The organism is Tardiphaga sp. 862_B3_N4_1 (assembly GCF_051811085.1).
Classification (GTDB): Bacteria; Pseudomonadota; Alphaproteobacteria; order Rhizobiales; family Xanthobacteraceae; genus Tardiphaga; species Tardiphaga robiniae.
On the sequence record NZ_JBPWQB010000001.1, the window covers coordinates 230,687 to 286,081 of the forward strand.

At 62.1% G+C, this 55,395-nt stretch carries 58 protein-coding genes (1 of these 58 running past the window's edge); 33 read left to right on the top strand and 25 right to left on the bottom strand.

Annotated elements, in window-relative coordinates:
* Positions 1–40: 40 nt before the first annotated feature.
* From AB8B02_RS01060 to AB8B02_RS01080, 5 genes are all read right to left on the bottom strand, one after another.
* Positions 41–973: a cyclase family protein gene (locus AB8B02_RS01060; RefSeq protein ID WP_231079693.1), complete on the bottom strand. Its 933-nt coding sequence runs from the start codon at positions 971–973 to the stop codon at positions 41–43.
* Positions 974–1,153: 180 nt separating this feature from the next.
* Positions 1,154–1,618: a DUF3237 domain-containing protein gene (locus AB8B02_RS01065; protein WP_439062879.1), complete on the bottom strand. Its 465-nt coding sequence runs from the start codon at positions 1,616–1,618 to the stop codon at positions 1,154–1,156.
* A 4-nt stretch (positions 1,619–1,622) separates the two neighbouring features.
* Complete coding sequence (locus tag AB8B02_RS01070; protein ID WP_089265454.1) at positions 1,623–2,933, bottom strand: TRAP transporter large permease; 1,311 nt, start codon at positions 2,931–2,933, stop codon at positions 1,623–1,625.
* 5 nt (positions 2,934–2,938) lie between these two features.
* Complete coding sequence (locus AB8B02_RS01075) at positions 2,939–3,433, bottom strand: TRAP transporter small permease (protein WP_439064565.1); 495 nt, start codon at positions 3,431–3,433, stop codon at positions 2,939–2,941.
* 265 nt (positions 3,434–3,698) lie between these two features.
* Positions 3,699–4,721: a TRAP transporter substrate-binding protein gene (locus AB8B02_RS01080; protein WP_439062880.1), complete on the bottom strand. Its 1,023-nt coding sequence runs from the start codon at positions 4,719–4,721 to the stop codon at positions 3,699–3,701.
* Positions 4,722–4,927: 206 nt separating this feature from the next.
* On the opposite strand from AB8B02_RS01080, the gene pobA reads away from it, so the two are divergent.
* Together pobA and AB8B02_RS01090 are read left to right on the top strand one after the other, a co-directional pair.
* Entirely contained in the window at positions 4,928–6,100 is a 1,173-nt protein-coding gene (pobA, locus tag AB8B02_RS01085; RefSeq protein ID WP_231079691.1) for a 4-hydroxybenzoate 3-monooxygenase, read from the top strand.
* 115 nt (positions 6,101–6,215) lie between these two features.
* A complete protein-coding gene (locus tag AB8B02_RS01090; RefSeq protein ID WP_439062881.1) occupies positions 6,216–6,635 on the top strand; it encodes a PaaI family thioesterase in 420 nt (139 codons plus the stop codon).
* A gap of 6 nt (positions 6,636–6,641) precedes the next feature.
* Here the strand turns inward: AB8B02_RS01090 and AB8B02_RS01095 are convergent, their stop codons facing one another.
* Entirely contained in the window at positions 6,642–7,541 is a 900-nt protein-coding gene (locus AB8B02_RS01095; protein ID WP_439062882.1) for a LysR family transcriptional regulator, read from the bottom strand.
* A 123-nt stretch (positions 7,542–7,664) separates the two neighbouring features.
* On the opposite strand from AB8B02_RS01095, the gene AB8B02_RS01100 reads away from it, so the two are divergent.
* A complete protein-coding gene (locus tag AB8B02_RS01100; RefSeq protein ID WP_089265460.1) occupies positions 7,665–8,291 on the top strand; it encodes a pyridoxamine 5'-phosphate oxidase family protein in 627 nt (208 codons plus the stop codon).
* Between the two features lie 13 nt (positions 8,292–8,304).
* On the opposite strand, the gene AB8B02_RS01105 is transcribed toward AB8B02_RS01100, so the two are convergent.
* A complete protein-coding gene (locus AB8B02_RS01105) occupies positions 8,305–9,030 on the bottom strand; it encodes a glutathione S-transferase family protein (RefSeq protein WP_089265461.1) in 726 nt (241 codons plus the stop codon).
* Positions 9,031–9,088: 58 nt separating this feature from the next.
* Complete coding sequence (locus AB8B02_RS01110) at positions 9,089–9,292, bottom strand: hypothetical protein (RefSeq protein WP_089265462.1); 204 nt, start codon at positions 9,290–9,292, stop codon at positions 9,089–9,091.
* 104 nt (positions 9,293–9,396) lie between these two features.
* Between AB8B02_RS01110 and AB8B02_RS01115 the strand changes: the two genes are divergently transcribed.
* Positions 9,397–10,095, top strand: a complete 699-nt coding sequence (locus AB8B02_RS01115) for a helix-turn-helix transcriptional regulator (protein WP_089265463.1) — start codon at positions 9,397–9,399, stop codon at positions 10,093–10,095.
* Between the two features lie 60 nt (positions 10,096–10,155).
* The gene (locus tag AB8B02_RS01120) at positions 10,156–10,485 is read left to right on the top strand and encodes a YkgJ family cysteine cluster protein (RefSeq protein WP_089265464.1); all 330 of its coding nucleotides are present in this window, start codon (positions 10,156–10,158) and stop codon (positions 10,483–10,485) included.
* Between the two features lie 11 nt (positions 10,486–10,496).
* Here AB8B02_RS01120 and AB8B02_RS01125 read toward each other — a convergent pair whose 3' ends face one another.
* The 4 genes from AB8B02_RS01125 to AB8B02_RS01140 form a co-directional block, all read right to left on the bottom strand.
* On the bottom strand, positions 10,497–10,913 hold the full coding sequence (locus AB8B02_RS01125; protein ID WP_089265465.1) for a hypothetical protein: 417 nt from the start codon (positions 10,911–10,913) through the stop codon (positions 10,497–10,499).
* 156 nt (positions 10,914–11,069) lie between these two features.
* Positions 11,070–11,474, bottom strand: a complete 405-nt coding sequence (locus AB8B02_RS01130) for a DUF3307 domain-containing protein (protein WP_068735395.1) — start codon at positions 11,472–11,474, stop codon at positions 11,070–11,072.
* Between the two features lie 170 nt (positions 11,475–11,644).
* Positions 11,645–12,490, bottom strand: coding sequence for a DUF6537 domain-containing protein (locus tag AB8B02_RS01135; RefSeq protein ID WP_089265466.1), 846 nt, complete (start codon positions 12,488–12,490; stop codon positions 11,645–11,647).
* A gap of 15 nt (positions 12,491–12,505) precedes the next feature.
* Positions 12,506–13,165, bottom strand: coding sequence for a Crp/Fnr family transcriptional regulator (locus tag AB8B02_RS01140; RefSeq protein ID WP_089265467.1), 660 nt, complete (start codon positions 13,163–13,165; stop codon positions 12,506–12,508).
* Between the two features lie 200 nt (positions 13,166–13,365).
* Here AB8B02_RS01140 and AB8B02_RS01145 point away from each other — a divergent pair, with 200 nt between their 5' ends.
* From AB8B02_RS01145 to AB8B02_RS01170, 6 genes are all read left to right on the top strand, one after another.
* Positions 13,366–14,172, top strand: coding sequence for an enoyl-CoA hydratase/isomerase family protein (locus AB8B02_RS01145; protein ID WP_089265728.1), 807 nt, complete (start codon positions 13,366–13,368; stop codon positions 14,170–14,172).
* 221 nt (positions 14,173–14,393) lie between these two features.
* The gene (locus AB8B02_RS01150) at positions 14,394–15,632 is read left to right on the top strand and encodes an FAD-binding protein (protein ID WP_439062883.1); all 1,239 of its coding nucleotides are present in this window, start codon (positions 14,394–14,396) and stop codon (positions 15,630–15,632) included.
* 12 nt (positions 15,633–15,644) lie between these two features.
* Complete coding sequence (gene glcF, locus AB8B02_RS01155; protein WP_120288544.1) at positions 15,645–16,958, top strand: glycolate oxidase subunit GlcF; 1,314 nt, start codon at positions 15,645–15,647, stop codon at positions 16,956–16,958.
* A gap of 100 nt (positions 16,959–17,058) precedes the next feature.
* Positions 17,059–17,646: a hypothetical protein gene (locus tag AB8B02_RS01160; protein ID WP_120288545.1), complete on the top strand. Its 588-nt coding sequence runs from the start codon at positions 17,059–17,061 to the stop codon at positions 17,644–17,646.
* A gap of 460 nt (positions 17,647–18,106) precedes the next feature.
* Entirely contained in the window at positions 18,107–19,093 is a 987-nt protein-coding gene (locus AB8B02_RS01165; RefSeq protein WP_089261939.1) for a TorF family putative porin, read from the top strand.
* Between the two features lie 69 nt (positions 19,094–19,162).
* Positions 19,163–19,675 carry an HPP family protein gene (locus tag AB8B02_RS01170; RefSeq protein ID WP_089261937.1) on the top strand — a complete coding sequence of 171 codons (513 nt, stop codon included), beginning with the start codon at positions 19,163–19,165 and terminating at the stop codon, positions 19,673–19,675.
* Between the two features lie 16 nt (positions 19,676–19,691).
* Here the strand turns inward: AB8B02_RS01170 and AB8B02_RS01175 are convergent, their stop codons facing one another.
* Positions 19,692–21,437: an ABC transporter ATP-binding protein/permease gene (locus tag AB8B02_RS01175; RefSeq protein ID WP_439062884.1), complete on the bottom strand. Its 1,746-nt coding sequence runs from the start codon at positions 21,435–21,437 to the stop codon at positions 19,692–19,694.
* 277 nt (positions 21,438–21,714) lie between these two features.
* On the opposite strand from AB8B02_RS01175, the gene AB8B02_RS01180 reads away from it, so the two are divergent.
* Complete coding sequence (locus tag AB8B02_RS01180) at positions 21,715–23,382, top strand: L-lactate permease (RefSeq protein ID WP_439062885.1); 1,668 nt, start codon at positions 21,715–21,717, stop codon at positions 23,380–23,382.
* Positions 23,383–23,550: 168 nt separating this feature from the next.
* Positions 23,551–23,946 carry an META domain-containing protein gene (locus AB8B02_RS01185; RefSeq protein WP_374725702.1) on the top strand — a complete coding sequence of 132 codons (396 nt, stop codon included), beginning with the start codon at positions 23,551–23,553 and terminating at the stop codon, positions 23,944–23,946.
* A 135-nt stretch (positions 23,947–24,081) separates the two neighbouring features.
* Here AB8B02_RS01185 and AB8B02_RS01190 read toward each other — a convergent pair whose 3' ends face one another.
* From AB8B02_RS01190 to AB8B02_RS01200, 3 genes are all read right to left on the bottom strand, one after another.
* Positions 24,082–25,290, bottom strand: a complete 1,209-nt coding sequence (locus AB8B02_RS01190) for a hypothetical protein (RefSeq protein ID WP_439062886.1) — start codon at positions 25,288–25,290, stop codon at positions 24,082–24,084.
* Positions 25,291–25,490: 200 nt separating this feature from the next.
* Positions 25,491–27,137 carry a chaperonin GroEL gene (groL, locus tag AB8B02_RS01195; RefSeq protein ID WP_089261930.1) on the bottom strand — a complete coding sequence of 549 codons (1,647 nt, stop codon included), beginning with the start codon at positions 27,135–27,137 and terminating at the stop codon, positions 25,491–25,493.
* Between the two features lie 156 nt (positions 27,138–27,293).
* Complete coding sequence (locus AB8B02_RS01200; RefSeq protein ID WP_439062887.1) at positions 27,294–27,590, bottom strand: co-chaperone GroES; 297 nt, start codon at positions 27,588–27,590, stop codon at positions 27,294–27,296.
* A gap of 311 nt (positions 27,591–27,901) precedes the next feature.
* Here AB8B02_RS01200 and AB8B02_RS01205 point away from each other — a divergent pair, with 311 nt between their 5' ends.
* Together AB8B02_RS01205 and AB8B02_RS01210 are read left to right on the top strand one after the other, a co-directional pair.
* Positions 27,902–28,429 (top strand): hypothetical protein, encoded by a 528-nt coding sequence (locus tag AB8B02_RS01205; protein ID WP_068733601.1) that lies wholly within the window; start codon positions 27,902–27,904, stop codon positions 28,427–28,429.
* Between the two features lie 47 nt (positions 28,430–28,476).
* Positions 28,477–29,685, top strand: coding sequence for an MFS transporter (locus tag AB8B02_RS01210; protein WP_439062888.1), 1,209 nt, complete (start codon positions 28,477–28,479; stop codon positions 29,683–29,685).
* Between the two features lie 29 nt (positions 29,686–29,714).
* Here the strand turns inward: AB8B02_RS01210 and AB8B02_RS01215 are convergent, their stop codons facing one another.
* A complete protein-coding gene (locus tag AB8B02_RS01215) occupies positions 29,715–30,488 on the bottom strand; it encodes a protein phosphatase CheZ (protein ID WP_439062889.1) in 774 nt (257 codons plus the stop codon).
* A gap of 296 nt (positions 30,489–30,784) precedes the next feature.
* Between AB8B02_RS01215 and AB8B02_RS01220 the strand changes: the two genes are divergently transcribed.
* Positions 30,785–31,576, top strand: coding sequence for a L,D-transpeptidase (locus AB8B02_RS01220; RefSeq protein WP_439062890.1), 792 nt, complete (start codon positions 30,785–30,787; stop codon positions 31,574–31,576).
* A gap of 256 nt (positions 31,577–31,832) precedes the next feature.
* Here AB8B02_RS01220 and AB8B02_RS01225 read toward each other — a convergent pair whose 3' ends face one another.
* Together AB8B02_RS01225 and AB8B02_RS01230 are read right to left on the bottom strand one after the other, a co-directional pair.
* Positions 31,833–32,639, bottom strand: a complete 807-nt coding sequence (locus tag AB8B02_RS01225) for a DUF2076 domain-containing protein (RefSeq protein WP_175366448.1) — start codon at positions 32,637–32,639, stop codon at positions 31,833–31,835.
* Between the two features lie 136 nt (positions 32,640–32,775).
* Positions 32,776–33,681 (bottom strand): LysR family transcriptional regulator, encoded by a 906-nt coding sequence (locus AB8B02_RS01230; RefSeq protein WP_092139124.1) that lies wholly within the window; start codon positions 33,679–33,681, stop codon positions 32,776–32,778.
* A 135-nt stretch (positions 33,682–33,816) separates the two neighbouring features.
* Between AB8B02_RS01230 and AB8B02_RS01235 the strand changes: the two genes are divergently transcribed.
* Positions 33,817–34,890: a tartrate dehydrogenase gene (locus AB8B02_RS01235; protein ID WP_175366450.1), complete on the top strand. Its 1,074-nt coding sequence runs from the start codon at positions 33,817–33,819 to the stop codon at positions 34,888–34,890.
* A gap of 75 nt (positions 34,891–34,965) precedes the next feature.
* The gene (locus AB8B02_RS01240; protein WP_439062891.1) at positions 34,966–35,934 is read left to right on the top strand and encodes a tripartite tricarboxylate transporter substrate-binding protein; all 969 of its coding nucleotides are present in this window, start codon (positions 34,966–34,968) and stop codon (positions 35,932–35,934) included.
* Here AB8B02_RS01240 and AB8B02_RS01245 read toward each other — a convergent pair.
* From AB8B02_RS01245 to AB8B02_RS01265, 5 genes are all read right to left on the bottom strand, one after another.
* Entirely contained in the window at positions 35,931–36,776 is an 846-nt protein-coding gene (locus AB8B02_RS01245) for a ChbG/HpnK family deacetylase (RefSeq protein ID WP_439062892.1), read from the bottom strand. The genes AB8B02_RS01240 and AB8B02_RS01245 overlap by 4 nt on opposite strands.
* Positions 36,773–37,816 carry a glycosyltransferase family 2 protein gene (locus tag AB8B02_RS01250; RefSeq protein ID WP_439064566.1) on the bottom strand — a complete coding sequence of 348 codons (1,044 nt, stop codon included), beginning with the start codon at positions 37,814–37,816 and terminating at the stop codon, positions 36,773–36,775. Before AB8B02_RS01250 ends, AB8B02_RS01245 begins: the two co-directional genes overlap by 4 nt.
* 93 nt (positions 37,817–37,909) lie before the next feature.
* Complete coding sequence (gene hisG, locus AB8B02_RS01255; protein ID WP_439062893.1) at positions 37,910–38,887, bottom strand: ATP phosphoribosyltransferase; 978 nt, start codon at positions 38,885–38,887, stop codon at positions 37,910–37,912.
* The gene (locus AB8B02_RS01260; RefSeq protein WP_439062894.1) at positions 38,884–40,050 is read right to left on the bottom strand and encodes an ATP phosphoribosyltransferase regulatory subunit; all 1,167 of its coding nucleotides are present in this window, start codon (positions 40,048–40,050) and stop codon (positions 38,884–38,886) included. Before AB8B02_RS01260 ends, hisG begins: the two co-directional genes overlap by 4 nt.
* Before the next feature lie 113 nt (positions 40,051–40,163).
* Positions 40,164–40,928, bottom strand: coding sequence for a 16S rRNA (uracil(1498)-N(3))-methyltransferase (locus tag AB8B02_RS01265; RefSeq protein ID WP_439062895.1), 765 nt, complete (start codon positions 40,926–40,928; stop codon positions 40,164–40,166).
* 202 nt (positions 40,929–41,130) lie between these two features.
* On the opposite strand from AB8B02_RS01265, the gene AB8B02_RS01270 reads away from it, so the two are divergent.
* From AB8B02_RS01270 to AB8B02_RS01310, 9 genes are all read left to right on the top strand, one after another.
* Positions 41,131–41,841 carry a hypothetical protein gene (locus tag AB8B02_RS01270; protein ID WP_374725691.1) on the top strand — a complete coding sequence of 237 codons (711 nt, stop codon included), beginning with the start codon at positions 41,131–41,133 and terminating at the stop codon, positions 41,839–41,841.
* Positions 41,842–41,866: 25 nt separating this feature from the next.
* Positions 41,867–42,799: a 4-hydroxybenzoate octaprenyltransferase gene (gene ubiA / locus AB8B02_RS01275; protein WP_439062896.1), complete on the top strand. Its 933-nt coding sequence runs from the start codon at positions 41,867–41,869 to the stop codon at positions 42,797–42,799.
* Between the two features lie 33 nt (positions 42,800–42,832).
* Complete coding sequence (locus tag AB8B02_RS01280) at positions 42,833–43,771, top strand: LysR substrate-binding domain-containing protein (protein ID WP_439062897.1); 939 nt, start codon at positions 42,833–42,835, stop codon at positions 43,769–43,771.
* A 147-nt stretch (positions 43,772–43,918) separates the two neighbouring features.
* Positions 43,919–44,461: a thiamine pyrophosphate-binding protein gene (locus tag AB8B02_RS01285; RefSeq protein WP_439062898.1), complete on the top strand. Its 543-nt coding sequence runs from the start codon at positions 43,919–43,921 to the stop codon at positions 44,459–44,461.
* Positions 44,449–45,045 (top strand): thiamine pyrophosphate-dependent enzyme, encoded by a 597-nt coding sequence (locus tag AB8B02_RS01290; protein ID WP_184513720.1) that lies wholly within the window; start codon positions 44,449–44,451, stop codon positions 45,043–45,045. Before AB8B02_RS01285 ends, AB8B02_RS01290 begins: the two co-directional genes overlap by 13 nt.
* A 115-nt stretch (positions 45,046–45,160) precedes the next feature.
* Entirely contained in the window at positions 45,161–46,156 is a 996-nt protein-coding gene (locus AB8B02_RS01295; RefSeq protein ID WP_115034047.1) for a tripartite tricarboxylate transporter substrate binding protein, read from the top strand.
* A 20-nt stretch (positions 46,157–46,176) separates the two neighbouring features.
* Complete coding sequence (locus AB8B02_RS01300; RefSeq protein WP_439062899.1) at positions 46,177–47,613, top strand: FAD-binding oxidoreductase; 1,437 nt, start codon at positions 46,177–46,179, stop codon at positions 47,611–47,613.
* Positions 47,614–47,676: 63 nt separating this feature from the next.
* Positions 47,677–48,333 (top strand): GDSL-type esterase/lipase family protein, encoded by a 657-nt coding sequence (locus AB8B02_RS01305; RefSeq protein WP_439062900.1) that lies wholly within the window; start codon positions 47,677–47,679, stop codon positions 48,331–48,333.
* Between the two features lie 35 nt (positions 48,334–48,368).
* Positions 48,369–49,757: a tetratricopeptide repeat protein gene (locus tag AB8B02_RS01310; protein ID WP_439062901.1), complete on the top strand. Its 1,389-nt coding sequence runs from the start codon at positions 48,369–48,371 to the stop codon at positions 49,755–49,757.
* A gap of 54 nt (positions 49,758–49,811) precedes the next feature.
* Here AB8B02_RS01310 and AB8B02_RS01315 read toward each other — a convergent pair whose 3' ends face one another.
* Positions 49,812–50,336 carry a DUF6101 family protein gene (locus AB8B02_RS01315; protein ID WP_439062902.1) on the bottom strand — a complete coding sequence of 175 codons (525 nt, stop codon included), beginning with the start codon at positions 50,334–50,336 and terminating at the stop codon, positions 49,812–49,814.
* A 284-nt stretch (positions 50,337–50,620) separates the two neighbouring features.
* Between AB8B02_RS01315 and AB8B02_RS01320 the strand changes: the two genes are divergently transcribed.
* The 6 genes from AB8B02_RS01320 to lpxK all read left to right on the top strand — a co-directional run.
* On the top strand, positions 50,621–52,021 hold the full coding sequence (locus tag AB8B02_RS01320; protein WP_439062903.1) for a TldD/PmbA family protein: 1,401 nt from the start codon (positions 50,621–50,623) through the stop codon (positions 52,019–52,021).
* Positions 52,008–52,817 carry a 3'(2'),5'-bisphosphate nucleotidase CysQ gene (locus AB8B02_RS01325; RefSeq protein ID WP_439062904.1) on the top strand — a complete coding sequence of 270 codons (810 nt, stop codon included), beginning with the start codon at positions 52,008–52,010 and terminating at the stop codon, positions 52,815–52,817. The genes AB8B02_RS01320 and AB8B02_RS01325 overlap by 14 nt, the downstream gene beginning before the upstream one ends.
* Before the next feature lie 61 nt (positions 52,818–52,878).
* Complete coding sequence (locus AB8B02_RS01330) at positions 52,879–53,124, top strand: DUF4170 domain-containing protein (RefSeq protein WP_068733639.1); 246 nt, start codon at positions 52,879–52,881, stop codon at positions 53,122–53,124.
* Positions 53,121–53,834 carry a lysophospholipid acyltransferase family protein gene (locus AB8B02_RS01335; protein ID WP_089261893.1) on the top strand — a complete coding sequence of 238 codons (714 nt, stop codon included), beginning with the start codon at positions 53,121–53,123 and terminating at the stop codon, positions 53,832–53,834. Before AB8B02_RS01330 ends, AB8B02_RS01335 begins: the two co-directional genes overlap by 4 nt.
* Positions 53,827–55,131 carry a 3-deoxy-D-manno-octulosonic acid transferase gene (locus tag AB8B02_RS01340; RefSeq protein WP_439062905.1) on the top strand — a complete coding sequence of 435 codons (1,305 nt, stop codon included), beginning with the start codon at positions 53,827–53,829 and terminating at the stop codon, positions 55,129–55,131. The genes AB8B02_RS01335 and AB8B02_RS01340 overlap by 8 nt, the downstream gene beginning before the upstream one ends.
* A protein-coding gene (gene lpxK / locus AB8B02_RS01345) for a tetraacyldisaccharide 4'-kinase (RefSeq protein ID WP_309947190.1) crosses the window boundary here: on the top strand, positions 55,124–55,395 show its 5' portion. Its footprint extends 739 nt past the window's final position; the window shows 272 of its 1,011 coding nt (coding positions 1–272); the start codon lies at positions 55,124–55,126; its stop codon lies beyond the right edge, outside the window. The genes AB8B02_RS01340 and lpxK overlap by 8 nt, the downstream gene beginning before the upstream one ends.

Here is a 55,395-nt window from a genome sequence, read left to right on the forward strand (position 1 = left end):
CGGTCTCGCCTGATAGACCGGATCGCCTCTCTTACCAGGGCTAGCGGATCGCCACCGGGTTGATCATGCTCTGCACACCGCCCTTGAAGCGGGGCTGACCAAGCACGAACAGGAACTCGTAGCCTTTGTCCTTGGCCAGTTCGGATGTGTCCATGTTTTCGAGGATGTAAGTCCCGTTCATCGCCAGAAGTATCTGGTGGATTTCAAATACATTGCCGGTTTCGAACGGCAGCACCTCGACGCCCCAGGTATCGGCGCCGACCGCGACGACACCCTTGCTGGTTAGATACTTAGCGCCCTCGGCGCCAAGGCCGGGCTCGCCGGCATTGTAGCGTTTATCGTCCTTGCCGAGCAGGCTGAGCCATCCCGTGTGGAACAGCACGACGTCGCCTTGCCTGATCTCAACGCCCTGCGCCTTGGCGACCTCCTCGATTTCCTTGACATTGAAAGCAGTGCCTTCCTTGACCACGTCGGTCTTGTAGTAGGCCGCCATGTCCAGCAGCACGCCACGGGTGACGAGCGGCGGCACCTTGTCGATGCCGAGCTTCTTAAGGCCAGTAGGATCACCAAAGTCTGCAATTTTGTTGCCGTTATAGTAGACGTGATTGACGCCGAGATGGCCGAGCCCGTCCATCTGGCTGCCGACGCCGACCCAGCCGTTGAGCATGTCGTCGTTGTAGGTCGCGTGATTGGGACCGAGCCCGGGGTTGCCGGCCTGACCGGGCTGCACCACGGTGATCTTGAAACCGCGGGGCGGATAGGCCGGCGTGTCCGCGCCCACCGGAATGCCGAGTGCATAGGTCTTGCCGGTCTTCACCAGCTGCGCGGCCGACTTCACCAGATCGGGCTTCATGTAGTTCGCGGCGCCGATCTCATCGTTCGGTCCCCATTTCGATTTGGTCCAGTCCTGCGCCAGCGCAGGCACAGCCATCAGTAGCGAAATCGCAGATCCAAGCACCCAAGCTCTCAGCATCGTCGCCTCCCTGTGTAACGCCGGCTTTTTGCCGGTCGATGGAGATTTAACACCAGAAATTGCGGAGAAAGTAAGCTGCCACCTCCGCCATTGCGAGCGAAGCGAAACAAATCCAGAAAGCCAAGAACTGGATTGCCGCGTCGCTTCGCTCCTCGCAATGACAGCGGAGAGGATGGAGCCCTACAGCACCTGATGCACCGCGAGTTCGACGCGATCGGGATGCCGTGCGCCGACGCCGATGAACAGGTTCTGCATCAGCCACCGATAGCTGGGATGCCCTGTCTCGAATTTCGGCACCGAGCGGAAGTAGATCAGCGCGGGATCGACCGCCTCGCCCCGAGCGATGCGGTCGAGTGCTTCTTTCGGCCCGAAGCGGACACCGATATTCTCAATATAGACCACGGCGCCGTCATCGAGTTCGAACGTATATTTCGCTTCCAGCTCGGTGAAGCCATCCGGACGGATAATCTGAAAATCGGCGCCGCCCGAATGGATCGTACCCTTGATGCCCTCGCCCTGCACAGTGCCGTCAAGGACCGGAATGACGCGACGGATGCCATATCCGAGATCACCGGCCACGATCGGCGTGCCAACCTTGATCGACAGGCTGAAGACATATTTCGTCGCAAGCTGCGGTGTGGTCACAACATCACCCGATCATCCGCATCGGCAGCCAGGTGGCAATCAGCGGGAACAGGATCAGCAGCACGAGACGGATCAGGTCGGTAACCACGAATGGCAGCACGCCTTTGAATATCGTCGACATGCTGACGTCCTTGATCACACTCTTGATGACGAACACGTTCATGCCGACCGGCGGATGAATCAGGCCGAGCTCGACGGTCATGACGATGACGATGCCGAACCAGATCGGATCGAAACCAAGCGCCATGATCACCGGAAACACGATCGGCACGGTGAGGATCACCATGGCCATGGCATCCATCAGGCAGCCCAGCACCAGATACATCAGGAGGATCAGCGCCAGCACGCCGTAGGGGCCGATGCCGAGGCCGGTGAGGAACTCGGTGACGTGCTGCGGGGTCTGGGTAATGGTGAGAAAATAGCCAAAGCACAGCGCACCGATGAGCACGGTGAACACGGCGGCCGCGGTCCGCGTCGCTTGCAGTAGTGACTGCAGGATACCGTCCTTGTTCAGCTTGCCGCGCAACACGCCGATGATGAAGGCGCCGACCGCGCCGACCGCACCGGCTTCGGTCGGGATGAAGAAGCCGCCATAAAGGCCGCCAATCACGAAGACGAACAGCAACAATGGCGACCAGACATCGCGGATCGCCGCGGCGCGCTCGCGCCACGAGGCTTTCGGGCCAGCCGGCAAGAAGCCCGGCTTGACCACGCCGATGATCGCAATGGTTATCATGTGCATGACGATAGCGAGCAGGCCCGGCACGATGCCGGCGATGAACAGCTTGCCTATGTCTTGCTGGGTAATAATGCCGTAAACTGCCAATACCGTGGACGGCGGCAGCATCGCGCCGAGCGTGCCGCCCACGGCGATGACGCCTGTGGCGAAGCTCTGCGGATAATTGAAACGGCGCATTTCCGGATAGGCAACGGCGGAGAATGTCGCAGCCGTCGCCACCGACGAGCCGGAGATCGCAGCGAAGCCGCCGCAGGCGGCGATAGTCGCGATGCCCAGCCCACCTTTCCAGTGGCCAACAAAGGTGTTGGCCGCGCGAAACAGTTCACGGCTGATACCCGACACCGAGACGAAGGCGCCCATCAGGAGGAACATCGGGATCACGCCAAAGGAATAGTCCGTCACCGTCCGCATGGTAGTCTGGCCGACCAGTTTCAGCGCTGGCGCAAAACCAGTGAGATAGCCGAAGCCCGTGATGCCCACGAGCCCCATTGCCATACCCACCGGCACGCGCAACAGCATCAACACGAACAGGCTGACAAAGCCGATGACGGCAACCGCTTCGTTACTGAGATCCATGCGATTTACTCTGCCGTCTTGATTTCGGGTTCATGCATCTCTTCCGGATGGAAGATCAGCCTGTAAGTGCGGATCGCGATCAACAGCACCGCCGAAACGTCGCCGATCCATGACAGCAGGAAGAACGGCCAGACCGGCAGTTGCAGATCCATGGTGACGATGTGGCTCGAATAAGTGTCCACCACCTTGTCGAACAGCGTGTAGGTCTGCACGGTCACGACGAACAGCAGCACCAAGGTTGCGAACACGTCGATCCAGCGCTGATACTTTGGCGTAGCATTGGCCCAGACCAGATCGACGGTGATGTGCGCGCCGCGATAGGACGTCGCTGCGATGCCCCAGAAGATCAGCACGCCAAGCATGAACTGGCCGATATTGTAATAATCGGGGATCGTGACTGCGAAGAATTTGCGCATGAACACCGCGATGAAGGTATTCAGCGCGACGATACCGACGAAGAACGCGGCAATCCACTCGATGGAATCGATAAAGCGATCCATCACGTTCTTGCGGGGCGGCTCCGGCGGAATGCCGAGGGCGCTGGATTGGGAGATTTCGGACGTGGCGGTCATCGTCGATGTCACAATGCTCAAGAGGAGAAGCCAGCCTCCGCCCTCTCGATCGTCATGCCCGGGCAGCGCGAAGCGAACTTCACTAGATGACTCGGGCATTCATCTTCTGGGTGGCGAAGGAAAGTGGATGGCCGGGTCAAGCCCGGCCATGACGTGGTGAGAGGTCCATGCGATCAACGGACTCGGCGGAAAGCTACAGCCCCGCGTCGTGCTTCTTCAGCATCGCCTTGAGGTCGGCGTCGATGGCATCGGCATCGCCGCCGGCCTTCTTCACGGCCGCAGCCCAGGCGGCGTTGAGCGGTTGAACGCCCTTCTTCCACTCGGCGAGCTGCTCGGGCGCCAGCTTGTAGACTTCGTGATCCGGCAGCGCCTTCATCTTGGTGCGGCCATTGGCTTCGAAGTCGACCCAGGGATCGGTGACCTTGGAGGCCCATTCCGGTGTGCAGTGATCGTCGATGATCTTCTTCTGCGCTGCGGACATGGAATTATACTTGGCGAGGTTGATGTTGTAGGTGAACACCGTCGAATAGAGCGGCACGTCGATGTGATACTTCACCACCTTGTCGATACCGAACAGGAAGATCGAGCCCCACGGGAACGCGATCTCGTCAGCAACGCCGCGCTCGATCGCATCGCGCGATTCCGGCGCCGAGGCCTGCACATTGGTTCCGCCGAACAGCTTGACCATTTCGCCGATGGTGCTCTGCGCCGGGCGGACCTTCACGCCGTTGAGGTCTGACGGCACTACGATCTTCTTCTTGCCGTGGATCGATCCGGGATCGTGGATGAAAGCGAAGCACAGCTTCGTGTCCTTCATCTCGGTCTTGGCGTATTTCTGATACCACTCGTTGAGCGCGAGGGTGCCCTTCTTGCCGTCCGAGAACACGAAGGGCAGCTGGCCCGCGGCCACGATGGGGAAACGGCCGGGCTGATAGCCGGGATTCACATAGGTGATATCGGCGATACCATCGCGCGCCATGTCGTAATGGTCGAACGCCTTGCCGAGCTGTTCGGAGGGGAATACCGACATCTTGATGCTGCCGCCCGAGGCCTTCTCGATATCGGCCGCCCAGGCCTGTGTGGCCGGCACCAGCGGATGCGCCGGCGGCACCCACAGCGATACTTTCATATTGACGGTTTTGTCTTGCGCCTGCGCCGGGCTCATTGCAGTCGTCAGACAGCCAGCCGCCAGCAATGCAAAGATTGCCCTTTTCATCGACGTCTCTCCCTCTACGCCCGTTTGGACGTGTTCTCACGAACCTGTTCACCGGACCTTGAATGGCCCTTTGCGAATATTGTTATATGTTATAATCATCCTTGCAAGCGGTGCGATAGCACGCGTTGCGGAGCCAGTGTCGCGACCCCGCTTGACTTGTCAACTCAGTCGGACGACAGAGCCTATATCAACCGCGGGAGCAAGCGTTGCGAACAAAAGTTGCCATCATTGGAGCTGGTCCGGCTGGAATGTTGCTAGGGCAACTATTGCATGCCTATGGGATCGATAACGTCATTCTGGAGCGCAAGGATCGGGACTATGTCCTCGCCCGCATCCGCGCCGGCGTGCTCGAACAGGGCACCGTTGGCCTGCTGGAAAAGCTGGGGATTACCGAGCGCCTGCATCACGAAGGCCTGATCCATGACGGGATCGAACTTCTATTCGGCGGAATTCGCCACCGCCTCGACCTGAAGAAGGCATCCGGCGGTAAGGTCGTTACCGTCTACGGCCAGACCGAAGTCACCCGCGACCTGATGGACGCCCGCGACAAGGCCGGGCTGACCACGGTCTATGACGCCGACAATGTCTCGCTGCACGATTTCGACGGCACAAGCCCCCGCGTCCGCTACGTCAAGGACGGCGTAAGCCACGAGATCGCCTGCGATTTCATTGCCGGCTGTGATGGGTTCCACGGCGTCTCGCGCCAGAGCGTTCCGGCGTCCGCCATGCAGACTTTCGAGCGCGTCTATCCGTTCGGCTGGCTCGGCCTGCTCTCGGATACGCCGCCAGTGTCGCATGAGCTGATCTACGCCAATCACGAACGCGGCTTCGCGCTGTGCTCGATGCGCTCGATGACGCGCAGCCGATATTACGTCCAGTGCTCCCTCGACGAAAAAGTCGAGAGCTGGACCGACGACATGTTCTGGGACGAGTTGCGCCGTCGCCTCGACACGGAGGCCGCCGAAAGCCTCATCACCGGCCCATCGCTGGAGAAGAGTATCGCGCCGCTGCGTAGTTTTGTCGCGGAACCGATGCGCTTCGGAAGGCTCTTTTTGGCCGGCGACGCCGCCCACATCGTGCCGCCGACCGGCGCCAAGGGGCTCAACCTCGCGGCCTCCGACGTCCATTACCTGTCGATGGCGCTACGCGAATTCTACGATGAGAAATCCTCGAGCGGCCTCGACTTCTATTCGGCCATCGCGCTGAAGCGCGTGTGGAAAGCGGTGCGTTTCTCGTGGTGGATGACCTCGATGATGCATCGCTTCCCCGACAATGACGGTTTCGGCACCAAGCTGCAGCAGGCCGAGCTGGATTATGTCGTACATTCGGATGTCGCGACAGCGTCGCTGGCGGAAAATTATGTGGGACTGCCGTATTAGGATCGTAGGCGCCGCGTTGTTTTGAACGGCCGGAAAAGGTTGTTTGAAACTTTGTTGGCCTGTCCTTTGCGCGTGCTTTCGCTTCTATGGCGCAAACAATCCAGATGGATGTGCCATGACCGACACCGCTACCCCCCACGGCTTCGCGCCACACTATCGCAAGAGCCCCCTCACCACGCCGTGGGAACCGATCTATTCAAAGGTGACGGAGACCAATGTCATCCTCGGCCTCCGCATTGCTGAAGCGCATACCAATTCACGCCGCATGGCGCATGGCGGGCTGATCACGGCGCTGGCCGACAATGCGATGGGCCTAAGTTGCGGGCATGTACTCGGCGGCGGCACACGGTTGGTGACTATTAATCTGTCCGCCGATTTTCTCGGTTCCGCGCAGATCGGGCAATGGCTGCAGATCGAGACTGAGGTCATCAAGACCGGCAAGCGTCTCTGCTTTGCGCAGGCACTAATCACGGCAGACGGCGAGCCGTGCGCCCGGGCCAACGGCACGTTCAGCGTCGCGCCACCAAAAACGTAGCGATGGCTATCGCTTGCTGAAATCCCACTGGCAGGTTTCGGCGGCGAGGTCGATGAAGACGCGCACTTTAGCCGATAGCAACCGCGACGTCGGATAGACGATGTGGATCGGCACCACCGGCGGCTCGAACTTCGTCAGCACGCGCTTCAGCCGTCCCGCCTCCAGCCCCTCCGCAGCCTGATAGGCCAGCACGCGAGTCAGGCCGCCACCGTGCTCGGCGTGCCAGATGGCGGCATCGGCGACATCGGTGGTGAAGCGCGGCGTATGCGTGATGCGAACATCCCGGCCATCACGCACGAAGCGCCATTCCGGCGCTGACGCGATCGAACCGAACTGGATCGTGTCGTGCTTTGCGATATCCTCCGGTGCCGTCGGCTGGCCGCGCTGCGCCAGATAATCCGGCGACGCCACCACGATGCGCGACATGGTGCCGAGGTTGCGCGCCACGAGGCTGGAATCGGCGAGATCGCCGATCCGCACCGCGACATCGATGCCGTCCTCGACCAGGCCGACCATGCGATCGGTCAGCCGCAATTCACCCGAGACATCGGGATAGCGCTGCAGATAGGCCGAGATCAGCGGCGTCACATGCAGCCGCCCGAAGCCGACTGGCGCCGAGACGACCAGACGCCCGGTCGGCCGCGCCCGTTCGGCCTGCGCGGAGCACTCGGCTTCCTCGATATCCGCGAGAATCTGGCGCGCTCGTTCCAAATAGCGCACGCCGACATCGGTCAGCATCACCGAGCGCGTGGTCCGCTGCAGCAGGCGGGCGCCAAGGCGCTCCTCCAGCGCCGCCACCATGCGGGTGACCGCCGACGCGGAGAGTCCGAGCTTGCGGGCCGCAGGCGCAAACCCCTGCAGGTCCGCCACGGCGACGAAGACGGTCATGGCTTCGATGCGATCCATCGAACCATTTCATATCCAGCAATAATGAAGTGTCAATTCCGATGATTGTTCTTGTGCGAGGAAATAGCCAACTTGGGGCGGCGGGAACGCATCCCGTCCCAAGCTCCAATCAGGGAGTAAGTCATGTCAGACATCCACACCTCTTCCAGCGACATTGCCTTCACGCCGACCGTCAAGGCGATCCAGACGCGCAAGGGGTCGCGTTCCAGCTATGCGCATGTCGAGGAAAACGGCGGCTGGCGCACCGAGATCGACGACAATCTCGCAGCGTTTCTCGCCGAGGCGAACAGCTTCTTTCTGGCTACCGCCAGCGCTGACGGTCAGCCTTATATGCAACATCGCGGCGGGCCGAAGGGCTTCGTGAAGATCCTCGACAAGCAGACGCTGGCCTTTGCGGACTATAGCGGCAATCGGCAATACATCACCCAGGGCAATCTCGCCGAGAATCCCAAGGCCAACATCTTCATCATGGATTATGCACATCGCCGACGCGTCAAGCTCTGGGGCACCGCGCGGGTGGTCGAGGACGATCCGGCGCTGCTGGCGTCGCTAATGCCGCAAGGTTATCGTGCCAAGCCGGAACAAGTGATCCTGTTCACGATCGCCGCGTGGGACACCAATTGCCCGCAACATATCCCGCAGAAGTTCGATGCCGCCGATGTTGCAGCAGTACTGGCAGCGCGCGATGCGCGAATTGCGGAGTTGGAAGCAGAACTGGCGACGCTGAAGGGGGCAGCGTCGCCGCATTGAAGGCGACACAGCCTCAGGCAGCGACGCTGCACTGCCAGACGTGTTCGGGATAATACTCTGCCATCATCCGATCCACGTAGGTGACGAGGTTGCCATAGCGGTGCAACTGACGCTGCAGGGGCGACGGAAACAACGGCGACAGGATCCCGGCCAGAACGCCGAATGCGGTCGCATCGACACCGGCCGGGCGGTTGCTCATCAAGTGAGACTTCCCGGCCAGCAGGACCGACAGAGCCATCAGCGAACGATCCGCGAGTTGCAGCGCCTCATCGGCAGGATGCCGGCCGAGGCCATTCGCCAGATGGTTCTGAATGACGGATTTGCGCGCGGATGCACGAATCTCGTCGCGCTGCCCTTCGGGAATGCCGTCGAAGAAATGCGACGGTCCCTTGGCGAAATTATCGGCATCGACCCAGCGCACGCCGACCAGCGACCAGTAGAGGTGATGCTCGATCATCCGCTCGATCGCCCAGGCCTGAGCGCGCTGGGCGAGATCGAGACCCCTATCGAAATCGACGTCATATTTGCGTTCGATATAGGCGCGGATAAAGGTGGAGTCGGCAATGCACTCAGCGCCGTCATCGATATAGGGCATCTGCCCTTTCGGCGAATCCTGCGGCCGTGCCGGTTGCTTCTCATAGGGCAAGCCGGCCATCTTGAGCTGGACTTCCGTCTTGGTAACGAAAGGGCTGATTTCCGGCAGGCCAAAGCCTGCACCTGCGCCGTGAAGGACGATCATGTGGTTTCTCCAAGTGATAGGGACAAGAGACTAGGCAGTCGCTGCTGCCACCGTGGTGTCAGCAGCCGTCACGCCGGGTCGCGCCGGCGACCCAGACACGCGTCTGGACCGCCGCGGTGGAAACCATGCGCCAGCCGAGCCCGATCAGGGCCCAGCGGAGGTCGCCCGACAGGACGAGAATGGCGCGTTCCAGCAGCCATGCCCGGATGCGCCAGAGCCGGTCATCATGCGAAAATGCCTCGAGGCTATCGAAAGCGGTCATTGCAGAATCCTTCGTTCGTTTGAACCTGGGTCCTGTATGACTGCCCCCTGCTGCCAACATGCTGTCAGCATCGACAGCGGACCAACACGGACAGAGAGACGACGATGAGACGCGCAGACCGCCTGTTTCAGATCATTCAGGTACTCCGGCGCACGCGGAAGCCGCTAACGGCGGACGCCATTGCCGCCGAACTGGAAACGTCCAAGCGGACGATCTATCGCGACATCGCGACGCTGATGGCACAGCGCGTCCCGATCCGCGGCGAAGCCGGCATGGGCTATATCCTCGAACGCGGCTTCGACATGCCGCCGCTCATGCTGACGCCCGACGAGATCGAAGCCGCCGTGCTCGGCGCACAATGGGTGATGGGGCACGCCGATCCGGCATTGGCCAAGGCGGCACAGGATCTCATCGCGAAGATCGCGGACACCGTGCCCGAGCGCTTGCGCCCCTTCGTGCTGGAACCCGCGAGCCGCGCGCGGCCGCATTTCCGCGGCACCGCCGACAGCATGGATATGGTGCAGATGCGGGCGCATATTCATGCGGGCAAGAAGGTCCGGCTGCTTTACCGCGACGAAGCCGGTCGCGACAGCGAGCGCATCGTCTGGCCGATCGCGGTGGGCTACCTGGAAGCCGTGCGGCTGCTGGCGGCTTGGTGCGAGCTTCGCAAGGATTTCCGCAGTTTTCGAACCGACCGAGCGATCGAGGCACATTTCCTCGATGAGAAGTATCCGGAACGGCGCGAGACGCTGCGCAGCAAATGGCGCAAGACGCTGAGCTGGGAGCGGCCACAGGATACCTGAAACAGCCAAGCCTGCATCTGCACGGCTGGTGAAACCCGCCCGATCGCGATAAACCGCGGCATGACAAGCAATGCCACCACGATCAGCGACGCCAGCCCATGCCAGGCCTGTGGTGCGTGCTGTTCGTATTCCAGCAACTGGCCGCGCTTCACCATCGAGGACGATGCCGATCTCGATCTGATCCCGGCCAAATATGTCAACGACCGTGAATCGGGAATGCGCTGCGACGGAGACCGCTGCAGCGCATTGACCGGAAAGGTTGGAGAGGCAACAGCCTGCGGGATTTATGCTGTGAGGCCGGACGTGTGCCGGACCTGCATGCCCGGCGATCCCGAATGCGCCATGGCGCGACGCCGGCACGGGCTGCCAATTCTGGCAGCCGCAGAGTAGTTGATGTCAGCTCACGCCGTGACGGTGTAAGCGAGTTCCTTGTCATCCAGCTCGTCGTCGAGATCATCATCCATCGGCGCCAGCGTCGAGAGCGGCTTGGTCGACAGCGTGATGGCCTTGCGGTTGTGATAGGCCGACACCGAAGGACGCGCCACAGCGGTGTCGTGCGACAGCGCGTAGAGCGTGGAACCAACGCGGCCACCGAATTCGATCAGTTCGCGCTCGCTGCAGCTCGATGCGATCGAGATCGCCAGAGCGTGGAGATGACTGCGGCGATAGCAAAACAAGGCCAGCATCGCACGGACATCGGATGAAACGCTGGCCACGAGATGGGGCAGGCCATTTTCATTTGCACGATACATTGCACCGAGCAGATCTTCCTCGACGGGGCAAAAATCGTTCTCAAAAGCTTGACGGCTGGACCGCATGGGGTTTCTCCTCGTTAATGAGGATGCGGTTGAATTTCCTAACGCAGGGTTAACCAACAGCCTTAATGGCCGCGTGCGACTCTTGAGTAACAGTTTGAAATGTGGCAGCCGTGCCCTGCTACCGCCACATTGGAACTCGATGCGTTCAAACGCGCATCAGCTGTTGGCGACGATGAAGATGGCCAGGAAGAAGTCGGTCAGGTGATGAAGCGCCTGATCGATGCCGATCAGCCACCAGAACCAGCGATGGCCCTGCGTCACACCGAAATGCGATACGCAGATGCCCTTGAGCCGATCGATGGTGATGTGGATCGCGAAGTCGACCAGTCCCAGGAACCAGAGCTTGGGTTGTACAACGGCAATGAACAGCGTTGTCAGCACGCCATGGATCGCGCAATGCGCCAGCAGCGGCAGCGCCCATCCGGTCCGTTGATCCTTGCCTATCGCCATCCAGGCGTTTTGCAGCAGGAAATCAGCGATCACGTGCTTGACGGTGAGGACGAGCATCCACCCGACGAGCCCGCCCAGAGCAATCGACGACGACATTGCAGGAAACAACAAGCTGACGTCCCTCTCACCGGTCACGACAGGCTGGCCCGCTTAGCCGGCCCGATCACTCGCCCTATTTATGACACTCCGAAACCGGGAATGCACGCCGCGGAACCGAAAACCCACCGCTTCCTGCAGAGCCAGCCTGGACGGGAAAACACTGCGCACGCTCCACTTTCTCGCTAGTTCAGGACGGCATGCGCCCGGAGTTCGCCGATCGCCTTGCGTAATTGGTCACCCTTCGGGTCGCGCGGCACCGCACGTGCACGCGTGATCGCATCCGCCAGGTCGGTGATAACCAGCGTCCCATCGAAAGCCGGCTTGGCTAGTCCGTCGATGATCTGATGCCAGGCGGCCATGCCCTGCCGATAGCCCGTGCCGTAACCTTCGATCATGGTTGCCGTCTGCACGATGGCCATTGCCGCGTCCGGCTGCCTGGTCAGTGCCCGATCAATCATGTGCAGCCAGCGTTCGACCCAGACGCGCTCGGTTTCATAACGCGTCGACAACAGGCGCCAACGTCGCAGCCAGGATTCGAACTCAAGGCGCTTGATGCCCCAGATGCTCGCCTTGCTGAAACGGATCGGCACCGTGCGATGCGCACAATAGATGCGCTCGAGCGCCCACATCAGGGGATCGCCGACGATCTCCGGCAATGCCGACACCAACTCGTCGAGGCGAAAACGCCGCCTGTCGACGACGGGCGGCCGGCCGGGCATCACGGGCTCCTGCAGCTTGAGCTGCGCGATGCGGATCGGATCGTGATAGCTCATGCGCATCGTGAGCAGCCGCGCAATCTCGCTAAACAGTTCGTCGCTGACGTTGCGCCGTCCGACAAAGCGACGCAGCCGGTCGCTGTAGAGCTGCGCGTAGACTGCGCTCTGATAGTTGATCAACAGGGCCACGCCATCTTCCGCCACAGGACGCACCGCAGCCGGCAGCCCCACCGGCAAAACCGGCGCTGCAGGTTCGCTCCTGTTCGCCAGCTCGGCGAGCGTGGAGCGGATGACGTTGATGAAACCTGCCACGGGACGTCCTGATGCTTATGCGTGCTGCGGCGCCATGGGCAATGCGGGCGCGTCCTGCTTCATCAGACGCGCTTCCAGCTTGTCGATATTCTCGAACAATCGCGCGCTGGCGAGACGCAGGAAGAAGAAACCGAATTCCGGATTCTGCACGTAGAGCTCTTCGACCTGGCTGTAGCTGACGCTGAGCACCATGCCGGGCTCGATACATTCCAGCGTCTGGGTGCGTTCGTTCAAGGGCGACAGCATGCCGAGTTCACCGACAATGGCGCCGACCGGCAATTCGATCCCGGATTCGACGAGACGATAACGGCCACTGACGATGTAGAACATGTCTTCGGCCTTCTCGTCCTTGTAAAACAACACCTCACCGGCCTTACAGGGACGCTTGGTCATGAACGGCTTCAGCCATTCCATCGACAGGTCCGAGTTCACCGACTTTTTCACATCCTGGACCAATTGCAGCATCTGGCGCAGGCGGTAGATGTTGAGCGGCAGCAGTACCGCATGCAATGCCATGGTCGGATAGTTGTGGGTCGGGATCGAGATCGCGATTAGCAGGACATTGGCCATGATGCCAAACACCCGCAGCGGAATCATCGTCCGCATCGTGGCGGTCGCGACCACGAAGATCGTGGCGGCGGCGCTGCCAAAGTGATGGAGATAGGACATATCCATGGGAGCAAACCGGGTTTCCAGGAACGGCCGCACCGTCCTCCGCGACTATGAAGCGCGAATGACCGGGCCTTTGCAGCCGCAATATAGCCCATCTGGTTAAAATAGCCCGTGTTGCGACCCGCAAAAATCACGGAGTCGTGCGCAGATTGACGCGATCCGCCGGTGCGGGCACCGTCGCTCGCATCCCAAAGGAGAACAACATGTCGGAAACGACGGAAACCGCATCTGACCAGTCCTCGCCCCCCATTCTGACCATCGACGGCCCCCGCGCCACCATCCGCCTGAACCGCCCCCAGAAGCTGAACCGGCTGTCCCAGCTCGACCTGGACACCTTGGTACAGCTGTTCGATCGCGTAGAGGCGAATCGCGCCGTCCGGGTGCTAGTGCTCACCGGCACCGGCCGCGCTTTCAGCGCCGGCTTCGATCTCAATGCGATCTCCGAACGGGCTGCCAGCGCGCCCAAGCCCGTGGCCGAAGGTTCGTCCGGATCGGCCTTTGAGGCCGTGGCAAACCGGCTGGAGGACCTGACGCTCCCGACGATCTGCCGGCTCAATGGCGGCGTCTATGGCGGCTCCACCGACATGGCACTGGCCTGTGACTTCCGAATCGGCGTCGACACCTGCGAGATGTTCATGCCGGCCGCCCGGCTCGGCCTTCATTATTACAAAGGCGGTATCAAACGCTATGTGAGCCGGCTCGGGGTCGACAACGCCAAGCGATTGTTTCTCACCGCGCAGAAGCTGGAAGCCAGCGAACTGCTGCGGATCGGCTACCTCACCGCCATGGTGCCGGCCGAGGCGCTGGACGAGGAAGTCGACAAGCTCGCCATGGTTCTGGCCGGCAACGCCCCGATCGCCATGCGCGGCATGAAGCAGGCGATCAACGAATTCGCCCGCGGTGAACTGGATGAGGCTGCCGCCGATCAGCGCGCGCGGGACAGCATGCGCGGCAATGAGATCAAGGAAGGGACGAAGGCGTTCGCGGAGAAACGGGCGCCGAGGTTTTAGGCTTCACTCGTCATTCCGGGGCGCGCGAGCTCTTGCTCGCGTGAACCCGGAATCTTGCGGTGATAGAGCATATCGAGATTCCGGGGCGCGGGGGGGGGGGGGGGCCCCCCCCCCCCCCCCCCCCCCCCCCCCCACCCCAATCTCCGGAGCGTGTGGCTACCCCCCTCCCTAACCCTCCCCCGCAAGGGGGGAGGGAATCTACAGCGTGTAGGGCATCTATCGTGGACATTTTGAAAGTACGCGACGCTCAGGACGTCGAGCAGGCGGTGCGCGAGGCAATTGCAAGCGAGCAGCCGCTGGAGATCATCGGTCATGGCAGCAAGCGCATGATCGGCCAGCCCGTTGCGACCAATGCGGTGCTCGATCTGTCGGCGCTGAATGCGGTGACGTCCTATGAGCCGAACGAATTGATCCTCACCGTGCAGGCCGGCGCGCCGATGGCCGACGTGCTGTCGCTGATCGATTCCAAGAATCAGCAGTTTTCGTTCGAGCCGATGAACACGTCACAGCTCCTGGGCACGGCGGATATCGGCACCATCGGCGGCATGATCTCGGCCGGGCTCGCCGGGCCACGGCGCATTCAGGCCGGCGGCGCCCGCGATCATCTGCTCGGCGTGCATGCGGTGTCCGGCTTTGGCGACAGTTACAAGGCTGGCGGCCGCGTGGTGAAGAACGTCACCGGCTACGATGTCTGCAAGCTGCTTGCCGGAGCATGGGGCACGCTGTCCGTGATGACCGAGGTGACCCTCAAGGTCATGCCGCGGGCGGAGAGTGAGCGCACCCTGGTGCTGCGCGGGCTCGATGATATCGCAGCCAACAAGGCAATGACGGCGGCACTGGGCTCGCCCTTCGATGTCTCAGGTGCCGCGCATCTACCCGGCTCGGCGTTGCGCACCACGCACGGGGCGCTTGGCGAGATTGCGGCGCCCGACCAGTCGGTCACGCTGATCCGCCTTGAAGGCATCACCGCGTCCGCGTCGCAGCGCGCGGTGTCACTGAGTACGACGCTGAAGTCATTCGGCGTGGCCGAGATACTTGAAGACACTCAGTCCGCGGCACTGTGGGCAGATGTCCGAGATGTGACGCCATTCGCGGCCAGCGGTCCGCGTGCGATGTGGCCGGTGTGGCGCATCGTGACGCCGCCGGCATCGGGCGGTGCGCTGGGCCAGGCTATCGCCAAGGGCTCGCAAGGCGAGGTCATCTATGACTGGGGCGGTGGGTTGATCTGGGCGGCACTACCGCCATCGGCCGATGCGCAGGCAGCGCAGCTCCGCAAGCTGGTCAATGCAGCCGGTGGCCATGCGACGCTGATCCGCGCGCCGGAAGATGTGCGCCGTGCCATTGATGTGTTTCATCCGCAGCCCAAAGGCATCGCGGCGCTCGGCGAGCGTGTGCGTCACAGTTTCGATCCGAAGACCATTCTCAATCGCGGCCGGATGTCGCGTGGCCTTGGTACTTGAAGGACTTGCGACATGAAAACCGAATTTACCCCGACCCAGCTGGCCGATCCGGATATTGCCGAGGCCGACAAGATCCTGCGCAAATGCGTGCATTGCGGATTCTGCACGGCGACCTGTCCGACCTATGTGCTGCTCGGCGACGAGCTCGATAGTCCGCGCGGCCGCATCTACCTGATCAAGGAGATGCTGGAGAAAGATCAGAAGCCGACGCAGGAGGTGGTCAAGCATGTCGATCGTTGCCTCTCTTGCCTCGCCTGCATGACGACCTGCCCGTCCGGCGTGAACTACATGCATCTGGTCGATCAGGCGCGGGTCAAGATCGAGAAGGACTACACCCGGCCGCTCTCCGAGCGGTTGCTGCGGGACGTGCTGGCCTGGGTGCTGCCGCGTCCCGGTCTGTTTCGCCTGAGCATGTCCATGGCCCGGCTGGCGCGGCCGCTGGCGGCACTGCTGCCCTCGACCAGCAAGCAATCCAACCCGAACCTGCTTAGCCGCGTGAAGGCGATGCTGACGATGGCGCCGAGGCAGTTACCCGCCGCTGGCCCGTCCGGTGGCAGCGTTTTTCCCGCGATCGGCGCTCGCCGTGGCCGGGTCGCACTCCTGCAGGGCTGCGCCCAGCAGGTGCTGGCGCCGCGGATCAACCAGGCCGCCATCAGTCTTTTGACCCGACATGGCGTCGAGGTCGTGCTGGTCCGGGACGAACAGTGCTGCGGTGCGCTGACCCATCATCTCGGCCGCGACGGGGATGCGCTGGCGCGGGCCAGGGCCAATATCGGCGTCTGGCTCGGGGAGGCGGATCGGGGCGGTCTCGACGCCATCCTGGTCACGGCGTCCGGCTGTGGAACCGTCATCAAGGACTATGGCTACATGCTGCGCGAGGACCCGGAGTTCGCCGCGCCGGCCGCCAAGGTCTCTGCGCTGGCGAAGGATATCAGCGAGTATGTCAGCGCCATGGATCTGCCGAAGCCTGACAAACAAAGCGACCTTGTCGTCGCCTATCACTCGGCGTGTTCGCTGCAGCATGGGCAGAAAATCACACAGGCTCCCAAAGAATTGCTTTCCAAGAATGGATTCGTGGTGAAAGATATCCCAGAGAGCCATTTGTGTTGCGGTTCGGCGGGGACGTACAACATTCTCCAGCCTGATATTGCGAGCCGGTTGCGCGATCGAAAGGTCGCCAACATCGCGATGGTCAAGCCGGATATCATCGCTGCCGGCAACATCGGCTGCATGGTTCAGATCGCCGGAGGGACGTCAGTCCCGGTCGTACATACGATTGAGCTACTCGATTGGGCGACAGGCGGTCCCAGGCCAGGATTGAACTGATCTAATTGTGACAACGGCCCCGCGTTAAACTGGCCCCGCGCTGGCGCGGAAGACTTGAAACGCCGGTCCCTTTTGGATCGGCGCCAACAGGAGGACCACGATGGCTAAAGGCAAGAAGTCGAAGAAGGACAAGAAAAAGCAGAAGAAGCTTTTGACGGCGGCGAAACCCGCGAAGAAGTCCTCCAAGAAGTCAGTCAAGAAATCCGCGAAGAAGGCTGTGAAGAAAGCGGCCAAGAAGGCTGCGAAGAAATCAGCCAAGAAGACGGTGAAGAAGGCGGCCAAGAAAGCCACCAAGAAGACTGTCAAGAAAGCCGCGAAGAAGTCTGCCAAGAAGGCGCCGAAGAAAGCTCCCGCCAAGAAGGCAGTGAAGAAGGCGGCGCCGAAGAAGGCCGCCAAGAAAGCAACACCGAAGAAAGCTGCCAAGAAGTCCGTGAAGGTTCCTTCTACGCTGTTGTCGAGCACGGCGCCCGCACCCGCTGTGACAGAAGCTCCAGCGCCGGTTGCGCTGCCGCCGAAGCCGCCGCGCAAGCCGCGCGCTCCCAAGCCGGTCGCACCGGCAATCGCTGAGACACCGAGCTGGGCGACGCCGGAGCCTGATCCGTCACCGGTCGAAGGGCATTCTTCAGGCGAGACGACGGCAATCGAATCTCCTGGCGATACGTCGCCCGATCACGACGAAACCAGATAGTCGAACCGGATTAAGTCCGCGTTCCTGACTCGCCAATAAACTCCGGAAAACCGCAGCGCTCGCCGCTGCGGTTTTTGCTTGGTCTGTCGCGCATGCGTATTTCCACCGATGCCCGGGTGTCCTGAATTTGCAGGCGATTCGAGTGATCGTCGGCCCGGAGGCTCTGACGGGCAGCTGTTAACCGCTCCACGGACGGCAATCCACAATTCCCAGTCAGTGGTAATTCCCCGTGGTGGTATTTTCGGGCTGGAATCCCTCCAAAAACGTTGTGCTTTTGCAACACCGCGCCACAACCTCTCACGGAAACGTCAGAACGCCTATTTAGGCGGCAGTTGCTCGTTTTTTTTCCTTCACCACTCCGGCTTTGCGCCTCAAAGTTGCGTTCAGTCGATGAATTTCGCGGTCTCGCCGTCTTTCGGACACGGAACTGCCTCTGGTTTCAAAAGTGATGGGGAATGTCATGAAGAAGATTGTTGTCGCCTCTGCTGCGGTGCTCGCCATGGGGATGAGCTCGGCTTCCGCAGCCGATCTGGGCGCGAAGATGTACAAGAAGGCGCCGCCGATCGTGGCGGCCTACGATCCTTGGGACATCGCTTTCGGCGCTGCCGTCATGAGCAACTACGTGTTCCGCGGTATCACCCAGTCGAACGGCAACAAGGGTTCGGTCGCAGCTTATTTCGAGCCGCGCTACAACATCACCAAGGACGTCCAGATCTACGCTGGTGTCTCCGGTGAGAGCATCGCCTTCCCGAACCGCGCGTCGATGGAACTCGATGGCTACTTCGGTATCCGCCCGACCTGGGGCGCAGCAGCGTTCGACTTCGGCTTCTTCTATTACGGCTATCCGGGCGGGCAGTGCTTCAACACCCCCGCCTTCTGCGGTGGTGATCTCTCCGCTGTCGCGCTGCCCAACGGCAGCGTCGCCAAGAAGAACGCAAGCTTCTACGAAGGCTATGCCAAGCTCAACTACACCTTCAACGACTACTTCTCGCTGGGCGGCAACGCGTTCTACTCACCGAACTTCCTGAACACCGGCGCCGAAGGTACCTATGCTTCGATCACCGGTAAGGTGATCGCGCCGTCGACCTGGTTCGGCTCGACCGGCATCGGCTCCTACGTTTCGGGCGAGTTCGGTCGCCAGTGGCTCGGCACTTCGGATTCCTTCTACGGTACCGTCGCCTTCCCGAACGGCATCAAGTACGCCGACTACAACACCTGGAACATCGGCATCGGCTTCACCTACAAGGTCTTCACGCTTGACCTGCGCTACTCGGACACCAACCTGTCCAAGGGTGATTGCAACGCCTTCACTTCGGACTTCACGGCTCCTGCCGCCGGCACCAACTTCACCGCGATCAACCCGTCGGGCGCTGGCTCGAGCTGGTGCGGTGCCACCGGCATCGTCAAGCTGTCGGCTGACCTGACCGCGATGACCAACCTGAAGTAATCGACTTCGACTGAGATCGAAGGGGCGGCAGAGCAATCTGCCGCCCCTTTTCTTTTGGGATAGGGCTTCATGAATCGGGACTGGTTGCGGCGCGCAGCGAAGACGATCCGTCGCAACAATCATCGCAATGCGCTGGCCGGCGCCGTTGCCGGGCTGGGGGCGGGGATTGCCATCGGTGTGATGGAGTTCTTCTCGGCGGTTGCGCATTATCCGCTGGTCATCATCCCCTTTGCGACCTCGATCGTCCTCGTGATCGGCTCACCCGAAGCCGAGCCGGCGCAGCCGCGCGCGTTGGTCGGCGGACACATCGTCGCGACGCTGGTAGGGCTCGCGGTGCTCAAGCTGACCGGCCCCCATGCCTGGGCCGCCGCCATGGCAGTCGGCCTCGCTGTGCTGGCGATGTATGTGACCGGCACATTCCACCCGCCTGCCGGGATCAACCCGTTGCTTGTCGTGTCTCACGCACTACCGTGGACGTTCCTGCTCGCGCCGGTGCTGGTCGGCGCGCTGCTGCTCGCGAGCTTCACGTTTGTTTGGCATCGCTATGCGGCAGGCCGCGACTGGCCGCGGCACTGGCTTTAGCGGGGCGTGTCACGCCTCAGGCGGTTTCCGTCCTCGCCTTTGCATCTCCTAGCGCGAAGTGATCGCCGGACCGCGTTAGCGACACCTTGCGCTGATGCAAGTCATCGAGCGTGTTGCGGTGGCCGATCGACACGATGGTCGTGCCAGGCAGCTTGTCTTCGAGCAGCCGATAAAGTGCTTCTTCCGAGGGCTCGTCGAGCGACGCAGTAGCCTCGTCAAGGAAGAGGTATTGCGGCTTTTGCAGCAGCGCGCGGGCGACGCCGAGACGCTGTTGTTCACCGAGCGACAGCATGCGATTCCAGTGCCCATCTTCGTCAAGCCGGGTCGCCAGCGCGGGCAGACCCACGGACCTGACGGCATCGGCGACCTCCTGTGGGCTGAACGCGTCGGTCCTGGCAGGATAGGCCACCGCATCCTGCAATGTACCGACCGGAAAATACGGCCGCTGCGGCAGCATCATGATCGCCGCATCCGCGGGGATCGAGATCTTGCCCTTGCCGAACGGCCAGATGCCGGCGATGGCGCGAAACAGCGTAGATTTTCCGGAGCCCGATGGGCCCGTAAACAGCGTGCGTTCCCCGCGGCGGAAGCTGAAGCCCGGCGTCTGCACCATGGGAGCGCCGTTGGGGAGGGTGAGCGTCAGATCGCTCAGTGCGATGTCACTGGTGCCGGTCTCAGTGGCGTGAACGATATCGGCCTTGGTCGTCAGGGCCTGTACGTTGGCAATGGCTGTCTCGAAGCCATCAAGGCGCATCACGCCGGACTGCCATTCCGCCAGTGTGCGATAGGCTGTGACGAAGAATGAAAGCGCACCCTGCACGGTGCCGAACGCATCCGCAGTCTGCATCACGGCGCCGAGCTGGACCTTCTCCGCAAAATAGGCTGGCGCGACCAGAACATAGGGCAGGATGATCGCGATCTGCTGATAGCTGACCGTGAAGGATGTCAGCTTCTTGGTGCGGCGCATGATGTCGATCCAGTTGCCGACGACCAGCTGGAAGCGGGTCGAGAGTCGCTGGCGCTCGACCGGTTCGCCGCGCAGCAGAGCGATCTGCTCGGCATTTTCGCGCGCACGCACCAGATTGAAGCGGAAGTCCGCTTCATAGCGCTGCTGCTGGAAATTCAGTGCCATCAATGGAGCGCCGATATAGTGCGTCAGCGCAGTGCCGATCACGGCGTAAACAAGCGCGCCCCAGACCAGATAGCCGGGAATCGGGATATCCCGGCCGAACACATGCAGCGGCGCCGCGTCGGACAGGCCCCACAGGATGATCACGAAGGAGAACAGCGTGACGACCGAACTCAACAGGCCGATGCCGATGTCGAGCGTCTTCTCCACGAACAGCTTCACGTCTTCGGCGATGCGCTGATCCGGGTTGTCGGCAGCGTCGCCCTGCAGCTGCATGCGATAGTGGTTGGCGTCGGCGAGCCAGTTGCCGAGATAGCGCTCGGTCATCCAGCGCCGCCAGCGGATCTGGAGCCACTGGTTGAGGTAGAGCTGATAGACCTTGAGTGCGATGTTGATCGCGGCAAGCACGCTGAAGTAAGCGAGCTGATAGGTGAAGACGTCGAGGTTTCTGTCCTGCAGTGCGTTGTAGAAGGTGTTGTTCCAGCGATTGAACAAAACGCTGAGACCGACCACCGCCAGCTCGATGGCGATCACCGCCGTGAGGAGTCCGAGTCCCGCCCATTTGTCCTCGGAACGAAAATAAGGAACCGCGATCCGCCAGACGGTCGCGAGCGTGGAGCGGATGTTATTCACAGGTCGTCTCCGGGAGGAGGGCCCTAAGCCCTTAAGATCAGAAATGAATTCCAGCGTTTAGACTAAAGTAGCTGGTTTGATGGCCTGCGGCACCTTGTCGCGAAACTGTGATTCACCCTAGCATGACGAAAAGCAGGGCATGGGGGCCTCGCCTTCGCGTAGCCTATGGGCGCTATCGGCTTTGACCGATCGTGGATGCCCTCGCAAGTGAACAATCAGCAATTTGCCGATCGATAACGATCGAGCCGCTGCAATAATATAAAGGGGGAAAACGGCCATGTGGAATCAGGTCTACAATCCATTCAATAGCTCGACGATCTCGACGCTTGTGGCCGCGATACCGGTGGTCGTCCTGCTGGTGCTGATCGCCACCAACAAGGTCAAGGCGCATATCGCAGCGATCATTGCGCTGGTGCTCGCCAATCTTGTGGCGATCTACGCATTCACGATGCCCGCCAATATGTCGCTTCGCGCATCGGCGCTCGGCGTCGTCACCGGCTTCTTCCCGATTGGCTGGATCGTCCTCAACGTCATCTTCATGTATCGCCTCACGGTGGATAGCGGCCGCTTCGAGGTACTGCAACGCGCCATCGGCGGTGTCACTAATGACCGCCGCCTGCAGATCCTGCTGATCGCGTTTTCGTTCGGCGCATTCTTCGAGGGCGCGTCGGGCTTCGGTACGCCGGTGGCCGTCACCGGCGCCGTGCTGATCGGCCTCGGTTTCTCGCCGCTTGCAGCATCGGGCCTGTCGCTGATCGCGAACACCGCGCCCGTCGCTTATGGCGCGCTCGGCACGCCAATCCAGGGCCTCGCCACCGTCACCGGCTTCGACCCCTTCATTCTGGGCGCGATGGTCGGTCGACAGTTGCCGGTCTTCTCCATGATCGTCCCGTTCTGGGTGGTCTGGGCCTTTGCCGGCTGGAAGGGCATGAAGGAAGTCTGGCCTGCCATCCTCGTTACCGCACTATCCTTCGCGATCCCGCAATTCGTAATCTCGAACTTCATCAATCCGTGGATCGTCGACATCGGCGCCTCGCTGATCTCGATGGGCGCGTTGATCCTGTTCCTGAAGGTCTGGCAGCCCAAGACGATCTGGACCTCGGCCGCGCTGCGCCAGCACGACGATTCCGCGTCCACCGTGCCGCCGGTGAAACCGATGAGCACGGAGAAGCTGACCTCGGCTCAGGTCTGGAGCGCGCTGACGCCATGGATCATCCTCTGCGTCATCCTGCTGGTCTGGGGCACCAACTGGTTCAAGGGGATCGTCAACCCGATCTTTTCCTGGAATTTTCCAGTGCCTGAACTGCACAACATGATCAACAAGGTGCCGCCGGTGGCCGCCAAGCCGACGCCGGAAGGCGCGGTGTTCGCGTTCACTTACGTCTCCTATACCGGCAGCGGCATGTTGCTGGCTGCGATCATCTCCGGCTTCATCATGGGCTTCTCGCCTGCGAAGATGATTGTGGAATATGGCCGCACCATCAAGATCTGCGCCTACTCGCTGATCACCATCTCGGCGATGCTGGCCATCGGCACGCTCACGCGTCTGTCGGGTGTCGACGCGACGCTCGGTCTGGCCTTCGCTGCCACCGGCGTGCTGTACCCGTTCTTCGGCACACTGCTTGGCTGGCTCGGTGTGGCGCTCACCGGTTCGGACACCGCATCGAACGTGCTGTTTGGCAACCTGCAGAGGATCACGTCCGAACAGCTCGGTCTGTCGCCGATCCTGATGAGCGCAGCGAACTCGTCCGGCGGCGTGATGGGCAAGATGATCGATGCGCAATCGATCGTTGTGGCCTCGACCGCAACCAACTGGTTCGGGCATGAGGGCACGATCCTGCGCTTCGTGTTCTGGCACTCGATCGTGCTGGCCTGCATGGTCGGCCTGTTCGTGATGCTGCAGGCCTATGTCTATCCGTTCACGTTGATGGTCCTGGCGCCGTAGGGTGCACGCAACGAACCAATGACGAATCCCCGCGGCTGCAAGGCCGCGGGGATTTTTCGTTGTCGCGCCATATTGTTTCCCGACGGTTCTGGTCAACCGTCGCGGCCGCGCGTAGAACCGCGGCCATTGTCGCCATCCACGATCACGCCGAGAATTCTTATGACTGCCATGACCACTTTGCTGCGGGCCGCTCTTGCCGGTGCGGCGTTTCTGATTGCCGTCCCTGCGCATGCCGCCGAAGAGTTTCCATTCGGCATGGAAATGACTCTGGATGCACAGCGTCAGCCCGGCTCGAAGCGGATTCCCAATCTGGAAATCGGCGAGGCCGGCGAGGCGCGGGTGGAGTTGTGGTGCAAGGGCGGCAAGGGGCAGTTCTCGGTCGCCGGCAACACCGTCGTCTTCGTCGCCGGCGCGATGGAGAACCGCAGTTGCTCGGACGCACAGGCCGCGATGGACGATCAGTTGATCGCCGATCTCGGCGCGGCCACCAACTGGCAGCGGCGCGGTGATGCAGTGACGTTCGTCGGGCCGAAGTCGCTGCGGTTTCGGCTGAATACGAACTAGAGCGGCTCGCGTAGGATGGGTAGAGCGCAGCGAAACCCATCGCTTTCGACGATTTTGGTTGATGGGTTTCGCGAAGGCGCTCTACCCATCCTACGCTTCGGCATTGCTAACGACGGCTGAGCAGAATGCTGTCACTCACTTCCAGTTCGAATTATCTGCATCCCAACGCTGTGCCTTGAACTCCGCCGCGACGGCCGCAACCGCGCCGTTGTCGTCGCGCGGATCGCTCTCTTCATCGGCCGTCGGCGAATCCGCGAGAGCCAGCTTCGCACCCGAAGTCTCATCCGCAGTGGTGACTGACGGCGTGCTGACCCACAGGATGAGCTTATCCGTCGTGCCGGGCTTGTCGGGAGCGATGATCGCGTTGACCTCGACCGTCTCGGTCAATTCGAGCGCGGGCAGTACCTGACTCGGGCGCTTGAAGGTCAGCTTGAGCTTTCCGGTCTCATCGTCCCATGACGTGGCGGCAGGTTTGCCCGACATGGTCTTGGCGAGCACATTCGCCAGCGCCGTAGCAACCTTGTCGCGATTGATCTTGTCGCCATCGCGCCAGTCGGCTGCCGCAAAGCGCACGGTACGATCCATGTCGATAGCGCCCGTGGTCCAGCCGACATTGACGACGCCGGGATAGGTCTTGGTTTTGGCGACGAAAGCCGCAGCGCGTTCCGGGTCGATGGCGAGGCTGATGACCTGCTCGCCGGCGCGCAGTGCATCGCACGATACGGCCAGGCTGTTCAACGCGACCTCGACATTCTGCCCGCGCAGCGTGCGGACGAAATCGAGTGCCGCTTCGAGCTTGATCTTGACCGCGATCGCTTCGGGCGACACTTCGGTGAAATCCTTCGGTGCGGGCGCGATATTGTCGTCGGTGGACTGATTGTCCTGGAATTCCTTCTCGCTCTGATCCGAATTGTCCGAAGACGTCACGTTGTTGTTGGTCTGACCGACCGAGATCTGTCCCTTGAATTCGAACGTGTCGCCGGTCGGCCGGCGGTTCAGCTTGATGGTCACCGGCAGCTTGTCGACCTGGGTCTGCGTTGCGCCGGTCAGCGTCGAACCACTGACCGTGAGATTGGCGACGAAGCGATCCTTGCGGTCGCTGCCCTTCTCGGCGGGATAGCAGACATCAAGCGTCGCGGCCGTGACGGCCTTGCCCTGCCGGGTCTCGCGCAGGATGACGTCGGCATTGCCGTTCATGACCCCGTCGATCGAGGTGAAATAGCGCGTCTCGGGGCCTGCCGGCTGGCTCTTCGGCGCGGCTTTCACCTGCGCGAAGGCGTGGTGGACGGTCGCAACCGAGCCGGTGACCGTAAGGCCGAGCAGACAAAGATGAAGCGCGCGCATTTCAAAAGTCCCTGGACGTTATCGACGTGTCTCCGGGCGGATTTATCTGATTCCGCCCATGCGAGATTAATCACGGGATTGAATCAGAACCGCGACCAAGGCGAAAGGCCATAAGTCGGAGGCGCATTGTATCAGGGCAAAAAAGAAGGCCGCCTCCGGGCGGCCTTCGATCACAATGCAGTTGAGCGTGAAAGCAGGGCTTAGAAGCCCATGCCTCCCATTCCGCCCATACCGCCGCCACCGCCCGGCATCGCTGGTGCAGCTTCCTTCGGCAGTTCGGCGACCATGGCTTCGGTGGTGACCAGAAGGCCGGCAACCGAGGCGGCGTCCTGCAGTGCAGTACGCACCACCTTGGCCGGATCGATGATGCCCTTGGCGACCATGTCGACATAGGTTTCGGTCTGCGCATCGAAGCCGAAGGTCTCGGACTTCTCGTCCAGGATCTTGCCGACCACGATCGAACCTTCAACGCCGGCGTTTTCGGCGATCTGGCGGATCGGAGCTTCCAACGCCTTCAGCACGATGTTGATACCGGCCTGCACATCGGCGTTCTCGTTGGTGAGACGGCCGACGGCCTTCTTGGCACGCAGAAGCGCAGTGCCGCCACCGGGGACGATGCCTTCCTGAACGGCCGCGCGGGTCGCGTTCAGCGCGTCATCCACGCGATCCTTCTTTTCCTTCACTTCGACTTCGGTCGCGCCGCCGACGCGGATGACCGCGACGCCGCCAGCCAGCTTGGCCAGACGCTCCTGCAGCTTCTCACGGTCGTAGTCCGAGGTGGTTTCCTCGATCTGCGCCTTGATCTGGTTGACGCGAGCCTCAATGGCCGGCTTCTTGCCAGCGCCGTTGACGACGGTGGTGTTTTCCTTGTCGATCACGACCTTCTTGGCGCGGCCGAGCATGGCGAGCGTGACGCTTTCCAGCTTCATGCCGAGATCTTCCGAGACGAGCTGACCGCCGGTCAGGATCGCAAGGTCTTCCAGCATCGCCTTGCGGCGATCGCCGAAGCCCGGTGCCTTGACGGCAGCAACCTTGAGGCCGCCGCGCAGGCGGTTGACGACGAGGGTGGCGAGGGCTTCGCCTTCGACGTCTTCAGCGATGATCAGGAGCGGCTTGCCCGACTGCACCACGGCTTCGAGTACCGGCAGCATGGCCTGCAGGCTGGAGATCTTCTTCTCGACGAGCAGGACGTACACGTCCTCGAGCTCGGCGGTCATCTTCTCGGCATTGGTGACGAAGTAGGGCGACAGATAGCCGCGATCGAACTTCATGCCCTCGACGATGTCGACTTCGGTCTCGAGCGACTTGTTCTCTTCAACCGTGATGACGCCTTCGTTGCCGACCTTCTGCATTGCCTGAGCGATCATCTTGCCGATGGCAGCGTCGCCGTTGGCGGAGATGGTGCCGACCTGGGCGACTTCGGCCGAAGACGCAACCGGCTTGGCGCGCTTGGTGATGTCCTTGATGACGGCGGCGACGGCGATATCGATGCCGCGCTTGAGGTCCATCGGGTTCATACCGGCAGCAACCGACTTGGCGCCTTCACGGACGATGGCCTGGGCCAGCACGGTGGCGGTGGTGGTGCCGTCGCCTGCGGTGTCGTTGGTCTTCGAGGCGACTTCGCGCAGCATCTGCGCGCCCATGTTCTCGAACTTGTCCTCGAGCTCGATCTCCTTGGCGACGGTGACGCCGTCCTTGGTGATGCGCGGAGCGCCGAACGACTTCTCGATCACGACATTGCGGCCCTTCGGACCGAGCGTGACCTTGACGGCGTTGGCGAGAATATCGACGCCGCGCAGCATGCGATCGCGCGCGTCTCCGGAGAATTTAACGTCTTTGGCTGCCATGTTGATGGTGCTCCAAGTGATGGGAATTTGAAATTAAAACGCTGTCATGGCCGGGCTTGACCCGGCCATCCACGCCTTGCCGAGCTTGCGGCCTAGACGTGGATCACCGGGACAAGCCCGGTGACGACGGCGTGTGGGGAGGCTGAAGCGAGTCGCTTAGGCGATCACGCCCATGATGTCCGACTCCTTCATGATGAGGAGTTCTTCGCCATCGAGTTTGATCTCGGTGCCCGACCACTTGCCGAACAGAACCTTGTCGCCGATCTTGATGTCGATCGGGATCAGCTTGCCGGCTTCGTCGCGGCCACCGGGGCCGACGCCGACGACTTCGCCTTCAGACGGCTTTTCCTTGGCGCTGTCCGGGATGATGATGCCGCCCTTGGTCTTCTCGTCGGCCACGATGCGCTTGACGACGACGCGGTCGTGCAGTGGGCGGAATTTGGTCTTGGCCATGGGAGTGTCCCTTTAGGGTTTGCGATTTCGTTGCCATCTCGGAGGCGGGCGGGAATCCAGCCGGAACGCTCAAGGCGGCCGGCTCATTCCCTTAGCAATCGCGCTCCGGGAGTGCTAATTGAGCGTCCGGGAAATATGGCCAGACGCTTTTTGAGTCAAGCGAGGCCTTAAGGCCTTGGTGAGGCCAATATAGGATGATCTGGAAACCATAATGGAGAGTCGGCGTAATTCTGCCGACCTCATTGCGCCGTCAGGTGTTTTGCGCTTGGCTGCCGGGACGGGCAGCCGGGGAATTTGCTCTAGGGGATAATATGATCAGGTCACGCTACGCCCGCACGGTTGCCCATCTGGCGATCGTTTCAACTTTGGCGCTGTCATTGGGCGGGTGCGGCACGTCTGGTGGATTGGGCGGGTTCAGCTTTGGGAACTCGCAGCCGACACCGCCGCCGGAGCCCCCGCCGGCGCCGGAACTGCCAGCCTCGATCCGCTCGGAAGAACTCGTCGGCCGCTGGGGTCTGGCGTCCTACATGAATCCCAACGATCGCGTTCGCACCGAGAATGCCGCGCGCGGCCAGTGCAAGCAGCCCTATATCATCGGCCAGGGCGCCACCGGCGGGGTCATCATGCATCTTGCCGACGAGGCGACGCCGCAGGAACTGCGCCTCAAGGGCTCGCCGAGCGGCAAGAACTATATCGGCCCGCCCGGTCCCGCCGGTGGTGAGAAGGATCGCGAGATCGTCTCCTTCGACGGTCGGATTCTCGTCACACGCTTCATCGACAAGGACGCTGCGGTTCGCTACGGCAACATGGTCTATGTCCGTTGCGCACCCAAGGCCTGACCTGAGGCGTAAGGCGGGTCCCGCCACTCCCTTGAAGACGTGAGCCCATGCACCGATTGCGCGACCTTGTTTTCGGACCGGGCCGCGCGGTCCTTGTGCTGGCATTCACCCAGATCCTGACCTGGGGCATCCTGATCTATCCACCGGTGCTGACCATGCCACATGTCACGGCGGCGCATGGCTGGTCGCTGGCCTTCGGCATGGCGGGCTTTTCGCTGGGGCTGATTGTATCGGGACTGCTGTCGCCGGTGGTTGGTGGATTGATCGACCGCCACGGCGGCAATGTCGTCATGGCATCGGGCGCGTTGGCCGGTGCCTTGGGTCTCGCTCTATTTTCAGTCGCCGATCATCCCGCGACCTATCTGGCCTGCTGGCTGTTGCTCGGCGCTGCAATGTCGGCGTCGCTCTACGATCCCGCCTTCGCCACGCTGACGCGCATCTTCGGTGCCTCGGCGCGGCGGCAGATCACCTTCGTGACCTTTGCAGGCGGCTTCGCCTCGACGGTCGGCTGGCCGGCGACCCATCTTCTGCTTGAGGCTGTCGGCTGGCGCGGGACCTATCTGACCTTCGCAGCGATCTTCGCCTTTGTCGTTGCGCCGCTTCATGCTTTTGCATTGCCGCGCCACGTCGCCGTCGCGCCTCTGCCCGTGGTGGACGCCGTTGTCGTTCCCCAGCAGGCAACCCTGCGCCCGGAAGGCTGGCCGTTCATCCTGCTGGCGGCGGCGTTCTCGCTTTACAGCTTCATTCTGTCGGGCGTGACCTCGAACCTGCTGGCGCTGCTGGAGCGCGGCGGGCTCAGTGCTGCAACGGCGGTGACCATCGGTGCGATGTTCGGACCGGCGCAGGTGGCATCGCGGCTGGCGGACTTCATGCTGGCGGGGCGCACCCATCCGCTGTGGATCGCGCGCGGGGCGGTGGTGCTTGTAGTATCGGCCTTCGCAATGCTGGCCTTTGCAGGGATTTCGTTTCCGCTGGCGGCCTTGTTCGCTATCGGATTCGGCGCCGCCAATGGCGTCATGACCATCGCGCGCGGTGCGTTGCCGCTTCTGATGTTTGGCCCGGTGGGGTATGGCCGCGTCATCGGCCGCATCGCGCGGCCGGCTTTGTTCGTGCAGGCCTTCGCGCCATTCGTGGTGGCGTCCGCAGTCGAGACGCTGTCGGACCGCACTGTACTGCTGCTTGGGACCGTGCTGGCGCTGGCGGTGTTGGTCTGTTTCCTACTAATAAAAACGCCGGGCACTGCTGCCCGGCGTTAAGCTATTTCTAACGGTGGTCGAAGGTTGTGTTAGCCGAACAGCGCGTCGATATCGTCCTGCGAAGCATGGCCGATGTCGCCGTCCAGCTTCGGGCCGTTGAGTAGCTTGTCGTCTTCGCTGCGGTCATCGACCTTGGCTGGCGCATGCGCTTTGATCTCATCGACGCCACCCCAGATGTCCATCATCGCAGTAATGCGGTTTTCGATGAACTTCATCGTGGTCATCACCTTGCTGATACGCTGGCCGGTGAGGTCCTGGAAGTTACAGGCTTCGAAGATCGCGACGACGTTATCGCCGATCTCTTCCAGCATCTGCTTCTGCTGATCGGGTGAGGTCACCTTGCCGAGCGCTGTCGATGCATTATCGATGGCTTCGGCTGCGGCGAGAATCTGCTGCGTGGCTTCTTCGGTGCCGCCGACGACGGCGCCGAGTTCACCGTTGACCTTCGCCATTTCGTCGCCTTCGAAGCTCTTGCCGTGAAGAACTGCGATTTCCATCTTGGTACGGGTAATGGCGTCGTGGATCAGATCGAGTTCGATCTTGAGCTTTTCGCACTGCTCGATCTGAGCGCGATAGGTGGCCAGCAGCGCCTGCGCTTCCGCAACCTGCTGATCGGCGGCGGCGCCGACCTGATCTGTCACGGCGTTGCGGGCCGGCGCTCCCATCTGCGCGCGGATCGCGCGGAGCTCAGCCATGATTTCGCGATGCATTGGCATCGGCTCGCTGCTGCCCACCACTTCATTGGGCATAGGTGCAGTACCGAAAACTTCTTCAATGCGAAATCGCTTGCGACGAACAGACATCAGGTCCCCCAACGTTCAATCAATCCCCCATTCGTATACCCATGAGTTTAACGTGAAGTTCACGCGGGAACATCGCACCGATAGCCGATAATCGCTGCGCAAACTGTTAGTTAACCATGGGGCTTTCGCGTTCATTCAAAATAAACGCTACTAAATAGAACTGCGCCGTTTGACGACGTGGTGAATCCAAACGGCGATTGTGTTTACCAAACCGAGGCGATTTTAACCTTAAGTCGGAGTGTGCAAAGCGCTTCTCAGGTGAGAACGCGCACGACGAAACAGTACAGAGTACGTCGATGTTCAGAAAGTTCTCTCTCACGCTTCTTGCCAGCGCATCTTTCATCGCCGCTGGATCGCATCAGGCGCTTGCGGTGGAAGCCGCGGCGCAATTCGCCGAGCCTCCGGTGGTGTATGCGCAGCAGCCGCAGCGCCCGATGCAGCGCACGGCCTATGCCGAACGTTCGCGCATGGGCGGCGGCTTCATCGAGTTTCTGTTCAGCGACGGTCCGGCGCAGCAGGGCCAGCGTTATCAGCAACAGCCGGACTACTCTTACGAGCAGCGACGTTCGCTGCTGCCGCCGATGGATCCGCAACAGCGCGTCTATCAGCAGGAAGAGACGGCAGATGCCGCACGCCCCGCGCTCGATCCCAAGTATCAGCCGCAGATGGTCGAGTATCAGGGCAGCGAAAGCGCCGGCACCATCGTTGTCGATACGCCGAACAAGTTCCTGTTTCTGGTGCAGGGCGGTGGCAAGGCGATGCGCTATGGCATCGGCGTCGGCCGTCCAGGCTTCACCTGGTCCGGTGTGAAGACGATCACGGCGAAGAAGGAATGGCCGTCGTGGACGCCGCCGAAGGAAATGCTGGCGCGCCGTCCTGATCTGCCGCGTTACATGGAAGGCGGTCCGGAAAATCCGCTCGGTGCGCGTGCGATGTATCTCGGCTCGACCCTGTATCGTATTCACGGCTCCAACGAGCCATGGACGATCGGTACGAACGTTTCCTCAGGCTGCATCCGCATGCGCAACGAGGACGTCATCGATCTCTATGGCCGCGTCGGCGTTGGCGCCCGGGTGGTCGTGATCTGATCTTACTTAACCTCTCCCCGCTGTGCGGGGAGAGGTCGGCGCGCAGCGCCGGGTGAGGGGCGGGGCATGCGCTCTCATCACGAAGGGACTGTCGAATCCCACCGTTACGCGGCCGGCCATCTTTTGCTGCTAAAATCCGATCCGATAGTTGAGCGACCGAGGCTCATATCGCGCGATGCCCCTCACCCGTCCGGCTTCGCCGGCCGACCTCTCCCCGTAAAAAACGGGGAGAGGTTAAGGCTGCGTCGCCCGACAATTATGCCAAATCGCTATCGTCGGAATCCATGTCCATGGCGTCGTAATCGCCGTCGTCCTGGTCTTGATCCTGGTCCTGATCGGCATCGGCCTGCGCCTGATCGAAGGATCCGGCGCGGGAGCCGCTGGACGAACCGATATCATTGACGCCGGCCTGATTGCCGAGGTTGCCGCCGGAGGAATCCGAACCGGAGCTCCACGGGCTCTTGCTCTCGCTGGCATTGGCGGCGTCACCGAAACCCTGCTGGTGGCTGCCGCCCATCATCGAACGGATGCTGCCGAGCAATAACGAGCCGCCGACCACGCCGGCTGCTGCCGCCGCAGCTGTACCCAGGAACGAACCGCCACCACCGGCTTGCGGTTGTTGCTGGCCGAACTGGCCTGGTCCCGGACCCTGGCCGTATCCGCCCTGACCATAGCCGCCCTGCGGTTGTGGCTGGCCGATGACCTGCCCGGTGTTCCAGGCAGGACGGCTCGGCTCGGGCGGGCGAACGCTCGGCACCGAGCCGCGCGGCTGGTTCGGGTTCTGACCCTGACCGAACAGGGCGTCCCGCATCGAATCGAGGAAACCGCCCTGAGCGGCCTGTTCGGGGGCGCCGTTGCCTTCCAGTTGCTGGATGCGCTCATGGGCGCGCTTCAGCGCTTCGTCCTGCAGCAATACGGTCTGCACCAGCGCATAGACCGCATTGGGTGCGCGGCGCTGGCCCTGCGCAATGGCGTCGAGCGCGTCTGGATCGCGTGGCGCGCCTTCGACCTTGCTGAGCCGGTCAAAGAGATCGTCAACCAGTTGGCGTTCTTGCGGTGTCATGGCGTCCTCTGTCTTCAAAGCGCGCTTGCTTTGCGCGCTGGAGATGTAGTGACGCTTTGTGTCGCAATAAGTGCCGCCTGGATTAAATTTAGTTATGCGACAAAACGACCGGCAGGCCTTGTCGTGCTTCCTCGTGTCATGCTTCCTGCGCGTAGCGCGCCAGATTGGCCTTCAGCATGTCGAGAATCTGATCCCGTGCCGGATCGCGGGTCCCTCTGACCCACGCCGCGGCGAGCGGAAGCCTGTTCATTGCCGCCATACCTAGCGGCATATAGCGCACGCCGCGTGCGGGCATGCGGGAGGTCCAGCGCGGCACGATCGCCAGTCCGATTTCGGCGGCGACGAGATTGACGATGGTCTGCTTCTCGTCAGCGATCTGCACGACATTCGCCTGCAGCCCGGATTCCGCAAACAGCTTCATCGTCAGGTCATGACTATGCGGCCGCGACCGTCGCTCCGGCACGATTAGCGGCTCGTCGGCGATATCGGCGATCGTCAGATGCGTGCGCGACGCCAGCGGATGGCGTTCGGAGACGGCCACGACGGCTGTCTCGTGAAACAGAAACATGAATTCCAGCCGCTTGTCGGCACTCTCGGGCGGTCGGACGAAAGCGAGATCGAGCCGGCCCGACAGCAAGCGCGGCAGCAGCCGGATCGTCTTGTCCTCATCCAGCTTGATGGCAAGGTCAGGGGCGCGTTCGCGAAGATCGTGAAGCAGCGCCGGCAGAAGTCCGGCGGCGGCGCTGTCGATTGCGCCGACCCGGATCGTGGCTGCACGGGCCCGCACGCGTGCGCGGAAGGACGACGCGATCTGATCCGCGCGGGCGAGCAGGTCGCGTGCCTGTTTCAGAAACTCGACGCCGTCATCGGTGAGGGCGACGCTGCGCGTCGTGCGCGTCAGCAGACGTGTGCCGAGATCGTCCTCGAGGAGGCGGATGTAGCGGCCGAGTGCGGACGGCATCATCTCGAGCCGCTGCGCCGCGCGGCCGAAATGCAGTTCGTCCGCCGCCGTCACGAAACAGCGCAACTGGTGCAGATCCATCAAGCCTCCCGATGGCGCCCTTCGGCCGCCTCGGGAGTTATTATATCATTTATTTGTATAAACAACCGCGATTGAGCCCGGCGTAGCTCGCCTGCAGGGTAGGGAGAGCCAGTTCAACCCAGCAGAGACCTCACCATGCGCGAATATTCCATCGCGGCCATCCCGGCCGACGGGATCGGTCCCGAAGTCATCGCCGCCGGCACCCGTGTGCTCGAAGCCCTGCAAAAGCGCGTCGGCGACGTGACTTTCAATGTCGAGACCTTCGACTGGGGCTCGGCCTATTACCGCAAGCACGGCGTCATGATGCCGGCAGACGGCCTGCCGAAGCTGAAGAAGTTCGACGCGATCTATTTCGGTGCGGTGGGGGCGCCCGATGTGCCCGATCACATCACGCTGTGGGGCCTGCGGCTGCCGATCTGCCAGGGCTTCGACCAATACGCCAATGTGCGCCCGACCAAGATCCTGCCTGGCATCACCTCGCCACTGCGCGGTGTCGAAACTGGCGATCTCGACTGGGTGATCGTGCGCGAGAATTCCGAAGGCGAATATGCCGGTTGCGGCGGTCGCGTACATCGCGGGCTGCCGGAGGAAGTCGGTACCGAAGTCTCGGTGTTCACCCGCGTCGGCGTGGTCAGGATCATGCGCTACGCGTTCAAGCTCGCGCAGTCACGTCCGCGCAAGCTGCTCACCGTCGTCACCAAGTCGAACGCGCAGCGCCACGGCATGGTGATGTGGGACGAGATCGCCGACGAAGTGTCGAAGGACTTCCCTGACGTCACATGGGACAAGATGCTGGTCGACGCCATGACCGTGCGTATGACGCTGAAGCCGCAGAGCCTCGACACCATCGTGGCCACCAATCTTCACGCCGACATTCTCTCCGACCTCGCCGGCGCACTGGCCGGTAGCCTCGGCGTGGCGCCAACAGCGAATATCGATCCGGAGCGCCGCTTTCCGTCGATGTTTGAACCGATCCACGGTTCGGCCTTCGACATCACCGGCAAGGGCATCGCCAATCCTGTCGCCAGCTTCTGGACTGCGGCACAGATGCTCGATCATCTTGGCGAACCCGATGCCTCGGCGCGGTTGATGCGTGCGGTGGAGAAGGTCTGCGAAGCCGGCATTATCACGCCGGATGTCGGCGGCAAGGCCACGACGAAAGAAGTGACCGACGCCGTGGTAGAGGCGATCCATAGTTCGAACGTCTGACGCGATTTCCGAACGCCCCGGTCTCACCGGGGCGTTCGCTTTCAATAAATCAAAACAATATTCAGGGAGGATCTCATGAAAGCCACAGCTATACTTGCGTTTGCGATTACGCTGGCAAGCTCCGCTGCCTTCGCGCAGGGCTATCCCAACAGGCCGATCACCATGTTGGTGCCGTTCGCGGCCGGCGGTGCCACCGACACCGTCGCGCGCGTCACCGCTGCGACCATGTCGAAGATCCTCGGCCAGACCATCATCATCGAAAACGCCACGGGCGCCGGCGGCACCATCGCGGCGGCCCGCGCGGCGCGCGCCGAGCCGGACGGCTACACGATCCTGATCCATCACATCGGAATTTCCACGGCGGCAACGCTGTATCGCAAACTGCCTTACGACACCAAGACCGCCTTCGCGCCGATCGGCCTCGTCACCAATGCGCCGATGACCATCATCTCCAGGCCGAACCTGCCGCCGAACACGCTCGCCGAGCTGATCACCTATATCAAGGCCAACGGCGACAAGATGACCTTCGGCAATGCGGGTCTTGGCGCCGCCTCGCAGCTCTGCGGCCTGATGTTCATGAATGCCATCGACAAGCAGATCTTGTCAGTACCCTACAAGGGCAACGGCCCCGTCATGAACGACCTGATCGCCGGCCAGATCGATCTCACCTGTGATCAGACCACCAACACCACCGGCCCGATCGCAGCCAAGCTCGTGAAGAGCTATGCCATCACCACCAAGACACGCCTGTCGTCGATGCCGGATCTCCCCACGGCCGACGAGGCCGGCCTGAAGGGTTTCGAGGCCGGCGCCTGGCATGGCATCTACGCGCCAAAGGGGACTCCTGACGATATCGTGCAGAAACTGGCGAAGGTGCTGCAGGATTCGTTGCGCGATCCCGAACTGATTAAGCGTTTCAACGACATCAACACCGATCCGGTGCCACAGGATCAGGCGACGCCGCAGGCATTGAAGAAGCAGCTCGATAGCGAGGTCGATCGCTGGGCGCCGATCATCAAAGCGAGCGGACAGTTTGCCGACTAGCGCGCCAGCGTCACGTTGCTTGTTGCCAGCAACTGCGCGAAGGCATCGCTTGCCAGATACTGATATTCGCGCTCGCGCTGGTCGGTGAACGGATCGAGGTCGATCAGAATATCGTCGACATGGCCGGGATGGCACATCACCAGTCCGCCATCCGGAAGGTCGTTGAGGAAACCGGCCATCAGCGTGCCGAAGTCGGCTTGCTTGGTGAAGTCATAGGCGCCGGCGAAGCCCGGATTGAACGTCACGCCGGCGCGCGTCGCACGTCGGCGGAACGTGGCGCTGAGCGTGTCGAGCAACAGCGCCTTCGGATTATCGAGGCGTTGGCCTAACGGCAGCACGCGGCCCGATTGGCGGACCCAGGCCTGTGGCGCATTTTTCCTCACCGCAGCGAGGAGTGCATCGCGCACCTGCGGGAAGGTCTGTACGTGCTGGTGCCCGTCGACATAGTCAGGTGCACGCCCGAACAGGGCCACAAACTTCGCGATCTGCGTAGTCAGCTCGGTTTCGATCGCCTCGCTATCGAGTTTTCGCAACAGGCTGAAGCGCAGCATCTTGCCAAGCGGCAGGAACAGTTCATCGAGCAGCGGGCGGTAATGCATCGTCAGTGGATGAAACGGCGCGGTCAGCGTCGCGTGGAGCCCGATCTCGCAGTTCGGATTCTTGGCGACGGCGTCCTGCAACGCACTCACGTCATCGCGCGAAATCGCGGGACCGACCACCATCACGGATGTGGCGTTGAGGCGTCCAAGCGCAATGAGTTCGCGGATGCCCTGATTGACGCCGGGGCTGATGCCATAATCGTCGGCGCAGAGCGTGATGCGGCGCAGGGCTGCGCCGGTCATTCGGCAGCGGTCCGGTCGGTGGTTTGCGCCACGCTATCGGGGGCGTTGCGCTTCACGCTGTGCTCGGCGACGAAATAGATCGGCCGCGCCTTCAGCTCGGACAGGATCTTGCCGATATATTCGCCGAGCACGCCGATCATGATCAGCTGCACGCCGCCGAGGGTCATCAGGCCGACGACCAGCGATGGATAGCCCGGTACCGACTTGCCGGAGACCCATGTCTCCCACAGGATCGACAGACCGAACAGGAACGCACCGAAGGCGAGCAGCAGACCGAGCAGGCTGGCGAAACGCAGCGGCGCCACCGAGAACGAGGTCAGGCCCTCGATAGACAGGCCGATCAACTGCTTCGGATTGAACGAGGTCACGCCATGTTCGCGTGCCGCCGGTTCGTAGTCGACGCGGAGCTGGCGGAAGCCGATCCAGGTCGCCAGTCCCTTGAAGAATCGGTTGCGCTCCGGAAGCTGGCGCAGCGCCGCAGCCGCACGCGGTGACAGCAAACGGAAGTCGCCGGCATCTTCGGGGATCTTCTGCCGCGCACCCCAGTTGATCAGCGCATAGAAGCCGCGTACGGCCTGGCGGCGCAGGAAGGATTCGTTGTCGCGATGCGCCTTCGCAGTATAGACGACGTCATAACCTTCGACGATCCAGTGCCGCACCAGCTGTTCGACCAGTGACGGCGGATGCTGTCCGTCGCCATCCATGAACAGCACCGCGCCCTTGGTGACATGGTCGAGCCCCGCCATCAGCGCGGCTTCCTTGCCGAAATTGCGCGACAGCGACACGACCTGAACGTCGAGCGACGTGGCTTGCAGGCTGCGCGCAACCGCCAGCGTACCATCGGCACTGCCGTCATCGATATAGACGACTTCGCAGGCGAGGCCGTGGCGTTCTTTCAGTGTCGTGGCAAGCGTCGCCAGCCGCTCATGAAACAAGGCAAGGCCGGGCGCCTCGTTGTAAACAGGCACGACGATCGACAGGCCTTGTGCCGCGGCGGTCGCGGCATCGGTCGACAGGCTCGATACGTCGCTGCCCAGCATCATCGATCAGATTCCGATATCCAAAATATGCTCATGAATCATATGGTAATCAGCCGGCGCGTCCGCCAGCAAGGCGAAACGCCGCGCTGCGCGTTACTGCCGCAAGAACGCCTCAAGTTTGGCGAACAGCGGATTTTCGCGATCCATCACATAGTCGAGCGAGGCGACCGAGACGGTGTCTGCGCCGTTGGCACGCAGGAAGCTGCTCAGCGCGTAAAGCTGCGCCGGCGGGCAGTGCAGCGTGATCATGCCCGACGAGGTCGGGCCGCCGAACGGCGATACCACGCCGAAACGGTTGTGGGCCTCGGTGAGGAGCGCCTGATTGCAGCCGGCGAAGCGGGTGCGCACTTCCTTGTACTTGCTGGCGCGGGCGCGCGCGGCAATGTGGTCGAGAATGATGCGCGCAGTTTCCAGGGACTGCGCCGACCAGTCGGCGGCGCGCGAGGCGACGAGATTGGCCTGGCTGCGCAGGATGACGCCGTCATCGAGTACCTTGAGGCCGTTGGCGACGAGGGTCGCGCCGGTGGTGGTGATGTCGACGATCAGTTCGGCGGTGCCGGTGGCCGGTGCGCCTTCGGTGGCGCCGGCGCTTTCGACGATACGATAGTCGACCACGCTATGAGACGCGAAGAAGTTGCGCGTCAGGTTGATATACTTCGTGGCGACGCGCATGCGGCGATTGTGCTGCGCGCGGAAGCCGGTGGTGACGTCATCGAGATCTGCCATGGTGCGGACGTCGATCCAGGCCTGAGGCACGGCAACGACCACATTGGCGCTGCCGAAGCCGAGACCTTCGATCAAAGCGACCTTCTTGTCGGCGTCGGGGATGCTCTCGCGCAAAAGATCTTCGCCGGTGATGCCAAGATGCACGGCGCCGCGCGCCAGGTTCGAGGCGATCTCGCTGGCCGAGAGATAGGCGATTTCGACATTGTCGAAGCCGGCAATGGTGCCGCGGTAATCGCGCACGCCGCCCGGCTTCGCCAGCGTCAGACCGGCGCGGGTGAAGAAGGCTTCGGCGTTTTCCTGGAGGCGTCCCTTGGAGGGAACGGCAAGGACGAATGGTGCGGTCATGACGCGCTCCCGGAAACCAGCGCCGAGGACGCGTTCTGAGTGAGGGCTTCGATCCAGATCGAGAAGCCGACCGCGGGGATTGGCGTAGCGGAGCCGAGCTGCGTCAGCAGTCCGTCATAACGGCCGCCGGCTACCAGCGGCTCGGTGCCATTGCCCTTGCGGTGCAGTTCGAATTCGAAGCCGGTGTAGTAGTCGACGCCGCGGCCGAAGGAGGTCGAGAAACGCGTCTTGGTGGTATCGATACCGCGCGCCGCCATGAAGCCGATGCGGCTTTCAAATTCGTCGATGGCGGCCGTGATGTTGAGTTTGGCATCGGAGGCGAGCTTGCGCAGTTGCTGCAGGGCATCGTCGGGATCGCCTGAGATGGCGAGGAAGCGCTTGATCAGCACCAGCGCATCGCGCGGCAGTGCGCCGCCTTTCAGCGTCGACTGTTCGAGGAAGCGATCGGCGATTTCTGCCACCGAACGGCCGCCGACATTGGTGGCACCGGCGATCGACATCAGGTCGGTGACCAGCGCCAGCGCTGCCTTGCGGTCGGAGCCCGCGAGCGCGGCGAGTACGCCTTCGTATTCGTTGCGGACCGGCGACTCCGCGAGGGTCAGCCGGTCGAGATCGTGGGTTAGGCTGACCTTGCGGTTGAAATCCTTCATCAGCCGGCGCCTCCACACCGGATAGAGATCGAGCGCCTCGATCAGCGCCGCGAAGAGGGCGACGTCGCCGGTGCGGATTTCGATATCGCTGAGGCCAAAGGCGGCCGTTGCCTCCAGGCCGAGCGCCAGCATTTCGGCATCGGCGGCGGCGCGGTCCTGACGGCCGAAGGATTCGATGCCGGCTTGCTGGAATTCGCTGGGCGTGCCCTGACGATAGCGGAACACCGGGCCGAGATAGCTGAAGCCCGCGGGCTGGCCGGCCTGCGGCGAGGCGAGATAATCGCGCGCCACGGGGATCGTGAGATCCGGCCGCAGGCACAGCTCTTCGCCCGACGCGTCGGTCGTCAGATACAGGCTCTTGCGGATGTCTTCGCCCGACATATCGAGGAACGGATCGGCCGGCTGCAGGATCGCCGGCTCGGCATGGGCGTAGCCGGCCTCGGCAAACGACAACAGCAGCGCATCCGCCCAGGCGGCGGATCCGGTCGCGCGAGGGGCGGCGGGTTTGGTCATCTCGAAGTCCAGCAATCTCAACAGAGTGGTCGTTGGCGCAGCCCATAGCATGGCGGTTGCGACGTTTCGACCACCATCACCCGGTGGCCTTAATGTCGGGTCATGGCAGCGGGCTATTTGCCTACTTGGTTACCATTCCAGTCACCAAGGGCCGTCTGCACCAGTGCCAGCGCAGCCACCGCCGCCGTATCGGCCCGCATGATCCGCGGGCCCAGCGCCAGCCGGAGAATATTGACCTGTTTCAGCAGAAGGGCTCGTTCTTCCTCGGCAAAGCCGCCTTCCGGGCCGATCAAGACGTCGATTCCGGCGGAGGCGGCCGTCCGGGCGCCGGTCAGCGCGGCCATGGGATCGGTCACTTCAGCGGCCTCGTCGCAGAAGATCAGCAGCCGTTTGGCATCCCGCTGGTCGAGATATTTGGGCAGGTTCAGTGGTTCGGCGACGCTGGCCACGCTCAGGATTCCGCATTGTTCGGCCGCCTCGACCACATTGGCGCGCATCCGCTCGGTATTGACCCGGCTAGCCTGTGTGAACCGGGTCATGACCGGCTGCAGCGCCGCGGAGCCCATTTCGATGGCCTTCTGGACCATGTAGTCGAGCCGGGCGTGTTTCAGCGGCGCGAATACATAGGTCACGTCGGGCAGGGTATCCTGCGGCCGGGTCTGGGTCAGCAGGGTCAGGCGGTCTGCCCGCTTGCCGCCGGCAATGGCGGCCTGCCATTCGCCGTCTTTGCCGTTGAACACCAGCACCGAGGCGCCGGAGCCCAGCCGCAGCACATTGCCGAGGTAATTGCTCTGGTTGCGGTCGAGCGAAATCGTTGCGTCGGCCGCAAAAGGCGCATCGACAAACAGGCGGGGACTGCGGAAATCGGCTTGCGGCATCGTTCATGTTCCATTCAGAGGGCGAGCTTTAGCCCAACTGCGACGAATTATCATGCGAGAACGCGGGTTTGCGCCGCGCTGCCGCCCGAATCCGCGTGCTGTTGGTGGGTTGTTAAGGCTTGGCAGGAATCGTAGAAAGTCCTGAATCAGGATGGGCTTCGCCCCCGATCAATCGGGGCACTGAGCTGCCGGAGGAATATCTGTGATCATCCGTCGTTTGATTGTGCCGCTGTCCATGGCCGTGTTCGCCATGCAGGCTATCGAAGTTCATGCCCAGGGCGCGTTTCCCGCGCCGCTGCCGGGCAACAGCTCGGCTGCGCCTGCGAGTTCGTCGCCGTTTCCGCCGGTGAACGGTGCGCCTGCCAGCGCATCGCCATTTCCGCCGGTCAATGGTGCGGCGGCTGCGCCCAGCGCGTTTCCCTCCAACGGCGCTGCGCCGATCGGTGGTGGCGGCTTTGGCGCTCCTCCGCAGCAACAGGCGGGACCGCCCGGCGGCGAAGATTGCATGAAGGGCTTTCTGCCCCTGCGTCAGGACGCCGAAAAGAAGGGCGCTGCCATCAAGGCTGCGAGCGAGCGTCGCGCGCCTCCGGACGAGGCCTGCAAGCTGATCACCTCTTTCTCGCAGACCGAAGTCAAGATGATCAAATACATCGAGGCGAATGCGCAGAAGTGCGGCATCCCGCCCAATGTCGGCGAACAGATGAAGACCGGCCACAAGAACACCGAAGGCATGCGGCAGAAGGTGTGCAGCGTCGCGCAGCAGCAACGGGGTGGCGGTGGTGGCGGCCCGGTGGCAGCGCCGCGCCTCAGCGACGTGCTGGGCTCCTCGGCATCGCTGCCGGAAGCGAACAATGCGCGCAAGAGCGGCGGCACCACCTTCGATACGCTGAACGGCAACGTGCTCACCCGATGATCGGGTGGCAGATCATTCTGTTCCAATGAGCGACGCGGCCGCCCGCGTTGCGGATGCGACCGGCAACTGGGTCGATCGCTCGGCGCCGTTGTGGTCGCGACCCTATCTGCGGCTGTCGCGCTTCGATCGTCCGATCGGCTCATGGTTGCTGCTGATGCCGTGCTGGTGGTCGGCGGCGCTCGCCTCCGGCATGGCGCACGATATCCATCAATTGCCCAAGATGATCGCGCTGTTCTTCATCGGCGCCTTCGTCATGCGCGGCGCCGGCTGCACCTGGAACGACATCACCGATCGCGATCTCGATGCGAAGGTGGAGCGCACACGCTCGCGGCCGATTCCGGCCGGGCAGGTCACGGCGAAACAGGCTTTTGCATTTCTGGTGCTGCAGGCCCTCATCGGTCTCGTGGTGCTGCTTCAGTTTAACACTTTCGCCATTGCCACCGGCATCGCCTCGCTTGGCATCGTTGCCGCCTATCCCTTCATGAAGCGCATCACCTACTGGCCACAGAGCGTGCTGGGCCTCGCCTTCTCGTGGGGCGCGCTGATGGGCTTTGCTGTCGTGTTCGGCCGCATCGATGCAACAGCGCTGGCTTTGTACGCGGGTTCGATCTGCTGGGTGATCGCCTATGACACGCTCTACGCTCATCAGGACACCGAGGACGACGCGCTGATCGGCGTGAAGTCCACCGCGCTGTTGTTTGGGGAACGCACGCAGGCCGCGCTGACGCTGTTCTACGGGCTTGCCGTGTTGCTGATCGGCGCGGCGCTAGCACTGGCTAGCGCACGCTGGCCGGCATGGCTCGGCCTCGTGGCATTCGCCCTGCATCTGGTCTGGCAGATCACCCGCACCGATATCAGCGACTCCGCGCTATGCCTGCGGCTGTTCAAGTCCAACCGTGACGCGGGGCTGCTGCTGTTTGCAGGATTGCTTGTGGATGCCATCATGCGGGCGGCGTAATCGCGCCTTCCTAAGCACTGGTGGACCACAGAGATGGACGTCGCGCAGCTCAAGACACTCATCCATGTGGCCGAACTGGGAAGCCTGAGCAAGGCCGCCGATCGCCTTCGCATTGCGCAGCCGGCCTTGAGCCGGCAGATCAGACTTCTGGAAAAAGAGCTCGGCGCCGCGCTGTTCGAGCGGCACGGGCGCGGCATGGTTATCACGGAGATCGGCCGCGAAGTTCTCAACCACGCCACCCGCGTGATGACCGAGCTCGATGCCATCCGCAATGTCACCTCGGAGGAGAGCGCGTCGTTCAAGGGGCTCGTCTCCATCGGCACGACGCCGACCGTGGCCGAGATCGTCACCGTTCCCCTGGTGAAGAAGATCAAGGAAGTGCATCCGCAACTCTCGATCCGGCTGTCATCGGCCTTCACGGGCCATCTGCTCGACTGGCTGCAGCGCGGCGAGCTCGAACTCGCCGTGTCCTATGATCCGCAGCCGCTGCGTTCACTGCGCATCGTGCCGGTGATGATGGAGAACCTGTTGTTCGTCAGCGCGGGCAGCAAGGGATTGCGGATGGACCGTCCCGTTCCGTTCGCGGCGCTGGCCCACGAAGAGCTGGTTCTCCCCAGCCTGCGCCATGGCTTGCGCGGGATCATGGAAGAATGCGCGCGGCAGGCTGGCATTCAGTTGCGTGGCAGTGTCGAAGCAGACTCCTTCGGCGCGATGATCGATCTGGTGCGCAACGGTGTTGGCTCCACTGCTTTGCCGCTCGCGCCGATCCACGTGCTGGTCGAGAGCGGCGTGCTCTGTGCGGCGCCGCTGGTCGATCCCACACCAGCGCGCAAGCTGGTGCTGGCCTATCCGGCAGACCGTTCGGTCAGCGCGGCGGCGCGCTTTGTCGGCGATACATTCACGGAGATCGCGGCCGATCTCGTCGCCCGGAATATCTGGGTTGGACACATGATCGATCCCAGGAAAACGTAGCTGCGTCGCACCATTCGCGCGCTGTCGAGTGCTGCAACGCCAGAGATCAAATCTCGGCATATCTCTTCGAGCAAATCGGTATGCGTCGGGCCGTCTGCTTTGGGCTAAGCGTGAGTCAGCGCTATGCTGCAAGCAACGGAGACTGGAATGTCAGATGCAGGGCCCATGCCCGGTTCACAGGTGGATTGGCGGCAGGACGTGTTTCGCATCCTGAAGGAGGCCGACGTTAAGCACGTCGTTTATGTGCCCGATGCCGGCCATTCCACGGCGATCCGTCTCGCCGATGAGGACAATGCGATCAATTCAGTGGTGCTGACCACCGAGGAGGAAGGCATCGGCTATCTCGCGGGTGCCTGGCTCGGCGGCGAGCGCGGTGCGCTGCTGATGCAGTCGAGCGGCGTCGGCAACTGCATCAATACGCTGGCACTGCAGGCTTGCACGCGCTTCCCGCTGCTGATGGTCGTGACCATGCGCGGCGACTGGGCCGAGTTCAATGCGTGGCAGAATCCCATGGGGCAGGCGACCGAGAAGGCGCTCAACCTGATGGGCGTGCTGACCTGGCGCGCCGATGAGCCGCAAGATGTTGCGCCGCTGTTGCATGGCGCCGCATCGATGGCATTCAATGGCGATGCAGCCTGTGCATTGCTTCTGGGGCAGCGTTTGATCGGAGAGAAGCAGTGGGTCAAGTAAACGCAACCGGCGCGCTCGATCGCCGCGAGGTCGTGCAGAAGCTGCTGGCCGGCCGCAAGGATCTGCTCGTGGTCACTGGCCTTGGCTCACCGTCCTATGATGTGATGGCCGCCGGCGATCACGACAATAACTACTATCTTTGGGCGGCCATGGGCAGCGCCGCCATGGTCGGGCTTGGACTGGCGACGGCGAAGCCTGATCATTCGGTGTTGGTGATCACCGGAGATGGTGAGATGCTGATGGGTATGGGCGGCCTCGCCACCATTGCCACGCGCAAACCTGCCAATCTCACCATCGCCATTCTCGACAACGGGCATTTCGGCGAAACCGGCATGCAGGTCAGCCACGCTGGGCTCGGCGTCAATCTCGATCGCGTGGCGCAAGCCTGCGGTTTTGGTTGGACGCGCGAGATTCGCGATATGGCGGGCGTGGACGATCTGCGCACTCGCCTGTCGTCGCGCGATGGCGTCAAGCTCGCGACGATCAAAGTGAAAGCGGAAAACCCGCCCCGCGTGCTGCCGCCGCGTGATGGTGTCTATGTGAAGAACCGATTCCGTGCAGCGCTGGGACACGCGCCGCTCTGAACAAACGGAAGGGCGCTCATCCATGTGGATGCGGCGCCCTTCTGACGATCGTCTGGAGACCCAATGCTGGAAAACCAGTGTGGGAAACAAAAACATCATCAAGGGTAGGGAAACAATGGCGAGCAAGATTACGCGCCGCACGTTCTGCCGCTCGGCAGCCGTTGCGGCGTCCAGCATGATGATTCCAGGTACCAGTGTCTGGGCGCAGGCAGACCTGCCGAAAAGCCCGATCACGCTGGTCGTGCCTTTCGCAGCTGGCGGGGCCACCGACATCGTCAGTCGGCATGTCGCCAAGAAGGTCTCCGATCAGATCGGGCAAACGATCCTCATTGAAAATGTCGGCGGCGCTGGCGGTGTGGTCGGTGCCACGCGGGTCGCGCGCGCGAAGCCTGATGGGCTGACATTGCTGATGGGCACGATCTCTACCCACACCATCAATCCGCTGATGGCGAAGGTGCCGCCTTACGATCCGGTCAAGGATTTCACGGCGATCTCGATGCTGGTCACGGTGCCCAATGTGCTGATGGTGTCCAAGCAGGTGCAAGCGACCACCGTGAAGGAACTCATCGCGCTGCTCAAGGCCGACCCGAGCAAATATAGTTACGGGTCGTCCGGCGTGGGAACGCCACCAAATCTGTCCGGCGAGTTGTTCAAGGTGCAGGCGGGCGTGAAGATGGAGCACGTGCCCTATCGCGGCGGCGCGCCGGCCATGAACGACCTGATGGGCGGACAGATCCCGGTACTGTTCGACGTGCTGAGCGGTGCGGCGCCGTTCATCAAGGCGGGCTCGATCCGCACGCTGGCCGTCACGACCAAGAAGCGGTCGCCGTCCTTCCCTGATATCCCGACCGTTGCAGAGTCCGGCCTGCCTGACTACGAAACCTATACTTGGAACGCCGTGTTCGGCCCGCCCGGCATGGCGCCGGCGCTGGCCGAGCGGTTGAGTTCAGAGTTCCGGAAGGCCGTCGCCGATCCGGACGTGGCGAAGCAGTTGCGCGAGCTGAGCGGCGATCCGGTGGGCTCGACCGGCGCCGAGCTCGAGGCGCAGGTCAAGGCCGAGGGCGTGAAGTGGGGTCCGATCATCCAGGCCGCCGGTCTGAAGGCTGAGTAGCTCTGCGGAAGGATAGCGTGTTGACGTCTCTGAAAGCTGATCCTGCTGCATTTCTTGCTGCCGTGGCCGCAGTCATTGGCGGCAAATATGTGCGTACTGGTGCGGATGCCGATTCCTATCAGCAAGAATGGCGCGCCCGTTATCGCGGGGCTGCTGTCGCTGTAGCCCTGCCGGGAAGTACCGAGGAAGTTGCGGCACTGATGGGCGTCTGCCGCAGCTTCGGTGTGGCGGTCGTGCCGCAAGCCGGCAATACCGGGCTCACCGGCGGTGCCATTGCGCCGGATGGACTGGACTGTCTGATCGTCAATGTCTCGCGGCTCAACCGTGTGCGTCATCTCGATCCGCTCAACAATGCGGTGACGCTGGAAGCCGGCTGCATTCTGGCGGATGTGCGTGCGCTGGCTGACCAGCATGACCGGCAGTTTCCCGTGCTGCTCGGCAGCGTCGGCAGTTGCGAGATCGGCGGCTTGATATCCACCAATGCCGGCGGCACCGGTGTGCTGCGTTACGGCAATATGCGCGAGCAGGTGCTCGGGCTGGAAGTGGTGCTGGCAGACGGGCGGATCTGGAATGGCCTCAGGGCACTGCGCAAGGACAATACCGGCTACGACCTGAAACAGCTGTTCGTCGGCGCGGAGGGGACGCTCGGCATCGTCACCGCCGCTGTGCTGAAACTGTATCCAAAGCTCATGGTGTCAGCGACGGCGATGGTGTCGATGGACGAGGTCGGCCAGGCGGTTGAGCTATTGCAATATCTCCAGCGCACCACCGGCGGTCGTGTCGAAACCTTTGAACTGATGTCGCAGAGCCAATTGCAGATCGTTTTGCGCCATGGCGCGGCGAGCGGCAGCCCGATGGCGGGCGAAGCGCCATGGTATGTGCTGCTCGAACTGGCCGACAGCGCCGCGGACTGGAATGCCGTGGAAAGCCTCGAGACCACACTGGCCGCGGCGATGGAGGACGGGCTCATCGGCGATGCGGTGATCGCAACCGATCAGGCCAAGGCCGATCGGATCTGGAACCTGCGTCACACGATTTCGGAATCCAACAAGCGTGAAGGCTTCACGGTGTCGAATGATACGTCGGTGCCGATCTCGGCGCTGCCGGAATTCATCGACCGCGTCACGCGCCGGCTGCAGCGCGAGCTGCCGAATGCGCAGGTCGCGCATTGCGGGCATGTCGGCGATGGCAATGTGCATGTGATCGTTGTGTTTCCCTACGACATCGGCGATGCGCAGGTCCGCGAGGCTGCGGCGCACGAGGCCAACACCATCGTGCATCAGGAAAGCGTGGCCTGTGGCGGCAGCATCAGCGCCGAGCACGGCATCGGCCGCATGCATATCGATCGGCTTTCGCTCTACACGTCGGAGGTCGAGCTCGATCTGATGCGCCGCGTGAAACTCGCACTCGATCCCGACCGGATGATGAATCCGGTCAAGGTATTGCGGTTGCCTTGAGTGAAGCGGCAGGAGATTCCTGACTGCTTCCCCCATGCGAGAGCGCGACCTCGAACATGTCCGATGCCGCAATCGGTCGATGCCATTTGCCCACGCTGGGCATCTGTCGACTTAAGAGTTGCGCTATCCCTGGAATGTAGCTACGCTTTCAAGATTGCCCGTGAATTGAGCTATCCTTCCCAGTTTTTGTATTTGATTTGGGGGATTGGCATGACGTTCTCGAAAATTGCGTGCGCTTTGCACATTGCGACATTTTTCTTTTTAGCTTTGCTTTGTCCCGCATCGGCGCAGATCGTTGCTATCGGTGGAAGTAACACTCAAGGTCGCGGGGTGAGTTCTTCCGAGTCTTATCCAGCGCAGCTCCAGACAATGTTGGAGGCTAAGGGCTCCAGAATGCGCGTGGTGAACGCCGGCATATCGGGCGACACGACGACCGGAATGCTGGCTCGCCTGTCGAGTGAGGTGCCCAACGGCACAAAGATCGTGATCTTGCAATTTGGCACCAATGATTTCCGCCGAGCGAATTTCGATCCCGCTGTGCGTCAGGCAAATATGGCCAGTATAGAACAGCAGTTGCGCGTCCGCGGGATCAGGATCGTTCACTCCGATCGTCTCGTATGGGCGGCGCTCGCGGCTGGCATGAAGCAGTCGGACGGTACTCATTTGACAGTGGAGGGCCATCGACGGGTTGCTGCTCAATTGCTTCCGTCGATACGCTGATCGCCATTGTGGCGCTCGTCCGGTCAGCGAAAGCCGTGACATCGAAAACTGTGCCGCCGCGGCAGCGTGCGGCTGCTCCAAAAAAGAACTTCCTGAAATCCCAGCTGGAGAAGCGCACGTTCGGCGAGCTGGTGATCGTCGTAAAGGCGATCGCTGTCGTTTTTGTAACGGTGGTGCCCGCGGTGCTTGCGACAGTTGTCGTATCGAATGCGATACGCGATACCGGCGTCGTGATGTCATACCTTCGCGTACCGCAGTCGTTCGAGGCGATCGGCTATTCTTCTGAAACGGCCACTCAGCAATTGCTTGATGAGATATCGATTCTGAACAAGAGTTCAACCGCGGCCAAGCCCAAGACGCAGATAGGCGACGCGCACCTCCTGGAAGCTCTGTCTTCGATCGAAACGCCAACTGGCAACCTTGATATCAAATCGGTCCAGTCGTTGATACAACGTGTGCTTGGCAAGACACTCACTCAGATCTCGGGAGAAATCACGACCCGCAAGGAAGACGGTCGTGAGCTGACGCGTTTGCGTTTGCGCCAGACTCCCGGTCGCGAGACTCTGATCGATGTCGAAACATCGCAAGGCCCTGACGGTCTCTTCAGAAAGGCTGCCTTGAACCTTCTTGAACATATCGATCCCGAAATCGCGGCGGGAATTTATTGGCGGGAGTATCGCGATGAAGAAAATGCATTGCGGCTGACGGCGATAGCCCTTGCGGGAGGATATCCCGACGCGGAAAAATACGCGATCAATCTGAAATCATTCATTCTGGCATCCCGCGGTCAAGCCGTTGAAGCCCTGCAGGCGTCGGATCAGGCAAGAGCCATGGATGCGGCTTTCGTCGGGGCGGAGTACTCCAGGACGTTTGCTCTGCTTGCCGGCCGGCGATTTGACGAAGCTCTGGTGGCTGCCAGAGCGGGTGTGGAGCGCGCTCCGGGCTCAGTCAACAGCTTCACCACGCTGGGATTTGCGCTTCGGGCTCTCAACCAGAATGACGAGTCGATCAAGGCTTTCAAGGAGGGCCTGCGCCTCGACCGGTCCAACGTCTTTGCGTATCGCGCTTTGGCAAATATCTACAGCAGCCTGGGCCAATCCAAGGAAGCAAGCGACACACTTTTTACTGGCGTGGCGACTGTACCACGAAGTGCGTTCCTGCAATTCGATTACGGAGAGAATTTACGCAAGAATGGGCGTCAGCACGACGCTATTGGACCCTTGAGAAAAGCCTACGGGTTACAGCCCGATAATTTGATGTTTCTCATTGGATTGGCAGAAGTCGAACTGGGTGAAGGTCATGACGCCGAAGCGCTTCGAATGGCCTCCATTGTCAAGATGCGCGTCAACAGTGGCGAAAAGGTCGCGCAGAACTTCAAGCAGCGAGCTGACGCACTGATCTCACGCCTCGGAAACGCACCTTAGCGCCGACCTACTTATCGCAATCGGCGCGTTGGATCTATCAGGTCCGATCGCGATCTAGTCTCTTGCGATGATTTCGCGCTCATCCTTGTAGACACCGGCTTCACCGAGCAATCCGCCCGGACGACGACGTACCAGGAATTTCGGGCGGCGCTCGCGAATCGCGTTGCGGCGACGGCGGCGCTGAGACGGTTCGTAAGTCTTCTCTTCCGGCAATTGCGGAAGCGCGAAGATCTCGCTCCACATCTGCCAGGCCATGTCGATTTCTTCGCGATCCGAACTGACCAGCAATGGAATCGACAGTGAAGGATCGCGATGCGCGAGCATCAGCATCTTGCCGTCGTCGAGACCGCGCAGGGTGACGCCGAGAAAATCGCTGACGCGCACATTGATCGCCATGCGCATGCCGCTGACGGCGCGATGCAGGACGACCCGGGTACGATGCAGTTCGATATGGCGGATCGCTCCGTCGGCGCGGGTATCATGCGCCTCGAAACGAACCGGAAGTGAATGGGGATCGAGCCGCAATGCGCTGCTCGATCCCGGGGCATGGGCCCCACCTGTCGCTGTTTGATGCCTCACGGCTTTTTATCTCCCCGCCGGAATTATGTTCCCGGTCGATGGGGAGACCTTGCCAGAGCCGGTTCGGAATCGGCTTAAAAAGGCTGGTTAATCGAATCCGACTGCCCTTCATGATTGACAGAAGCTTGGCAGGCATGATTGACGAACCGTTGCGAGAGCCCTGAAATTCTTTCCTTTTCGGCGCGGCAAATGCTTGAAGTCCCTGCGAAATAAGCACATCTCTAACAGCGGCCATCGCCGCTTCGGACCTGTTGAAATCGTCTCTCAATGTTGGGATTTTGTTCGTGAACTCTTCACCAAACGCATCGTCGTCTGTCTCCACGAAATCCGACAATTCCGATCTGCTCGATCAGTCCGTACTCTCCACGCTGGCGCAGCGTCTCGTCGAGGCTGCCAGGAAGGCCGGTGCGGATGCCGCGGATGCGGTCGCGGTGCGCGGCGTGTCGCATGGCGTCGAAGTGCGTGACGGCAAGGTCGAAGCCTCCGAGCGTTCGGAAGGCGACGATATGGGATTGCGCGTGTTCGTCGGTCGCCGTCAGGCGGTGATCTCCACCAATGACATGTCCGGCGACAATGTCGCACAACTGGCCGAACGTGCTGTCGCGATGGCGCGCGTCGCACCCGATGATCAATATGTCGGCCTTGCCGATCCAGCGCTGCTTGCGCGCGACTTTGCAAATCTCGATCTGCTCGATCCCGTCGTGCCATCGGTCACAGAGCTCGAACGCCGCGCAGTGGAAGCCGAAGCGGCGGCGCTCGCGGTGAAGGGCGTGACCAAGTCCGGCGGCGCATCGGCCTCGACCGGCATTGGCGGCATGGTGCTGGTGACCTCCACTGGTTTCCACGGTTCCTATCTGCGCTCCAGCCAGGGCGTGTCGATGACGGCCATCGTTGGTGACGGCACCAAGATGGAGCGCGACTACGCCTTCACCTCGGCGCTGCATGCGTCTGATCTCGACTCTCCATCGAGCGTCGGCAAGCTCGCAGGCGAGCGCACGGTGGCGCGGGCCAATCCGCGCAAGGTGCCGACCTGCAAGGTGCCGGTGGTGTACGATCCGCGCGTCTCGAACTCGCTGGTCGGTCACGTCATCGGTGCCGCCAATGGCGCGTCCGTCGCGCGCAAGACCACGTTCCTCAAGGACAGCCTCGGCAAGCAGCTGTTCAGCAGCAATATCCGCATCATCGACGATCCGCTGCGCGTGCGCGGGTTGCGTTCGCAGTCCTTCGATGCGGAAGGCGTTGCGACGAAGCAGCAGGCCATCATCGATGGCGGCGTGCTCACGACCTGGCTGCTGGATTGCGCGACCGCGCGCGAACTCGGCATGACCACGACAGGCCACGCACATCGCGGCGTGTCGTCGTCACCATCGCCCGGCGCCTATAACCTGCATATGGAAGCGGGCGACGTGAGCCCCGAAGACCTGATCGCCGATATTAAGGAAGGCTTTTACGTCACCGATCTGATCGGCTCGGGCGTCAATGGCGTGACCGGCGACTACAGCCGCGGCGCCGGCGGATTCTGGATCGAGAACGGCAAGCTCACTTACGCCGTCAGCGAGATCACCATCGCGGGTCATCTGTTCGAGATCTTCAAGTCGATGACGCCCGCGAACGACCTCACTTTCAAATACGGCGTCAACGCACCGACCGTGCGCGTCGAGGGACTGACGATTGCCGGACGCTGATCTCGACACAGACAAACGGCTCGCGCACGATGTTGCCCTGATGGCGGACACCGTGCGGGCGGCCGGCGAGCTCGGCCTCGCAATGTTCGGTACAGAACTCAGGAAATGGACCAAGGGCGAATCCTCCCCCGTCTCGGAAGCGGATATCGCCGTCAACGATCTGATCGAGAAGCGGCTTCGCGCGGCGACGCCCGACTATGGCTGGCTCTCGGAGGAGAGCGCCGATGACGAATCTCGTCTCGGCAAGCGCCTGACCTGGATCATTGACCCGATCGACGGCACCCGCAGCTATCTCGCCGGTCGCGAGGATTGGTGTGTCTGTGTCGCGCTGGTCGAGGACGCCCGGCCGGTGATGGCCGCGGTATTTGCGCCATCCACAGATGAATTTTTTCTGGCGATCCGGGGGCAGGGCACCACCTGCAACGGCGTTCCGGTTCGGGCCACGACCGGTTCCGTAATGGACTTTTCGCGCGTGGCGGGCCCGAAACCTCTGGTCGAGCGGATGGTCCATCCCAGACAGGATATCACGCTTTATCCGCGAATCGGCTCACTGGCGCTGCGATTGTGCTGGATCGCCAATGGTCGGCTGGATGCGGCCTTTGCCGGGGGGCAGAGCCGGGACTGGGATCTGGCCGCCGCAGATTTGATCGTGCACGAAGCGAATGGTAGGATGACCGAGCTTTCGGGCGATCCCATCCTCTATAATCGCCGGGAAGTCACGCACGGGTTGCTGGTGGCAGCGGGGGCCGATCGCCATGCTTACATCGTCGAGCAATTCCAGAACCGCCGGGTTTAACCGGCTGCACCACTATCTTTGACTTATCGGATCGCAGCCGGTCGCTGCAGGAACAGGATTCATGTCTGACACACCACAGCAACTGCTTCATCTGGTCATCGGGGGCGAGCTGACCAACCTGAAAGAGACGACGTTCAAGGATCTCAGCCAGGTTGAAGTCGTCGGCGTCTATCCGAATTACGCGACGGCATTTGTCGCCTGGAAGGCTAAGGCGCAGCAGACCGTCGACAACGCCCACATGCGCTACTTCATCGTCCATCTCCATCGGCTGCTCGATCCGGGTCAAGACGCGAAGCCGACCGCTTGAAACGACTGCTCCGAAACACGCTGCGCAGCAGCTGGGTTCAGCGCGCCGCGGGGTTTCTCGCGGCCGAATTTTTGCGTCTGGTCTGGAAGACCAATACCTTCACCTTCGATCCCGTCGATGTCTATGACATCGTCGAGCCGCAGATGCCGGTCATCTTGGCGTTCTGGCATGGCCAGCACTTTATGACGCCGTTCATCCGGCAGAAGGACTATCGCGGCGCGGTGCTGATCTCGAAGCATCGCGACGGCGAGTTCAATGCGCTGGCTGCCGAGCGCCTTGGCATCGCCACCGTCCGCGGTTCCGGCGATCATGGCGGCGCGTTTCACCGCAAGGGCGGTGTCGGTGCGTTCAAGGAGATGGTGCGGGTGCTGGAGCGCGGTATCAATATGGCGCTGACCGCCGACGTGCCGAAGCGTTCGCGTGTCGCCGGCATGGGCATCATCATGCTGGCGCGTGAAAGCGGCCGGCCGATCATGCCGTTTGCCATGGCCACCAGCCGCTACGTGCAGCTCAACAACTGGGACCGCACCACGATCAATCTGCCTTTCGGTCGCGGCGTACTGGTCGGCGGCGAGCCGCTGAGCGTTCCTGCCGATGCCGACGCTGCCACGATGGAGGCGCTGCGCCTGCAGCTCGAAGCCACGCTGAACGAGGCCACGCAGCGTGCCTATGACGCGGTAGGTCGGCCGGAAGGTGCGCGTCGTGCCTAACGCGCTGCCGATCACGCTGCGCGCCTATCGCAGATTGTCGGCGGCGCTGACGCCGCTTGCGCCCGTCCTGATCAGGCAACGGTTGAAGAACAACAAGGAAGATCCCGCGCGCCTCGACGAGCGTCGCGGCATCTCGCAGATCGAGCGCCCCGCCGGGCCGCTGGTCTGGATTCACGGCGCCAGCGTTGGCGAGGTGCTGGCGGCGGCGGCGCTGATCGAGCGGCTGCGCGCGCTGGGCATGCGCATCCTGCTGACGTCGGGCACGGTCACCTCGGCCGAAATCATCGCCAAGCGATTCCCGACCGATATCATCCATCAATACATCCCCTATGACTCACCGCGCTTCGTGGCGCGCTTCCTCGATCACTGGAAGCCGAGTCTGGCGCTGTTCATCGAGAGCGATCTCTGGCCGAACCTCATCATCTCCGCCGCCAAGCGTCGGCTGCCGATGGTGTTGATCAATGCGCGCATGTCGCAGCGTTCGTTCCCGCGCTGGCAGAAATTCTCGGCGACCATCGGCGCGTTGCTCGGCCGTTTCGAGATTTGCCTGGCGCAGTCCGAAACTGACGCCGAGCGCTTCAGCGCATTGGGGTCGCGCAGCGTCGTCGTCACGGGCAATCTGAAGCTCGACGTGCAGGCGCCGCCGGGCGACGCCGTGAAGCTGGACAAGCTCATGGCGGTAACGCGCGGTCGCCCCATCATCGTCGCATCGTCGACGCATCCCGGCGAAGAAGAAATCATCCTCGAGACCCACAAGACGCTGACAAGTTTCTTCCCGAAATTGCTGACGGTCATCGTGCCGCGCCACGCCCATCGCGGCGCAGATATCGCGCAGATGATTACGGTGGCAGGTGCGCAGGTTGCCTTGCGCTCGCGCGAGGAGTTGCCGCATGCAGGCACTGATATCTATGTCGCCGACACCATGGGCGAACTCGGCCTGTTCTATCGTCTGTCGCCGGTGGTGTTCATCGGCGGCTCGCTGGTGCCGCATGGTGGGCAGAACCCGATCGAAGCCGTGAAGCTCGGTGCGTCCGTGGTGCATGGTCCGCATGTCTTCAATTTCACCGACGTCTACGAGGCGCTGGATGGCGCCGGCGGCGCGAAGCTCGCCGACTCCTCCGAGCAATTGGTGAAACAGCTCGGCCAGATGCTCGGCAACGAGGCAGCGCGCGATGCCGCGATCGAGGCCGGGCAGCGCGTGGTTGAACGGCTTGGCGGTGCGCTCGACCGCACCCTGCATGCGCTGGAGCCTTATTTGATGCAGCTCCGGCTCGAAGCGGGAGCGCAGGATGCGTGAGCCGGCGTTCTGGCGGCCGCCATCGACATGGTTGTCGCGTCTGCTGATGCCGCTTGGCGCCATCTATGGCGAGATCGCAGGCAGCCGCATGGCCCGCAAGGGCGTCGATGTCGGCATTCCCGTTCTTTGCGTCGGCAATTATCACGTCGGCGGTGCCGGCAAGACACCGACGACATTGGCATTGGTACACGTGCTGCGCGATCTCGGCGAGACGCCGGTGGTGCTCAGCCGCGGCTATGGCGGCAAGTTGCGCGGCCCGGTGAA

Excerpts from the sequence above, each read along its gene's own strand:
- AB8B02_RS01160 (WP_120288545.1), top strand. The coding sequence starts at position 17,059 with ATGGCTAAAGGCAAGAAGTCGAAGAAGGACAAGAAAAAGCAGAAGAAG.
- AB8B02_RS01105 (WP_089265461.1), bottom strand. The coding sequence starts at position 9,030 with ATGATCGTCCTTCACGGCGCAGGTGCAGGCTTTGGCCTGCCGGAAATC.
- AB8B02_RS01080 (WP_439062880.1), bottom strand. The coding sequence starts at position 4,721 with ATGAAAAGGGCAATCTTTGCATTGCTGGCGGCTGGCTGTCTGACGACT.
- AB8B02_RS01305 (WP_439062900.1), top strand. The coding sequence starts at position 47,677 with ATGCCGCAATCGGTCGATGCCATTTGCCCACGCTGGGCATCTGTCGAC.
- AB8B02_RS01060 (WP_231079693.1), bottom strand. The coding sequence starts at position 973 with ATGCTGAGAGCTTGGGTGCTTGGATCTGCGATTTCGCTACTGATGGCT.
- AB8B02_RS01100 (WP_089265460.1), top strand. The coding sequence starts at position 7,665 with ATGTCAGACATCCACACCTCTTCCAGCGACATTGCCTTCACGCCGACC.
- AB8B02_RS01185 (WP_374725702.1), top strand. The coding sequence starts at position 23,551 with ATGACCACTTTGCTGCGGGCCGCTCTTGCCGGTGCGGCGTTTCTGATT.
- ubiA (WP_439062896.1), top strand. The coding sequence starts at position 41,867 with ATGAGCGACGCGGCCGCCCGCGTTGCGGATGCGACCGGCAACTGGGTC.
- AB8B02_RS01250 (WP_439064566.1), bottom strand. The coding sequence starts at position 37,816 with ATGCTGGGCAGCGACGTATCGAGCCTGTCGACCGATGCCGCGACCGCC.
- AB8B02_RS01205 (WP_068733601.1), top strand. The coding sequence starts at position 27,902 with ATGATCAGGTCACGCTACGCCCGCACGGTTGCCCATCTGGCGATCGTT.
- AB8B02_RS01285 (WP_439062898.1), top strand. The coding sequence starts at position 43,919 with ATGTCAGATGCAGGGCCCATGCCCGGTTCACAGGTGGATTGGCGGCAG.
- AB8B02_RS01220 (WP_439062890.1), top strand. The coding sequence starts at position 30,785 with ATGTTCAGAAAGTTCTCTCTCACGCTTCTTGCCAGCGCATCTTTCATC.
- hisG (WP_439062893.1), bottom strand. The coding sequence starts at position 38,887 with ATGACCGCACCATTCGTCCTTGCCGTTCCCTCCAAGGGACGCCTCCAG.
- AB8B02_RS01280 (WP_439062897.1), top strand. The coding sequence starts at position 42,833 with ATGGACGTCGCGCAGCTCAAGACACTCATCCATGTGGCCGAACTGGGA.
- AB8B02_RS01170 (WP_089261937.1), top strand. The coding sequence starts at position 19,163 with ATGAATCGGGACTGGTTGCGGCGCGCAGCGAAGACGATCCGTCGCAAC.
- AB8B02_RS01110 (WP_089265462.1), bottom strand. The coding sequence starts at position 9,292 with ATGACCGCTTTCGATAGCCTCGAGGCATTTTCGCATGATGACCGGCTC.
- AB8B02_RS01090 (WP_439062881.1), top strand. The coding sequence starts at position 6,216 with ATGACCGACACCGCTACCCCCCACGGCTTCGCGCCACACTATCGCAAG.
- AB8B02_RS01225 (WP_175366448.1), bottom strand. The coding sequence starts at position 32,639 with ATGACACCGCAAGAACGCCAACTGGTTGACGATCTCTTTGACCGGCTC.
- AB8B02_RS01330 (WP_068733639.1), top strand. The coding sequence starts at position 52,879 with ATGTCTGACACACCACAGCAACTGCTTCATCTGGTCATCGGGGGCGAG.
- AB8B02_RS01265 (WP_439062895.1), bottom strand. The coding sequence starts at position 40,928 with ATGCCGCAAGCCGATTTCCGCAGTCCCCGCCTGTTTGTCGATGCGCCT.
- AB8B02_RS01075 (WP_439064565.1), bottom strand. The coding sequence starts at position 3,433 with ATGGATCGCTTTATCGATTCCATCGAGTGGATTGCCGCGTTCTTCGTC.
- AB8B02_RS01210 (WP_439062888.1), top strand. The coding sequence starts at position 28,477 with ATGCACCGATTGCGCGACCTTGTTTTCGGACCGGGCCGCGCGGTCCTT.
- AB8B02_RS01165 (WP_089261939.1), top strand. The coding sequence starts at position 18,107 with ATGAAGAAGATTGTTGTCGCCTCTGCTGCGGTGCTCGCCATGGGGATG.
- AB8B02_RS01140 (WP_089265467.1), bottom strand. The coding sequence starts at position 13,165 with ATGGATATGTCCTATCTCCATCACTTTGGCAGCGCCGCCGCCACGATC.
- groL (WP_089261930.1), bottom strand. The coding sequence starts at position 27,137 with ATGGCAGCCAAAGACGTTAAATTCTCCGGAGACGCGCGCGATCGCATG.
- AB8B02_RS01295 (WP_115034047.1), top strand. The coding sequence starts at position 45,161 with ATGGCGAGCAAGATTACGCGCCGCACGTTCTGCCGCTCGGCAGCCGTT.
- AB8B02_RS01190 (WP_439062886.1), bottom strand. The coding sequence starts at position 25,290 with ATGCGCGCGCTTCATCTTTGTCTGCTCGGCCTTACGGTCACCGGCTCG.
- AB8B02_RS01260 (WP_439062894.1), bottom strand. The coding sequence starts at position 40,050 with ATGACCAAACCCGCCGCCCCTCGCGCGACCGGATCCGCCGCCTGGGCG.
- glcF (WP_120288544.1), top strand. The coding sequence starts at position 15,645 with ATGAAAACCGAATTTACCCCGACCCAGCTGGCCGATCCGGATATTGCC.
- AB8B02_RS01180 (WP_439062885.1), top strand. The coding sequence starts at position 21,715 with ATGTGGAATCAGGTCTACAATCCATTCAATAGCTCGACGATCTCGACG.
- AB8B02_RS01200 (WP_439062887.1), bottom strand. The coding sequence starts at position 27,590 with ATGGCCAAGACCAAATTCCGCCCACTGCACGACCGCGTCGTCGTCAAG.
- AB8B02_RS01070 (WP_089265454.1), bottom strand. The coding sequence starts at position 2,933 with ATGGATCTCAGTAACGAAGCGGTTGCCGTCATCGGCTTTGTCAGCCTG.
- AB8B02_RS01115 (WP_089265463.1), top strand. The coding sequence starts at position 9,397 with ATGAGACGCGCAGACCGCCTGTTTCAGATCATTCAGGTACTCCGGCGC.
- AB8B02_RS01145 (WP_089265728.1), top strand. The coding sequence starts at position 13,366 with ATGTCGGAAACGACGGAAACCGCATCTGACCAGTCCTCGCCCCCCATT.
- AB8B02_RS01215 (WP_439062889.1), bottom strand. The coding sequence starts at position 30,488 with ATGTCTGTTCGTCGCAAGCGATTTCGCATTGAAGAAGTTTTCGGTACT.
- AB8B02_RS01235 (WP_175366450.1), top strand. The coding sequence starts at position 33,817 with ATGCGCGAATATTCCATCGCGGCCATCCCGGCCGACGGGATCGGTCCC.
- AB8B02_RS01120 (WP_089265464.1), top strand. The coding sequence starts at position 10,156 with ATGACAAGCAATGCCACCACGATCAGCGACGCCAGCCCATGCCAGGCC.
- AB8B02_RS01245 (WP_439062892.1), bottom strand. The coding sequence starts at position 36,776 with ATGACCGGCGCAGCCCTGCGCCGCATCACGCTCTGCGCCGACGATTAT.
- AB8B02_RS01240 (WP_439062891.1), top strand. The coding sequence starts at position 34,966 with ATGAAAGCCACAGCTATACTTGCGTTTGCGATTACGCTGGCAAGCTCC.
- AB8B02_RS01125 (WP_089265465.1), bottom strand. The coding sequence starts at position 10,913 with ATGCGGTCCAGCCGTCAAGCTTTTGAGAACGATTTTTGCCCCGTCGAG.
- AB8B02_RS01095 (WP_439062882.1), bottom strand. The coding sequence starts at position 7,541 with ATGGATCGCATCGAAGCCATGACCGTCTTCGTCGCCGTGGCGGACCTG.
- AB8B02_RS01230 (WP_092139124.1), bottom strand. The coding sequence starts at position 33,681 with ATGGATCTGCACCAGTTGCGCTGTTTCGTGACGGCGGCGGACGAACTG.